Source organism: Gemmatimonadota bacterium, assembly GCA_026705765.1.
Taxonomy (GTDB): domain Bacteria; phylum Latescibacterota; class UBA2968; order UBA2968; family UBA2968; genus VXRD01.
The window spans coordinates 1-57,671 of the sequence record JAPPAB010000029.1 but is presented as its reverse complement, the minus strand read 5'-3'; the positions used below and the strand labels follow the sequence as shown (position 1 = coordinate 57,671).

Below are 57,671 nucleotides of genomic sequence, written 5' to 3'. Positions count from 1 at the left end.
TTTTCAATGCGCCCATGCGCGCTCGATAAGTGCAATTTGCCGATTAGTCCGCAGTCGTATCCATTGTCTGCGAGTATTTTGGTGACCAGGGGGGGCGCATCTGGGAAATGCGAGTTGCCATTGCCGTTTACGTGTACGGCACTGGCGTATTGTCCGGTCAAAAAACTCGTCCGACTGGGTGTGCAAATCGGACTCTGGCAATAGGCATGGGTAAATGCAAATCCTTCGGCGATTAGTCGGTCGATATTGGGGGTATCCACATGGGGATTGCCCAATGCACCAATGGTGTCATATCGCTGCTGGTCTGTGCAGATCCACAAGATGTTTGGTTTTGTTCCTTTCATATATGCTCCTTTTTGCAATCTACTAATTTTACGCCTTTTTTCATCCATTCGCGCAGGCGCGTTGTGTCATTCACGGCTCGCAATGCGATGTTGCGGGATGCCTGATGGAGGTCTAATTTGCGGATTATGATTTCGTCGGTGAATATGCCAGCTTCGGTTATGACGTTGCCATTCGGATGGATGATTTTTGATTCGCCGTGGGAAGATCCCGCGCGGTTGATGTCCAGGGGGTCGGCAGGGGCGTTTGCCATGACGACGTAGATGTCATTTTCGGTTGCGCGGCTGATGGGCATGGCGCGATAGGCCGACAATTTGTGCTCTGAGGTGACAGAGCTTTCACAACTGGCGAAGAAGCAGATTTTTGCACCGGCTGCGGCGGGCAATCTCACGAGTTCGGGGTATCGAATGTCGTGACAGATTAAAAAACAACAGGGTATGCCGCACAAGTGATAAATAGGCAAGTGTTGCGCGGGTTCACACCATTTTTCACCCGCCAGATGTATTTTGCCATAGCGTCCCTTTACGGTGCCATCGCGATCTATGACGAGGAGGCTGTTGTAGCGGTGTTCGTTTTCGAGATGGGTGGAGCCGACGATTGCGGCAATGCCTTTTTCACGGCATACCTTTATAATTTGTTGTTCGGCTCTTTCAATGCGCGTTTGATCCAGGCTTGACCAGAAGTCGGGGCAGTTGGTATAGCCGTATAAAATCCCTTCGTGAAATGCGGCTATATCTACTTTTTCACGCGCACAGGTGTTTATACGGTCGATAATCTCACAGGTGTTTTTTTCGATGTTCTCATCGGCATGCATTTGACATGCGGCAACGCGCAACCATTTTTTGGACATTTTTTCCTCCGATCGATGGTCAGGCGCGAAATATAATGACTATTTTTTAAAAATGAAGGAATTTTTGGTTGTGGAGTAATATTTGGTTTGGCGTGTTTTGTGTGATATATTTTGGTGTTGGGATTGACAACTAATAACCGAAAGGATTCGTTTATGACTGGAATAAATCTGGAACGCTACAATATTACCAGGCCGCTTATTTTGCGCAATGCTTCGCCAGCGGTGCTTTACGAGGAGGCGCTGACCCACGAGACTGGATCGACTATTACGAGTACTGGGGCACTTATTGTGCGTTCGGGAGAAAAGACCGGGCGCAGTCCAGAGGATAAACGCATTGTGAATCATCCCGATAGTGCGGACGATATCTGGTGGGGTGAGGTCAATATTAAACTCGATGAGCGCACGTTTCTGATTAATAGAGAGCGGGCTATCGATTATCTCAATGTCTGCGATCGCATTTATGTGGTTGATGGGTACGCGGGCTGGGATCCCAAATATCGCATTAAGGTGCGGGTTGTTTGCGCCCGCGCGTACCATGCCCTGTTTATGCACAATATGCTTATGCGTCCCTCGCGTACAGAGCTTGAAAATTTTGGCGAGCCGGATTATGTCATTTTTAATGCTGGCAGATTTCCCGCGAACCGATATACGGCTGAGATGACTTCGACTACGAGTGTGGATGTGAGTTTTGAGTTGCGAGAGATGGTTATTTTGGGGACGGAGTATGCGGGTGAGATGAAGAAGGGTGTTTTCACGGTTCTGAACTATGTTTTGCCCAAGCAGGATATTTTGTCGATGCACTGTTCGGCCAATGTGGGTGTAGCAGGGGATACGGCGCTCTTTTTTGGCCTGTCTGGTACGGGAAAGACGACGCTTTCAGCCGAGCCTCAGCGTCGTTTGATCGGCGATGATGAACACGGGTGGAGCGATCGCGGTATTTTCAATTTTGAGGGTGGTTGTTACGCCAAGTGCATTGGTCTTTCACAAGCGCGCGAGCCGGAGATTTACAATGCGATCCGTTTTGGGACGGTGCTCGAAAATGTCGTTTTTGACGAGCATTCGCGCGTGATTAGTTACGATGATGATTCTATTACGGAAAATACGCGCGCGGCTTATCCCATTGAGTATATTCCCAATGCACAAATTCCATGTGTGGGCGGTCATCCCAGGAATGTGATTTTTTTGACTTGTGATGCTTTTGGGGTTTTGCCCCCGGTGAGCAAGCTCACGCCCGCACAGGCGATGTACCATTTTATCAGCGGTTATACGGCCAAGGTCGCGGGTACAGAGATGGGTATTACTGAACCGCAGGCTTCTTTTTCGGCCTGTTTTGGCGCGCCTTTTCTCGTGTGGCATCCGGGGAAATACGCCGAGCAATTGGCAGAAAAAATCCAGCAACACAATTCGGATGTGTGGCTGGTCAATACGGGATGGTCGGGCGGTGGCTACGGCGTTGGTAAGCGCATTACGTTGACGAATACCCGCTCTATTATTCGGGCGATACACAATGGTGCTTTGACAGATGTGGCGTGTGAGACAGATCCGCGCTTTGGTTTCGAGGTTCCAAAAACCTGTCCAGATGTTACGGGTAGTATTTTGTCGCCGCGTGCGACGTGGTCTAATCCTTCTGAATACGATGCGAGGGCTACATATCTGGCGCGGTTATTTAAGGAGAATTTCAAGCAGTTTGAAGATGGGATCAGCGATGAGATTCTGAAGGCGGGTCCTGTTTGAGGAGATTACAGGTAGGGGATGACGAGTGGGCCGTCGGGCAATACGGCTACGCGGGCATCCCGGGATTTTAGATGGTCGTGTATCGCTTTGTTGAGGTCGGGTATGATCTGTAGTTTGCAGGCGCGGACCTCGTCGCTGTTCATTTCGGTATAGACTTTTACGTTTACGCGGTCTAAGATGCCCGATAGAATTTGCGCCTGCCACTGGTCGAGGATGGGTTCGCGTGCATAGACCGATTCTATCACGTCTGCAGGTGTATGGCCTTCGCGCATCAATGCCGCAAAATTGCCGTGGTCGGGTACGCCATCGCTGCACGCACTGGCTACGAGGATTGTTCCGCCGTCGGTTACGATACGCGCTGCGGCTGAGATGCCTTTTACGGTTTGATACAGGTTTTGATCCAGGGGAAAGCCGCTGTTGGATGTGACGACCAGCGGGAAGGGTGTTTCGACAGGGACCATTGCCGAGGCTTTTACATCGGCGCATCCCTTTGCATGAGCGAGGGAGAGGTCGCCCGCGTAATATCCCGAGATTTTCTTTTCTGCATTGAGTGTCACGTTGAGCAAAAAATCCGGGGGACATAGTGCGACGCATTCTCGGATTTCCCGGTGTAGTGGGTTTTCGTGGAGTACGCCCCAGGTGCTGTTTGGGTCGGCGATGAGTTCGGCGCGATGGAGTCGGAAAATGGTTTCAATGCCCGCCACGCCGGGCGCGACGGCTTTTGGTCCGCCCGAGAAGCCCGCAAAGAAGTGCGGTTCGATAAATCCGAGGGCGATGCGCACATCTGCGTTGAGGTATTCTTTGTTCAAAAATACGGTTGTTCCATCCGCAGTTTTGCCCACCTGTTCGTTTTGCGTTTCGCTAAATGCATCGTGATTGACGATGCGTACGCGGCGAACCATCTCTTCGCCAAACATTTCGACAATTTCGCGCTTTGTATTTGGCCTGTGCGTGCCCGTGCCGATTAATACGGTTACCTGGTCGGGGGATACGGGCAGTTCTTTGAGTAGCCATGGGATCAGTTGTTTGTTGGGGACGGGACGGGTGCCGTCGGATGTCGCAATTACGACCCGGTCTGAAGGCTTGACTATTTCTCTGAGCGGTTTTGTGCCGAGAGGGTGGCGCACGGCTTTGTGAAAGAGCCGTTTGGGGTCTTCTAGTGCTGGTTCAAATGAGGGACGGATTACGTCCCAGTGCGCGAGTTTTGGATCTGTATCAACAGATACGGCTCCTCGGCCATAAGGTATGTCGATTTGTTTCATTTTTAGTCCCGTGCTAAAGCGTCTGCTGTTTGCAGGATGATTTCTTCTTCACCCTGATATGGCGCGGGTTCCCCGTAATACGGATAGGCATTGGGTTCGTAACCGCCTTCTTCGTATTGCCGCTCTGTACACAAATATCCCACTTCGTCGTTGGCATAGCCCACGGGCCACAGGTCCGCGCTGATGTCCCGCAGTCTTTTTTCCATTGCATGCCCAATTTCCTGTACGGGTTCGCCCGGTATGGTGATCAGTGCTATTGGTCCTACCTGTATCAGTTGCATTTCGGTGGGTTTTTCAGATGGGATGGTGCCTGATGCTGCCATGTCCAGTACTTCTCTTGCCCAGGGTCCTGTCAATAATTGTCCGCGTTCGCTTTCGTCTGCGGCCATTTTTTTTAGTTCGTCTTCGGGCATCAGATTGCCGAATGGTATGGCTATGTCGGTGCGGCGGGCAGATATACCTTGTGTACTTCTGGTGTTTAGTCCTGTAGCTATGCGGCATACTTCATCACCGAGTTCGTGACCACACGCGTCCAATTGTTCTCTGGTGGCGGATGCAAATCCCCCGGTTTCGCTCAGGATGGCGGGGCGGATGTTGCCAAAGCATCCGGGTAAGAAGAGTGCTTTGCCGCCGAGGGTTTGTTCAATTCGGTTGCGGGCTATGCCGGGGTAATCGGGCGAGATGATGCCGTTGGCGCCGCTCAATGTGGTTGGGTGACAGGCGTAGTGGAATAATGTGGCGAGGGGGGTGCCGTTTTCTCCTGTTACGTGTAAGACTCTTACGCGGCGATCGACGATTCCGCCGTAGTTCAAGGTCATGCTCGAGGCTCCGGGGAGCGGACGGCGGTTGATGTTGAAATGCGCGGATCCGCATCCCAGGCCAAGGGTTACGGGCTGGAGATTTGCGGCTGCTTCGGCTATGCACGCGGCGGTGGTTTCGACTATGCGATCCATATATTCGGGGTCGGGAGTCCCGCCCAAACACGGCAGTGTGGCGAGGGCGCAGTGCGTGTGGCTGCACGCTACCATTATGCTGTCTCCCGGGATAATATTTGCCACTTTCGCCCGGATTCGGTCAGTGGTGGCTTTTGTTATGCCGATGACGTCGAGTGTGGCAATGGCTATTTGTACATCTTCTTCGGCAAATACAACCGCCCGTACTTCCAGAGGGTAGAGTACGGAATGCGAGGGGTTGGTGTTCCAATGTCCCTGAAGTACTGGGCCGGGTTCGGGCGTGATGTCTCCGCTTGCAACGCCGCTCTGGATCATGGTATGTCTCCTTGAGAAAAAGCCTCCTGGTGTGCCTTTACGAGTTCTGCCATGCTATTGAATTGAAAATTGTAGTTTGGCATTTCGCCCGGGTCTATGGTCGCGCCGAAGCCTTCGTCGTTGAAGCGCCTGTAGATCCAGCAGGTGGCGAGTCCGTTTTTGTTTGCCGGGATGTGATCGTGGTATAAGCTTTCTGCGGTGTGTAGAATTTCCGATTTTTCAATGCCGAGCGATTTGAGGTGTTCCAGCATGTATTTGAAGTTTCGATCCGCAGGTTTGTACGATCCTATGTCTTCGGCCGTGTATATGGCGTCAAATTCAACACCGAGACGGTCGTTGCTGTATTTAAAGCTGTTGTTATCGACGTTGGACAGGATCGCGAGTTTGTAGTGCTTTTTGAGATATTGTAGCGCGTCGGGAGAATCGGAAAACGCTGGCCATTGTTTTATCGATTGACCATAAGCGGCGCACTCATCGGGCGTGACGGCGATGCCCCATTCTTCGGCGAGACGTTTATAGACGATGGCGAGGAGTTCGGAATAGCGCATGCCCGGCGTCCAGGCTTGTTGCGTTGATTCGTGTCGCGCGTGCGCTTGAAGGATTTCATTGCGCGACAATTTTCGTTCGACCTTTGATAGGAGCGGCTCCAGTCCTTTGATCATCCCGGTTTCCCAGTCGATGAGTGTGCCATAGCAATCGAATGTGAGGACTTTGAAATCGGTGAGTTTCATTTTTAATGACATCCCAGTTGATCGGCGAGGTCGTGAAAGTCATGGGCTATGATGTCGAAGTCCAGATCGGGGGGTAAGTCTTTTTTGGCGTTGGGGCCCCGTTCGAGGGGTCGGAATACGAATGCTGTTTTCATGCCGACGCCAGCTGCATGGTGCAGGTCGCCCTGATGGGCGGCGACCATCATGACTTCCCGGGGTTCACAACTGAGCAGTTCGATGGCTTTTAAATAGGTTTCGGCATCGGGTTTGTAATGCCCGGCCAATTCAGCGGATAAGATGCAATCCCAGGGTAGTCCGCCGTATTTGGCCATGTTGGCGAGTAGCGATACATTGCCGTTGGATAGTGTGGAGATCAGGTACCGCGATTTTAACCGCCATAAGCCGCCTGCGGCATCGGGCCAGGGGTCGAGGCGATGCCAGACGCGATTGAAGTCCGCGATTTCTTCTTCGGATAATCCCGAGATGCCGAATTTTTTCAGGAGTTCGTCCAGGATCATGCGGTGCAGGTCGTCGATTTTTGTCCAGGGCAATTCGCCCGTGCGGACGCGGTTCATCGATGGGCCATAGCCCCCGCGCCACGCATCGGCAAATGCAGCCCAATCGATGTCCAATCCCAGTCGCTCGCCCAATCGCTCGCCGTCGCGGATGACTGAACTGCGCCAATCGACCACTGTGCCGAATACGTCAAATGTCAATGCTTTGATTGTCATTTTTTGATCTCTACGGTACTGCGCCTACTGCTTTGTTCAAAGCTGGCATTAGTTCACGGGCGAATAATTCCATGCTGTATATCCAACTATCTTTGTCGTCCCAGTCGTAGCCCATTAGCACGAGCGTGCCAAAGGGTCCGGTTTCCTCGAACAGGTCCAGCAAGCGACGCAGTGCTTCATCGACGTCGCCAGCGATGATCTGTTCGGTCATCAAATAGTCCAGATTGCACTCGGAGTCGGGCATGTCCAGGTCGCGCTTGTACACCTGGCGCCCCAGGCCCCTGTCGAATAGGCGTCCGATGTATTCGTAATTTTTTGCCAGGGAATTGTGCCGCGCCTTTTTTACGGCTTCGGCCGTGGTGTCGGCGAGAAAGATTGAGCGGGCGATTTTCCAGTCGGTCCGCTGTGGTTGCCGTCCCACCTGCAGGGCGCTCTGCTCGTAGATCTGCCAGTTGTCGGCTACCACGTTGCCCGATATCAGGCAGGCGGAAAAGGGCTGGAAGCCGCGCTCGCCAGCTGTTTGCATGCTGTGTGAGTTGCGGCTCATTCCCGGCATGGCGATGGGCGGGTGGGGCTGTTGAAAGGGTTTGTGGATGAAGCCGATCTGGGTTTCCTCGTCAATATTGTCTTTGAGCTGGAATTGCCAGTATTTCCCCCGGTGCTCGTAGGGTGGATCCGATGTCCATAAATTGAGGATGGCGTCAATGGCTTCCCCGGTCATTGCGCCGCCCGATTTGGGATCCAGGCCGTACAGTTCCTGGTCTGAGGTGACACTGCCCGGGCCAAAGCACAGATTGAGTCGGCCTTTGGACAGGTGATCCAAAAAAGATAGACGACTGGCGACATAGGCGGGGTGGTGCAGGTTCAAACAGACCGGTGCCGGTCCCAGGCGGATGCTCTGGGTCTCACCCAGGGCGCGCCCGATGAAAATTTCGGGCGTGACAATGGTTTCGTATTTCATGGTGTGGTGTTCGCCGATCCAAAATTCATCAAAGCCCAGTTCTTCGGCTTTGACAACGAGTTCCAAATCCTCGTCAAATCCCTGACTCAACGGCTTGTCCGGGGCGTGGAAGGGCATGATGAACATACCGTATTTGATGGGTTCCATAGAGGTGCTCCTCCCTGCGGGTTTTTATCCCGATCCGTATTTGTTCACGATCACCAGATTAGCGGTCTCGGGGTGGATGAATTTTACGAGTAGCGAGACGCGATTGTCTTCGTCTAACAGGTTCCAGAATACATCGGCGGTTTGCTGTATGTCGTCGAATAATTCGACGGCATACGGCTCTCCTTGGAATGAGGGCAGGGGATTGCCGTCGTCTGTATATGTTGTGATGCAGTGGCCCGTGCCGGGGATCGCGGTTTCATAATTGAAGAATTGGCGCAAACAATAGCGCGCATCACCGCCAACGGTTTTTAAGACCGATAGTCGATAGGCTTGCGCGTCGCCCAGGTCGGTAAGGCCAGAGATGCGCGGTGTGAAATTGGGGGCGTCGGGTTCATAAGTGCGGGTTTTGAGGGCTGATTCAAAAGAGCCGCCGTTTTGCAAGGTATGGACGATGGTGTCGGTCTGATCGCCATTTGTGACGATATGCGCGTTGCCCAATACGCGGATGGGATAGTACATGGTCAGTGGATCAATGTCATGGGATTTATCCACAGTGTCGGTTTTTACCGCATCGCCTTCTCGCACAAATACGCGGTTGCGACTGCTGGGACTGCGCCCCATGATCCAGTAGATCTGAACCATACATGAGGTATCAGGAGTTTGCCCTATTACAATACCACGACCGGGATAGGTGGCGTTTTTTAAACGATCCATGTCGGCATCTATGGTCATTTTGCCGTCACCCCTTCTTCGGGTAATAGGACGAATCGCGCGTAGTTTTCCAGGTTGAAGTATTGCTGTGTTGATTTCTGCACGTGTTCTGCTGTGAGTTTTTTGATGACTTCGTCTTCGTATGTCAACCACGCCATCAAGTCGATCTCATTCTGGTAATACGTACTCAGCGTTCTGCGCCAGTAGCCGTTTTCTTTTTTGTTCGTTTCTCGACCCCGCAGATCCATTTCGGTCACTTTGTCGATGTAGGATTGTTCGACGGGTTTTTGTTTCATGCTGTCAATTTGGGCAAAGACGAGTTGTGTCAATTCTTCCAACCGTTCGGGATCGCATCCAAAGCTGATTGAGATGCTGTATCGGCCTTCGGGCCAACGCGAGAGAGATGTGCGCACGCCAACGCCGTACGTGCCGCCCTCGTCTTCTCGGAGTAATTCTCGAAGTTTTATCTGCAAGACGTCGCCCATTGAGCCAAAGACATACCGCCTGAATCGATCGTTGTAATCAATGGGCCCGGTGAAGATCAGCCGTGTGCTACTTTTGGGTTCTTGTCCCCGTTTCACTGTTTTTTCAATGACGCCTTTTGGTGCTCTGACGCCTGTGTCGCGCCAGGTTTCTCCGCGATTGAGTGCGGGTAATCCGCCGAGATAGGTTTCTATCAGGGGTTTTATTTTTTCTGGCTCAAAGTTGCCGACAAATACAAATGTGAAGTCACTGGCATCGGCAAATCGGTCTTTGTAAAATGCCAGCGATTTTTGCAGGTCCATTTCCCCCAGTATTTCGTTTGATAGCGGGCGCGATCTGATGTGGTATTGAGACATGGTAACTTGAATTGTATCGGAATAAGCTGTCGTTGGTCTCATGTCCCGGTTTTGCAATATGCCTCGATAGCGGTCCAGTAGTGCTTGAAATGCCAGAGAGTCTGCACGCGGTTCTGTGAAGATGAGATGTATGAGTTGGAACATGGTTTCTATGTCTTCGGGAGACGCGCTGCCCGATACGCCCTCGCTGAGGCTGCTGATGCGGGGCGATACGCGCACGACTTTGCCGGCGAGTTTTTTATTGAGTTCAATTTGATTGAATTTTCCCAGACCGCTTTCCATTATGGCTGATGTCGCTGTGGATGCCGCCATGTAATTTTCATCGCTTGATAGAGAATGACCGCCCGGGCTGAAGGATGTGAATAGGATTTCATCGTTTTTGAAGTCCGTGGGCTTCATGACGACTTTTACCCCATTGCTCAAGGCCCATTCTGTGACGCCAAAGGTGTCGATTGTTGTTTCGCGTACGACCTTTCCCGGCGTTGGGATATTCGCGATGAGGGGGTCGTCGGATACATCTTCCACATAGGGTTCAACCTCTTTTTGCTGGACTTCGTTGATTATGTTCAGCAAGTCCGCTTCGGACGGAACAGCGAGACCATCTTTCTCGGGTGCGGTGACTACGATGACGCGGTTTTTGTCGGTGATCCATTCGCCGACGAGGCGGTTGATTTCTTCGACTTGAATGCTCGGGAGTAATTTTTGAAATAAATCGCGTTCGATTTCAATGCCCGGAATGGGTTCGCCTGTCAATATGTGACGGATGTATTCCGATGCAAAACCGCGCGAACGGCGTCTGTCGCGCTCGCGATAAGATTGTTCGATGCTGCGCAACATGTTGGTTTTTAGGCGATCTACTTCGGGTTGCGTAAATCCGTGGCGTTGGACGCGAATGGCTTCTGTTAAGACGGCTTCCAGGCCGCGTTCAATTCCCCCTTCTTTGACGCCTGCGCCCAGGATGTATGCAGCTTTGGTTCTGACGAGGTTTCCGCGGCCGGAGCCTGCGCCCAGAAATGGTGGATCGGGCTTTTTGGTTATTTCTCTAAATCGCTGATTGAGCATGCTGTTGAACATGTTGCGAATGAGCATGCTGCGATAATCTTCCACGGTACCTTCGGGCGCGACATCTTGCATGAAATAGATATCGATGGAAGATTGAGAATTTTCCGGGTCGGTTGTAATCGCAAATAGGGTTTCACCGTGGTCGGGAACCGTATAGGCGGTTCGGGCACGCGGGTTCTCTGCTTTTGGTATCGGGTCAAAGGTCTTTTTGATCAGGGTTTCAATCGCGTCTGTTTCAAAGTCTCCCACTGCAATGATAGCCATGAGGTCGGGTCGATACCAGTCGCGATAAAAGCGCGTGAGGGATTCGTGCTTGAATGTGTCGAGTAATGCTTTTTTGCCGATGGGCAAACGCTCGGCATAACGCGAGTCTTTGAGCAAGACCGGCAATTGTTTGTCGCGCATGCGCGCTCTGGCTCCGCGTCCCGAACGCCATTCTTCTATGACCACGCCCCTTTCTTTTTCTATTTCTTCGGGGTCAAATTTTACCCGATGCGCCCAGTCGCCCAGGATGCGAAATGCTTTTTCCATTACTTCGGTGCTGTCTGTGGGCATGCGAAGCATATAGACGGTCTCGTCAAAACTCGTGTAGGCATTTAAGTGCGCGCCAAAGCGCATGCCAATGCTTTCGAGGAAATCGATTATTTCCTGTTTGGGGAAGTTGGCCGTGCCATTAAATGCCATGTGTTCGGCAAAGTGCGCCAGTCCCTGCTGATCTTCGTCTTCCAGAATGGATCCCGCATTGACTACGAGGCGCAGTTCAGCGCGGTTTTCCGGTCGTTTGTTCTCCCGGATTACGTAGCGAAGCCCATTTGCCAGTTTGCCCGTTCGCACAGCAGGGTCGATGGACAAGGTGGGTGATGGCGGCGGTTGGGGGGCTGGTGGTTGAGGTGTTTCAATTTCTGTCTGCGTTGTTGCACACGAGGTTATGATACACGTACAGCAGAGTAGAATAACGTAGTTCCTGATCATGATGTTCCCTTTTATTTGATATTATTCCGGACGCCAGACCGCATCCAGTTTTCGATGTGTAAATGTTCTGGCATTTTCGCCGATGTAATCGTCCGCAATATGTCCGTTACCTGTTACTACGTATTTGTAGATGACGAGGCCTTCGAGGCCCACGGGTCCGCGGCTGTGCAGGCGGTTGGTGCTGATGCCCACTTCGGCGCCGAGGCCATAGCGAAATCCGTCGGCAAACCGGGTTGACGCATTGTGTATGACGGATGCCGAATCCACGGCTTGCAAGAATCTTTTCGCGGCTTGCTGGTTTTCGGTTATGATCGCGTCGGTGTGGTGGCTGCTGTATTCGTTGATGTGGGCAATTGCTTCTTCGACCGAATCGACGACTTTGACCGATAGGACATAGTCGAGGTATTCGGTTGACCAGTCGCTGTCACTGGCCGGGGTCAGGGCATCTGCGCTGGCGGCGAGGTCCAGGGTGCGGGCGTCGCCGCGGATCAAGACGCCTTCGTCGGTGAGTTGTTGTATTGCCGTGGCGAAAAAGTTCCTGGCGATTTCGGCGTGTACCAGCAGGGTTTCGGCGGCGTTGCAGACGGCTGCGTACTGCGTCTTGGAATCGATGGCGATGCGCACGGCTTTTTTCAGGTCGGCGTCTTTATCCACGTACACATGGCAGATGCCGTCGGCATGCCCCATGACGGGGATTTTTGTGTTGTTCATGATGTGTTGTACGAATTCATTGCCGCCGCGCGGAATGATCAGGTCGATGAGGTCGTGTAGTTCGAGAATGCCCGCGACTTCTTCTCGCGTTTCCAGAAGGTGCATCCATCCTTCGGGGATGCCGTCCAGGTCAGCCGTTGCAGCGACCATGATTTCGGCCAGTGCGCGGTTACTGTGAAATGCTTCGCTGCCGCCTTTGAGCATGATGGCATTGCCGGATTTTAGACATAGTGTCGCGATTTGCACCAGCGCGTCGGGGCGCGATTCAAAGACCACGCCTATTACGCCTATTGGGACGGTTACGCGATAGAGGTTGAGGCCTTCGTCCAATTCGGTCGCGGCCTGCGTTTTGCCAATGGGGTCTTCTTGGGCTGCGACACTGCGGACGCCAACTATTATTTCACTGTCCAGCTTTTCATCATCTACTTTCAGGCGCTTGATCAGGGGGAGGGTGATTTCTCCCTGTGCCAGCATTTTTTCTGCCGCTGTCTGATCGCGTTTGTTGGCTTCCAAAATGTGATCGCGATTAGCATGCAATGCCTGTGCTATGGCCTCGAGCGCGGCATTGCGCTGTTTTTCCGTTGCCTGACTCAATGCGAGTGCAGCCTGCCGCGCGGTTCTCGCCGCAGCTTTGATATCATCTGCCATGTTTCCTCCTGATTGGCCTGGTCGCTACACCAGTTTTGAAAGGATTTCTGATGGAACGCGCGATTGTAGAAAAGGATACGTTTCAATGAGGCGAGCAATGTCGGCCAGATCTTTTTGCCGTTTGCTGCTGCGTCGGTCCGTATCCATCGCAGCCCATATTTTGCCCTGTAATGTATCTTCAAGACGAGCAACTGGCAGTTCAAGGCCGAGTATTTCGCGCGGTGCAGCGCGATCTGGAAAATCAAAATATCGCGCATCTGTTTGAATTTGTACGCGTAAGTCGGACCCTTTTTGATACACGTTGAGGCTATGGGGAAATTGCTTTACCTCAAAGTTCGCTTCCAACAAGGCTACAACTTGTTTGAATTGTGCAATAGCGACAACCAGATCGAGATCCAGGCTGACCACTGGCTCTACATAGGCATTGACGGCTTGCCCACCAATTACGCAATACGCAATGTCGTGTTCTGCCAATAAAGTGATCAGGTTCTCTAAAAAATGGCTGTGATCCATTGTCACTGTTTTCCAAAAATTGAGTGCGTGCATAGCATTTGCCTGTGAGAATAGCGGTTATCCCTTCCGCTCAGCCCCTTCCGATAATGGCGAACACGCCCCTATGCTAAAAGAATTGCCGCTTTGTGTCAATCCATCGGCTGATTGTGACCTTTTGTCGGGTGAAGAACGATACGCCTTCGGTGCCCTGTACATGTAAATCGCCGAAGAAGGAATTGTTCCATCCGGAGAAGGGGAAGAATGCCATGGGCGCGGGGACGCCGATGTTGATACCGACCATGCCTGCGTTTACTTCGTGGCGAAATTTGCGCGCGGCTCCGCCACTGGATGTGAACAATACGGCTGCGTTGCCGTATCCGCTGGCGTTGCACCGGGCAATGGCTCCCTCCAAGTCGTCTGTGTGCATGGTCGATAATACGGGTCCGAAGATTTCTTCTCTCGCAATGGACATCTGGGGTTTTACACGATCGAAAATTGTTGCGCCCAGGTAGAAGCCATGTGGTGTTTCTTCGACCTGTATATTGCGGCCATCTACGATTAATTCTGCGCCTTCTCGCAATCCGTTTTCGATATGTTGATGGATGCGGTCCAGGTGCGTTTTGGTCACTACTGGTCCCATATCTACACCGGGGTCGCGGTCGGTTGGTCCCACCCGAAATTCGCGTGCGGTTTCACTGAGCGGTTCCAGGAAACGGTCGCCTGCACCTTCGGCACAGACGAGTACGCTGCCGGCCATGCACCGTTCTCCGGCACAGCCATAAGCAGATCCCATGACGGCAGCTACGGTTGAGTCCAGGTCGGCGTCGGGCAATACGATTAAGTAATTTTTTGCGCCACCGGCTGATTGTACGCGTTTGCCGTTGCGGGTGGCTGTTTCATAGACATAGCGCGCCACAGGTGTTGATCCGACGAATGAAACGGTTTTGACTTCGGGATGGGCGAGTAGTGCATCTACCGCGTCTTTTCCGCCGTGTGCGATGTTGAATACGCCGGGCGGCAATCCGGCTTCGGCCAATAATTCGCCAATTCGAATCGCGCTCAAGGGTACGCGCTCCGATGGCTTTAATACGTAGGTGTTGCCACATACCAGGGCGATGGGCAATGTCCACATGGGTACCATAGATGGGAAGTTGAATGGCGTTATACCTACAGATACGCCTATAGGTTGTCGGATGGTGTCACAATCTATTCCCTGTGCGATATTTTCCAGCGAGTCGCCCATCATGAGAGCAGGCGCACCACAGGCAAATTCTGCGACTTCTATCCCGCGTCGAATTTCGCCTCGCGCATCTTCTATGGTTTTGCCGTTTTCGAGGGTTACGAGTTGGGCCAGTTCTTCGAAGTGGGTTTCCATGAGTGCGACAAGCCGGAACATTACGCGCGCGCGGTCAACGGCCGGTGTATTTGCCCATTCGGGAAATGCGTCTGCGGCTGATTGCACTACGCGATCTATTTCTGACGCGCCACATAAGGGCGTTGCGGCTATTTCTGTTCCATCCGATGGGTTGTAAACCGGTACTTTTTCCGTTGTTTCAGATGCCACCCATTCGCCATTGAGGAATAATTTGACTGTCTCGACCATGATTATCTCCTGTGCTCACTCCGATCCATGTTGTCGAAATTTTGGTGCTTCGCCGGGTACGGGCGAGTTGTCAAATGCGCCCCGATGAATTACGGCTTCTTTGCCACCCAGAGATTCAATCATTTCTCGTTGCGAGGTTTTGGCCCGAGTATCCACAGTTTCGGGATCGATGAGGTCGCGCAATTCGCGTTCGAAATTTTCCAGGACTTCCCGATGTTCGGGCGACTGCGCGAGGTCGCGGCATTCTTCGGGGTCGTCTATTGTATCGAATAATTGCGGCGGATTATTGACGTGATATATGTATTTGTATTGTCGATTGCGCAACATATACGCCCCGTGCTGTGCGCCTATGGCGTGGTATTCGCTAAATACCGTGCGGTCGCGGTCTTCTTCTCGTGCAATGGTCCACAGTGATTCGCCCGGCAAGTCCGCGTCTGCTTCGGTTTGTTGCGCGCCCACGGCTTCTAAAATTGTCGGGAAGCTATCGATGAGCGAGACAGGTGTTTCCACGACTTTGCCCGCGGGGACGTCGGGACCTGCCATCAAAAAGGGTACGGCGGCCGATTCTTCATACATGGTAAATTTGCCGTATATGCCGCGTCCACCCAGGTGCTCACCGTGATCTGTTGTGTAGATTATGCGGGTTGTGTCGGTTAGTTCCAGTTCGTCCAGGGTGTTTAGCACCCGACCAATTTGGCTGTCCAGATATGTGCATACGCCGTAGTACGCGGCATTTAGTTGTCGCACGATGGCTTCGGGGAATTGGGGATCAAATGTGAAGAATCGCCTGAAGTAGTCCATTGCGGGATGGTCGGGCCAATCCTCTGTGCGCCATTGCGGCGGCATGGGCAATTCGTCCGGGTCGTAGATGTCGTATGCGTCTGGCGGCGAGATATACGGCGGATGTGGGCACACAAATGATAAAAACAGGCACCAGGGTTTTTCGTCGTGCCAATGCTCTTGTAACCACTTTATCGCGTTGTCTGCGTTGCGCTGGTCGTATTGTAAATATGTCGAGTCGCCCGGTCCCGCTTCTCGAATTCCCGGTCGTTTGTTGCGATAGGGCGGCTGTTCCCGGATACAGGCCAGTATGTCGCCCATGCCATCGACGACGTTTAATGGTTCGATTTCTTCGGTGAAGCCGTGATCCGTGCCCTGGCCCTTAAAGTGCAATTTGCCAATTGATGTGGCGTTAAAATCCTGCTCGCGCAAGCGATGATGCCAGCTTGGCGTGTCTCCGATGTATGGATGTCCATTATCCCAGTTGCCTATCTGATGTACGTAGCGTCCCGTGGCCAGAGATGCACGCGCCGGTACGCAGATTGGGCAGTTGGTGTAGGCATTGGTAAATCGCGTGCCCTGTTCGGATAGCCGATCCAGGTTGGGCGTTTGTACTGTCGGGTGACCATAACATCCGAGTAGATTGCGGTTGTGTTGATCGGATATGATGTAGAGCATGTTTGTCGATTGCATAAAGACCTCATTTTTTCCATAAATTCATTACGGCACCATTTGTTCCAAAGACGGGATCGGAAGCGGGCATTGGTACTTTGGGGATATTTTCCAGCGCGTGTTTGTGTTCACGGGCACTTTCTCGACACAGGTCCGGGTGCTGTCCATCGGGATATGCGCCTACGACTAATAGATCTGAACTCGCGCCCAGATTTTTGTGTCCCACGCCCGCGGGAATTACCATGACATCGCCAGGTCCGATTGTCAAGCGCGCGCCCTGTTCACCGCCCATGCACACTCTGGCACTTCCCTGCGCTATGCCCAGTACTTCGTGTGCTGTGGCGTGGTAGTGGTGAAAGGAATAAATGCCGTTGCGCCACGAACGCGACCAGCGATTGGCGGCAAATACCTGCTCAAATACCCGCGCAGGGTCTTCTTCGGGCAATGATAGAGCAGCTTGATAGACTATGAGTGGGAATGCGCTATTTGGAACCACACCGTCGTCTCGAAAATAGTGAGGTGTTATTTGCACATCTTTTTGGACGAATTCCATAATTTTCCTTTCGCGTGGGTTCAAGGGGTTTTAAGTCATTGTCCTCATTACCTCGATGCACTTAGCTACCTGTTTCTCAGGGGATGGGGCATTATTTTCTTCTTCCAATACCAGCCAGCCAGTAAATCCTTGTAGCGCGTTTTGTAATGCTGATAGATCTAATACGCCTGTGCCCAATTGTGGTCGGACTGCATGGCCTGCAGCGTCTTCTGAATGGTCTGCGAGGTGGATGATGTGTAGTCTGTCTGAGAGTTCTCTGACCAATGAGATTGCGTCTTTGCCCGCCCGTATGTGGTGCCCGGTGTCAAAGGCGAATCCGACGTATGACGGTTCGGTAGATGATGCGAGTTTGACCAGGCCTTCTTGTTCAGATTCCCACCAGTGGTTGTGATAGGCGAGTTGGACGCCTTTGGGCGCGCAGTATTCGCCCAGGAGGTTCAGGCCTTCTGCGGTTTTTTTCCACATTTCGTCTGATACAGTTCCCTGAGTTGGACGCCGTCCGCTGCAAACGATGTACTGTCCGCCAACAGTGGATACAAAGTCGGCGATCTGATCCCCCTCGATTCTGATTTGTTTGCGCGAGGATTCATCCCAGTGCGCGGCGCCGTAATGCGCGCCTATCAGTTCGAGATTGGTTTCGAATAGGATGCGTTTGAATGCTTCGGGGGCTTGAAAATAGCGCTCCAAATTTTTCCAATTTGCTTCCAGGCCCTTAAAACCAAGGTTTCCGATCTGGTGAACTACTGAGAGGAAGTCCGTTTCGTTGGGGTATATTCCTTTGCCAAATGATCTCGCCTGACATCCGAGTTTCATTTTGTTTTCCTTCGGTAAAAAAAGCGCGAATAGACGAATAGACGAATGGCAACACTGATTCTGGGAGGATGGGCGGGGTTCGTAGATTCGTAGATTCGCTGATTCGTCAAAGCTCGACTGTGATGGCTTTTCCCTCGCGGGAAGAGAAATACGCGCCTTCGCTTACCGCTACTTGTGCGAGTCCGTCTCGCAAGCTCGCTCCGGGCGATACATCCGTTCGCCCTTCTTTCACGCATTGCGCGAAGTGCGTCCACATGTCGGTCGGCGGCTGTCCCGAGCCCGTCCATTCGCCTCTTTTTAAATCAATCGGCGTTTTGTCTTCGTTAAATCCGAGGTGTGTCACGTATCGGATCCGATTGCGTTCTGTCGCCGAGATATTTCCCCGCAAGCCCGCCATCTGATAGATGTTCTGCATCTGGATGCCCGCCATGCTGCCCGTCATGCACACGATTTGCCCGTTTTCGCACCGGGTTGTGATGTTGACAAATTCTACGGCGTCTTTGTCGGGTTTGAACAGGCCGCAACGCTCGTGTCCCATGACTTCTACGGGCAAAGAGCCGGTCCACCACAAAGCCAGGTCCATGGTGTGTGAGAGCGCGTCAAGGATGCCGCTGTAGTGTTCGGGAAAGAAATACTGCGGGTTAAAAAATCCGCGCTGAAGTGTTACATTGGTTTGTATCAGGTCGATCTGTGAGGCAAGGGCTTTCATTTCCTGGGCAAAAGCCGTGAAGCGAGATTGATAGCCCACCATTGCTACGACGTTATTTTTTTCTGCAAGTTCACAAATTTCTACGCCCGATTCAATGCTGTCGCAGTATGGCTTTTCGACCAGAAATGGTTTGCCTGCCGCGGCGGCATCGCGCATGACGCCTGCGTGGTGTCGCGTGTGCGTTGCTATTGCCAGGGCGTCGATGTCGTCCCGTGCGATGACTTCCCGATGGTCGAGTTCGTATTTTACGTTGAAATTTTCAGCCGCGTTTTTGGCGCGTTCTTCATCCAGGTCGCACACGAGTGCGAGTTCGGCTTCATCGCATCCCAATAGCTCGCGTGCATGCGACGGCCCGCGCTGTCCTGTGCCAATGACCGCTACGCGAATTTTGTTTGACATAATACGCTCCTTTCATCCGTGAACATGATTTCGGGGTAAGAAATAACCACCAATCTCTCAATACGTCAACAAAAATAGCCTGTTCTGTCTTGACAAGTGCTCAGATGTGTCAGTACTTTTAGTTTTAACAGGTATTAAAACACCTATTAAAGTAGATATGGAGGATTAAATGAGCGATATAGGTGGAAAAATAGGTGCTGCACCCATTACGGCACCGGGCTGGACTGGAAAGTCCAGAGAAGGTGTTGCAATTGTCGATTGCGATGTACATCAAAATTTTCGCCGTCCGGAAGATTTGTTGCCGCATCTTTCCAAGTTCTATCAGGAGCATCTCTACGATCAGGGTTTGCATCTGCCCGGCGGTGGATATCCCAATATGCCTTTCCGCGCCAATCGACCGGATTTGAAAGATCCGGATCTCAAAGAGCGGGATTTCAATTTTTCCGTTGAGTTTTTGCAGAAGGAGCATCTCGACCGCTGGCATATCGATTACGCGCTTTTGACGGGTCCACCGCCTTTTTACGGGTATTCGGGTTTGCCGGATCCGGATTGGGCGGCTGCGCTGTGTCGCGCGTTCAACGATTGGACGATTGAGCACTGGCTCAGTCGCGATGACCGTCTCGTCAATGCGATTCTCGTTTCGCCTACCGATCCGTCTCAGGCGGTCGATGAAATCAACAGGCTGGCGCATCGCGAAGATACGGTTGCGGTGATGGTGCCGATGGGTACGATGATGCCTTTTGGCAATCGCTTGTACCATCCGATATGGGAGGTGTGTGAGAATCACGGGTTGCCGGTGGTTTCTCATGTGGGCGGCGGTGGGGGAGCGACGCGGACTGTTCCGACTCCGGTGGGTTTTCCCACGTATTATATGGAGTCCCGGATGAGCCGACCGTATATGGCGAGTTCCCACGCGGCGTCGTTGATCTGCGAGGGTGTTTTTGAGAAGTTTCCAAATTTGAAGTTTGCGCTTATTGAAGCACAGCAGTTTTGGGCTGTTCCGCTGATGTGGCACATGGATTCGGATTGGAAGGCGTTGCGCGATCAGACGCCGTGGCTCAAGCGTTTGCCGAGCGAGTATTTTCGCGACCATATTCGGGTTGGTTCACAGCCCCTGCACGAGCCTGAGCGACCCGAGCAGATACACCAGATGCTGGATATGTTACACGCGGATGAGACCCTTATTTATTGTTCGGATTTTCCCCATTTTGACTGGAATGATCCCGTGACGACATTTCCCAGGTTGGCAGCGGATTTGCACCAGCGCATTTTTGCCGATAATGCCCTGGAGATGCTGCGTATGGAGGTTGTGTAAATGGCGCGTATTGTAGTTGCCAGGGTTTCGGAGATCCCGCCCGGTCAGCGCAAAATTGTGGTGCCATTTCGCGGGCGCGCCGGGATTGGCATTTTTAATGTGGGGGGGACGTTTTACGCGGTTCGCAATATTTGTCCGCATAAGAATGGTCCGCTTTGCACAGGGACACTCGGCGGTCGGGTGACGACCCTGGCGCCGCCTTCGGCGGGAGAAGGCGAGATTTCCATTGATGGCGATGGCGAGATTCTGCACTGTCCGTGGCATCAGTGGTCTTTTGAGATTTCAACGGGACGCTGTCTGGTGGATCCGGAGGTGTATGTCAAGACCTATGCGGTAGAGATTGACGGCGATGATGTGGTCGTCACTTATGATGACTAAGGTCGTTATGGCACGCGCTCAACCTTTAGAGGATGTATCCGAACAAAAACGGCCGGTTATTACCGTGCGGGCGGTTGTATTGGGCGTGGCTACGGGGGTTTTGCTCAATACTTATACGAATTACACGGGCATGGTGCTCGTCAATAGTGCGCTGGTCAAGTCGCAACTCCCGATGTCTGTGTTGCTGCCTTTTGTGGGATGGATTGGCGTCAATCTCGTTCTCAGATTTTTTTGGCCCCGCATTGCGCTTTCCAGTTCTGAACTCGTTTTGATTTACAGTATGTCGTGGATCGTGGGGACAATTCCCGTTGCGGGATGGGCCACGTACTGGGGCGGTATTGTCAGTTCTCCTACTTATTATGCTTCGCCGGAAAACCGATGGGAGGAGTTTCTCTTCGATGTTATGCCCTGGTGGGTATTGCCCCAGGTGTCGGAGGGGTCCATAACGACCTTTTACGAGGGCTTGCCGCCGGGCGAGAGCATTCCGTGGGGCAGTTGGGTAGGCACACTTTGCTGGTGGTTCAGTTTGTCTATCGCGCTTGTGGTGGCCGCGCTTTGTGTTTCGGTTATTTTTCAGAGGCAGTGGGAAGATGCCGAAAAGTTGACGTTTCCTCTGGTGACTTTTCCCGTCGCGCTGACCGAGGGTTTTGACGATAGAGAGCGCATTCCCGCGATGTTTAAAGACGGTATCTTTTGGGCGGGTGTTCTGGTTGTGCTGCTGGTTTATGTCTATAATATCATCACGTATTTTGCGCCTAATTTGCCCCATATGGGGATTTACGATTCGGTGCGTATCGCGAATAAGGATGTTATTATTGCAGAACATTTCCCGCCTTTGAGGCTGCGTATTATGCCGCCCGTTATCGGGCTGACCTATTTGTGCAATCTCGATATTCTTCTTTCTTTTTGGGCATTTCGACTTTTTGCGATTTTGAAAGAGGGATTTATCAATCGCGTTGGATATACGGTGGGCTATACGGGTCAGCAGGCAGATGCGTATGAGATTCTGCTTTTGGAATCCCACGGGGCTTTTGTTTTTCTCGCGCTGTGGTCGGTGTGGATTGCTCGGGGGCATTTGCGCAGGGTGTTTCAGGCGGCGATGGAAGGCTGTCGGTCTCCCAAGGATGATGGTCTTATTCCCTACCGGTTCGCGCTTGTGGGGTTGGGACTTTCTACGGTTTTTGTCGTGGGGTTTGTCACGTATATGGGGCTTTCGTTGCCCCTTGCGATTCTTCAGGTGGTGCTTCTCTATATTGCCTATTTTACTATTGCGAAATACACGGCGGCGAGTGGGTTCTCCTATTTGTTTCCAGTGGCGGTCCGGGGTGGGCGAATTATTGAGAGTCTGATTGGCTATTCGACGTTTACGCGCAAGGAGGTCGTTGGTCTGGGTCTCGTCAATTCCAATATGTTTTTTGGGAATTACCGCATTCCGGTCTGGCCCTCGCTGCCCCACCATCTCAAGCTTTTTTCGTCCGAAGTGAGACGGAAGCGGGTTGTTTGGACGATTTTTCTGGCTTTTTCGACGTGTTTTTTCGCGTCTATGCTCTATACGATTTATCTGGGTTATGACAATGCGGCGCAGAATTTGGGGTTGGGTGGATTTCAAGGTGGTAATCGGAATCTCTATAATCGCATGGTTTCAATTATTGTGCAGGCCGATAAGACTGTGTTCGATCCGGCTAAGGCGACTGTGTGGGTTCTGGGCGTGGTTTTTGCCGGTTTGCTCACGCTTTTGCGAAATCGCGTGCCCTGGTGGCCACTGCATCCGATGGGACTGGCTTTTCAGATTAGTCTGGGGTCGAGGACTTATGCTTTCAGTATGTTTCTGACGTGGTCGGCCAAGCATATGATTCTGCGGTTTGGCGGTATCCCGCTTTACAATCGCGTGCGTCCGTTTTTCTTTGGTCTCGTTGTTGGATATGTGACGGGGTGCGCGCTTTCTTCGCTTGTGGATTATATCTGGTTTCCGTCAACGCCGCACTGGACGCATGGATGGTAGAAGTGTGAAAAGGAGAATAAAATGGAGATTAAATCAGAAGATACTATGGATGCTTATATCCGCGCGGGCGAGGAGATGGCATTCTCACTGGGGAATCGCGGTGCTATCAAGTTTAATGCGGACGGTACGCTGTATGAGGATATTGTAGAGGCGTATTGGCGCGTGGGTTTTTATGTGTTTGAAGGTGCGCTGGGCGATGAGGAGCTCGAAGATTTGCAGGCGGATCTGGCGCATGCGTTTGCGCGGGCGCCGCATACTAAAGATGCGCTGGTCGATTCAATGGGCCGCAAAGCACTTGGATCGGATTTGGCGCGACAGCCTTTTCGTTTTGTCAAACCGCTGAGCGATCCCGTGGGGGGTACATCGAGCAATAATGGGCGGCATCCGGCCAGGATGTCGGAGCCAGAGCCTCCGGCTGATGCGCCGGATTATGTGATTTCCAATATCGCTGCGCCATTGCAAATTATGGATTCTTGTTTGCGGCTTTATGGTCATCCCCAACTACTGTCTGTTGCAGAGCAGATCAATGGACCGGATTTCACGCCGTTTACGGAGTCTGTTATTGTCAAGCAGCCGGGGCTGGGTGCATCGGTGGCCTGGCATCAGGATGGCACCACGCAGTGGGATAGGTCCGATTGGGATGAGGGGACGCACGGGTTTAATTTTATGGCTCAGCTTTTTGGTAGTACAGCGGCCAATGGGGTTTGGGTTATTCCCGGGTCGCACAAGCAGGGCAAGCTGGATATTAAAGCGATGATTGCGGCAAACGGTGGTTCTGATCGTTTGCCGGGGGCGGTTCCCATGGTGTGTGAGCCCGGCGATGTGGTTATGTCCAATCGTCAGGCTCTGCACGCTTCGTTTGCCAATACGTCGCCGGATAAGCGGATGACGATCAATTTTGGCTTTCACCGTCGGTCTTCTGTGCTGAATGCGCGGGTGAGGCGTGGGGATGAACAGGTGATTTACGACGAGGCGCGTATCTACGAGCGTTCTCGTTTGATCGCGCTGGGGATTGATGCGCGGCAGCAGCGATTTCCGGATGAATCCCGCTATGTTTATCAGCCTTTGATCGGGGAGGAGGATGCCAATCGCTGGAATGAGAAGACGCGGGAGAGTATTTTGAAAAATTACAATCAGAGAGATCTGGGGCTTTGAGTTAAGGTATGGAAACGATTTCGAGAAATCTCCTGGCGGGTGTTGCAAAGGTAGTGATAACTGATCCGGAGGCGGGACCGGCGAATGATCCACTTTATGTTAAAGCTCTGGTTCTGAGGTCTGGTGATGAGATAGCTGTTATTGTGACTGTAGATGCGGTAGCGATAGCTGAGATCGGTTCTATCAGAAATGATTTTCTCGCCAATGTGCGTTCGCAATTGAATAGGGAGTTAAATCTCGATCCTGCGCGTATTCTGATTAATGCCAGCCATTGTCACGGTAAGGTCTGTGCAGATGTGGAAGCGCGAACGGTGCGGGCGGTCGTGGAAGCGTGGCAAAATATGGTCCCCGTACGTATCGGTGCAGGCACCGGCTACGAGGATAGGATTATGGAGAACCGCAGGCTCAGGTTGAAGAATGGAAGGGAAGCCGATGTCCGCCATGCATACTCGCTTCCGCCCGATGAGGAGGTCGCTTCGGTTGGGCCAGTTGATCCGGAGATTGGCATTCTTCGGTTGGATAGGGAGAATGGAGAGACGCTGGCGGTTATTTTCAATTTTGCGTGTCATCCGATTCTGGAGGTGCCGAGTAGAGAGAATACGGCGGATATTTCCGGGTTTGCGTCAAGGGTGATTGAGGATAATTTGAGCGAGGATACGATTGCTCTGTTTTTGCAAGGATGCGGGGGGGATGTCAATCCGATTTTGTACAAGGATGTCAATAATCCTCGGGATGCCGAAATTTTGGGAAATATGCTGGGTCTTAGTACGTTGCAGGGGTTGAAAAAGATTCGTAGTAGTGAGGGTGGGGAGTTGAAGGTTATCCGGGAGACTATTGAATTGCCGAGGGCCGATCTCGCGGGGCGTATCGAATCTCTACAGGCGGAACAGGTACAATTGCTTCAGGCTTTGAAGGGGACGAGTCTCAATTTGAAGACGTTTATTCCTCTGTATGTGAAATACAATCTTTCCCGCGATTTTCCATCTTATTATTCTCATCGTTATTTACATGAGGAGATGATGGGGAGAGATGGTTTGAAGAAGCTGGATGCCGAAAATAGAGCGAATATGGACCGGTATATTGAGAATATTTACGCGATGGAGCAATTGACGAGGATCCAGATTAATCTAAATTTGCTTAAAAAACATCAGGCGCGGAATGTAGATTCTGAAGAGAGTACAATTGAAGTTGAGATGATGGGTTTGAGGGTTGGAGATTTTGTTCTGGTGACGTTTCCGGGTGAGTTGTCGGTGGAGATCGGTCTCAATATTAAGAAAAGGTCCCCGCATAAGTTCACTTTTGTCGCGGGTGTTACAAATGGCTATATCTATTATACGCCAACGGCAGAGCAACTCGAAAATCGGGGTGGTGCGCAAGAAGATAGCGATTGTATGCTGGCGCCTGAGTGGCAGATGATTTTTGAGGATGAGGTGGGGAAAATATTGGCGGTTTTGTGAAGGGGTGAGCCGGATGATCCGGCTATCGGTGAGATGCGCGATGAGAGGGTAAAAATTTATTGGAGGTTTCCCATGGAATATGGACTGAGTGTGGAACAGGTGGCGCAGTTCCACGATGATGGTTTTTTGATCGTCCGCGATCAGCTTCCCAAAGAAGCGTACCAACCGTTTGTCGATGAAGTTGTTGCTAAAATTGATGAGGTGGTGGACGCGGCGGTGGATGAGGGGCTGCTCGATCCGGGGGATACGTTTCCCGAGGCGTCTTTTGAGACCCGATTGGCTCTGGTGTCGAATGCCTGTTCGGAGCCAGAGCGGATCTGGAAGAATTTTCAGGGGAAGAGGTTTAAGACGCCCGGGATGTTTGCGCTCAGGACGCATCCCGCTATACTGGATGCGACTGAATCTCTGATCGGTCCTGAAATTTTTGCCCATCCGCAGTCTAATCTACGCGCTAAATTGCCGGATCTGGAGGCGACCGTGGTGCCTTGGCATCAGGATCTGGCTTATCTCATACCGGAGGATGCGGGAGAGACGCTGTTTGTCAATTTCTGGATCCCACTGGTTAAGGCGACGGCTGAAAATGGGTGTTTGCAGGTGCTTCGCGGCTCCCATCAGGTCGGTCTTTTGCCGCATGATTATCGGACGCCCCACTTTAAAGGGGTCTTCGAAAGCGATCTACCAGATTCTGAGGTCGTGACCTGCGAGGTGGATGTGGGCGATGTATTGTTGACGATGGAGCGCGTTTTGCATCGATCAACCCCGCATACGACAAATTCGGTCAGATGGAGTCTGGATGTTCGCTATAGCCGCATTGGGCTTCCGACTGGCCGTGAGAATGTGCCGGGTTTTATTGCTCGTAGTCAGGTCAATCCGGAGAGCGTGGCGCGGTCCCATCACGACTGGATCAGGAATTACGAGATGGCGGGTATCGATCCGGTTGGTAATTGAGGAGGGTTTTATGGAGCTGACAGAAGAACAGCAGGCGGTTCTGGATGGGTTGCGAGGAGACTATCTGGCTAAGTGCATGCGCTGGCTGGTTGATTGGGGCAAGGTGATGGGGGCAAAACGGCTGGTTAAGGTGGATAATACACACGCTTTGCTGCCGGTGCCCAATTTGATGGCTCAGGGGGCGTCCAAAGAGACGATGGACCGATATATGGCCGATCTCGTGGAGGCGTGTTCTCATGGGACGCATCCCGGATGTACCTGTACGGTGCATGCGGCGTTTGTGACTCTGGATGATGTGGATGTGCCCGAAAATGATCCCGAACAGGTACAGATGCAGAAGGATCTGGCGGTTCTGGCTTCGGATGCGGGGTTTATTCCCACTTTTACCTGTGCTCCGTATCTGGTGGGCAATGTGCCGCTTAAGGGGGAGGTTCTGGCGTGGACGGAGTCGTCTGCGGTGGTTTATGCGAATTCTATTCTGGGTGCGCGGACTACGCGGCACGGTACGGAGAGCGCGATAGCCGCCTCGCTTCTGGGGCTGGTTCCGGAGTTTGGCGTGTTGCTGGATGAGAACCGCAAGGGTACGCTTCGGATAGAGGTGACGGCGGAGTTGGAGGATCCACCGGATTGGGGTGCGCTGGGCTATTTTGCAGGGAAGGCAGCGGGGCTGGGTATTCCGGTGTTTAGTGGCGTGCGTCGGCCCTCTCAGGACGAGGCCAAGCAACTGTGTGCGGCGCTGGCGACTTCGGGCGGGGTGACGATGTGTCATATCGCGGGTGTTACGCCAGAGGCACCCACGATAGATGCGGCTTTTCAGGGGGATGTTCCAGAGGATTATTTGACGTTTGATGCGGAGACGTTGAGGGAGACTTATGAGTCTTTGCGGGTGCGCACGGGAGATGAAATCGATTCGGTAATTCTGGGCTGCCCGCATGCGTCTATTAATGAATTGTCGAAGATTGCCGCTCTTTTGAAGGGGAAAAAGGTGGCGGAAGGCGTGCGCTTGTGGATCGATACGGCGCGGGGTACCAAGGGGAATGCGGATAGGATGGGCTATACGGAGATTATCGAGGCGGCTGGCGGGCGCATTCTTTGCGATACCTGTCCGACCAATATGCGGATTCCGGCGAAACGCATTGTGACCCACGGTTTTAAGCAGGCGCACTACGCACGGGGGATGGTGGGGGCGGAAGTGATTATTGCCAAGACGGAGGCTTGCGTACGCGCGGCTGTTGCCGGGAGGTGGCTCGGAGATGGCTGATACAATTGATATCAGGGGACACGGCGTGGTTAAGGGATACGCGGAGGGCGAGGCGCTGGTGGCCGATACGACGTTGTCGTTTTGGGGCGAGGTGGATGCAGTTACCGGAAAGGTGATCGGCGTGGGGCATCCTCTGGAGGGGATTTCTCTGGGGGGGCGCGTGCTGGTTATCCGCTCGACCAAAGGTTCTTCGGGCACGCCTATGGTTTTGAATCTGGCACAGTTGGAGGGCAACGCGCCTGCGGCTTTTGTCAATGTGGAGGTGGATGGATTGGCCGCTCTTGGATGTATTGTCAATGAGATTCCGATGATGACGGAGTTGGAACAGGATCCGTTTGAGCTGATCGCTACGGGCGACTACGTGGTGGTGGATGCCGATGAGGGCGTGTTGCGGGTGACGCGAAAGTGAGGAGATGGCCCGACATGTCTTTGTCTTTTAGATCTCGCGTTCCCGTATTTGACGCCAATGTCGGGGTCGGTCATCGCCACGACCGGCGATCTCCTGTCGATTCACCCGATCAGTTGCTCGAAGAGATGTCGCGCCACGGGGTTGATCGCGCGCTTGTCTATTCCGTTCAAGGCGAATGGATTAGTCCGATGCAGGGGAATGATTCGCTCGCCGGGGTGACGGGGCAAAATGACGCGCTGGTTCCCCAGTTCGTCGCCGGGTGCGATTCCGGTTCGCTGAGGCAGTTGTGCGATTTCCACCGGGACGGTGTCGTTTCGAGCGTTCGGCTGCACAATACCGAGGAGTGCAGGTTGCCATTTGTTTCGTGGCTCTATGGTGATTTGCTCGCATGGCTGAGTGCCGAGGGTATTCCTCTCTGGGTCTCGCTGGCGGATACGCCTCCGGCTGAGATTGTCGATACGCTGGGTGGGTATCCGGATCTGACTGTTGTGCTGGTCGGCGCGCATTATACGCATTCGATGATGATCCGTCCGATGATGCGGGTGTTGCCCAATGCGTTTCTCGAACTCAGCCGTTATGAGAATATCTGCGGGATCGAGAAGCTCGTTCGGGAGTTTGGTGCAGGACGGCTACTGTACGGGTCGTTTTTTCCGCGATATGCGATGGGTCCGATGCTGTTCGCGCTCCATCATTTGGAGATATCAGAAGATGATCTCAGGTTGATTTGTGCGGCGAATCTGGAGCGGGTTCTCTATGATTGACGGTTGGGAAGTTATCGATTTTCACGGGCACGTCGGCCGATGGGATATTTTTGAGATGGGCGATGATGCCGACGAGATTCTCCACGCGATGGATGCCGTGGGCATTGATCGCTGTTGTATGTTCAATATCTTTCATCCGGATGGCGCGACGGGTAATGATCAGACTGCGGCTTTTGTGGGGCGCTATCCAGAGAGGTTTATCGGCTTTGCCTATGTTTCTCCTCTGATGCCCGAATTTATGGTGCCGGAGTTGGAACGGGCGATTGACGCGCTCGGATTTTTGGCGATTAAGATCTATCCGCCCTATTCCCGCTGGCTGTTGAACGATCCGGTGTGGGATCCGGTCTATCAATTTGCGGATGATCGCGGTCTGGCGATTATTTCGCATACGGGTGGGGAAGAGACGTGTTGGCCCGTTTATGTCGAGGATATTGCCGGGCGCTATCCGAATGCGAATTTTGTGATCGCGCATGCGGGCAATTCCGAGCCGTACAGAAGTCAGGCGATCCGGGCGGCACAGCGGTTTTCGAATGTTTATGTCGAGACGTGTTCTACTTTCCGCGAGCCTGGTGTGATCGAAAGGCTGGTGGCAGAAGCGGGTGCCGATCGCGTAATTTTCGGTTCGGATGTTCCGCTTATGGATCCGCGAACGCAACTGGGGAAGATTATTACCGCGAAGATTGGCGATTGCGAGAAGCGCCTGGTGCTTGGTGAAAATGCGAGACGTTTATTGAAATTGTGATGGAGATTGTGCTATGTCGCAAGAGACTATTGAAGTTAGATATCGCGAGTTGACGCCGATGTCCCGTCAGATGTTTGAGGATGGTCGATCAGTGAATGCCGGCGCTGCCAAGGGCGCCTATTTTTTTTCGCCGTACCCGATCGCGCTGCGGCGGGGAAAGGGATGTGTGCTCGAGGATGTTGACGGTAGGTCTTATGTCGATTTCTCGAATCACCACACTGCGCAGGTTCTGGGGCATAACCATCCTGTGATCGTAGAGGCGGTGGAGAGACAGCTGGTCGATGGTATCGCGCTTGGCGCTGCGACGGGTGTCGAGACCCGGTTGGCGCGGATGATGTGCGAGCGCATATCTTCGGTTGATCGCATCCGGTTTGTCAGTTCCGGGACCGAAGCTACATTGCACGCCGTCCGGCTGGCGAGGTGTTTCAGCGGCAGGCCGAAGATCGCGAAGTTTGAAGGCGGTTACCACGGGAGTCACGATGCTGTGGAGATCAGTACTGCTCCGCCACTGGAATCCGCGGGTGAAGTGTCTGCGCCCAATGCGGTTCCCAGTGCGGGGGGTATGGCGTTACACGCGCTGGAAGATATGATTGTTTTGCCTTATAACGATGAGGAGAGTGTTGAGCGGCTTTTGTCGCGCCACCGGGATGAACTGGCGTGTGTGATTCTCGATCCAAAGGCGGGTATTATCCCGATCCGGCCCGATTTTATCCAGCGGGTGCGTGCGATTACTGAGGAACTCGGCATTTTGCTGATTCTCGACGAGATTGTCGGTTTTCGTCAGGCGAAGGGTGGCTTGCAGAGTCATGTGGGGGTCAGGCCCGATTTGACGTGTTTTGGCAAGATGATCGGCGGCGGGTTTCCCGTCGGGGCTTTTGGCGGGCGAGCGGATGTTATGGATCTGGTGGATAATTCCAGTGGGTCTTCACCTGTTTTTCAGAGTGGTACCCATAGCAGTCACGCGGTGGCGATGGCTGCGGGGATCGCGACGCTCGAATCTATGACGGACGAGGCTTACGCGCATCTGAATCGTCTGGGGAATCGTCTGAAGACTGGTCTGGAAGATTTGTTTGCCGAACGGGGCGTTGTGGCGCAGGTCGTTGTGACGGGGTCGGTGTTCGGTATCCACTTTGGTATTGACCGGTTGCGCGATTATCGCGATTTGACCCGGTCGGACAAGGCGATGGCACACGCCGTGTTCCTGTCTCTGCTCAATCAGGGCTATTTCTGCGGGCAGGGATTGACTATGTGTGCGATCAGTTTGCCGACGCAGGATGAGCACGTCGATGGCCTGATTCTGGCTGTCGGAAATGCCCTTGACGAGGTTGCTTCATAGGGCGGGTTATACGAGGTCAGGCTCCGTATAAGGAATTTAATATGCTCTTACGCGTGCGTATAATACAAACGCTTACAATTGTGCTCATCGCGTTGTTGGTCCAACTGTTGTCTGCAGCATCTTCGCCCGACTTTGACGAGAGTGGTGTGGTCGATTTTCCCGACTTTTTGCTGTTTGTAGGTGCGTTTGGGGCCCGGGAAGGCCAAAAGATGTATGAGGCAAGATACGATCTAAATGGCGATGGTGCGATTGGATTTGACGATTTTCTGGTTTTTGTCAGTAGCTTTGGCAAAAGAACCACCGGGTCCGTCAGTGATTTTCAAGGCGAGTCGCTCTTTGGGGTTTCCACGCTTGCGAAAACAGGCGAGTCCATTGGCGTCATTCTTCTCAAAGGGAATCTTGCAGCCGTTCACCATTACGTTTTGGAACCCACACAAAAAGACCACCAACAAAAAGCAGCCACTTTCGCTATTGATGAAAAAACAGGAGAAGTGCGATTGAAAATCGAACCTGCGGAGTGGGAAAACGAGACTTACCTTCTACAGGTAGATTTGCTATCGCAAACGAGGAATAAAATAGGCTCAACAACTGTGTCAATTTACAAAAAGCAGACCGTTACGGTTTCTCCCACCACCGAGGGTATCGCCAGCGTCATAGAGGATGTATCGGGTCCTGCGACCATCGCTTTTTCAGATGGTACTTACACAGATTTAGGGCGCGTTGCATTTTCAAAAACAGGGGTCAGCCGGTACGACACCTTTGAAATGCGATCGATTAATCCCGGTGAGGTCACGATTACGGGGAACACTGTTTTTGATATCTCAGGGGATCACAATGTGTTTCATGGGTTTATCTTTCGCGATATCAGTTCAAATACTAAAATAGGCAGAACCCAGTTTAAAACGCCGCTTACCATTAGAGGAGATCACAATCGCTTCACAGAGTGTGTTTTTTACCCCCGCCGCACCCAGGAGACAGGTATTAGAGCCGTCCTTATCAGCACTTCCCTCAGAGCCAATGACAAAGTAGCCCGGTTTCTTCGAATTGATCATTGTGCTTTCATTGGCAAGGCTTATCTGCAACTCGATAACACCCATGTCGGCTCCGGTGATGGCGACGGAGGGTTAGAACAGAGGCAAGGCACAAACAACCCCATCAGCGTGCGGGTTGACCACAGCTTTTTTCAAAATATCGAGAATAGCTTTTTGAGACTCGGCCGCGTTGGTAATCGGGATTCTGAGAGCATCTTTGATGCAAATCTGATCGCGGGCAATCGCGAAGGCGATGCAGAACACTTTGTGGGCAAAATGGGCGGTTTTCTCTGGCTCAATAACACGATGGAAGACTGTCACAAATACCTCAGTTTGCGAATGGGAGGCTATGCTTACATTGTTCACAGTTATTTTTTACAACGAGCGGCAATGGCCATCATCGGTTGGGATAGGAACCACATCATAGTCGGCAACTATTTTCGCGTCAACGGAAGAAACACACCTGAAGGCAATAAACCGTACATCGCTGTACTTCGAATGGGTGAAGGCATAGCAGGTCCCCAAGGCGGGCACAATGCCCCTCCCCAAGGCGGACACAAAGCCACAACCGATTGGTGTGTTGCTTACAACACGTTTGATGCACCAGCCGATGTGCCTTTTGTAAACTTTATGGGGAAATATTCTCGAAGGGCCTGGGCTGCCGAACAACTCAGCGAGGCGCAAAAGAAATTTCAAGAAGGCACTTATACCCATGCCACACCCCCGGAAGTGCGATACAAGTTTACACTCCCCATTAACAACGGCTTCATAGGCAATCTCTTTTACCATCGCGAAGCTGCCACCTCCAAACCCCAAAAAACTTTTTCACTCGTTCACTATGGCGTCTGGGAACAAAACGCGTTTACCTCCAATCTCATCTCAAGTCCCGTGACCGAAATTTATGAACACGATACCTCCAACGGCGACGAAGAAAATTCAAGACAAATAACCCAAAACTTAGGTGGGCTCACCTTCACTCAACAGGCCATCAGTCGAGACCACAACGGCTTACTCGTTACGCCTATTGCGATACCTCCGGGCTTTCGCGTTCCAAACTACGACATGCTGCCCATTGATCTCTATGGGGTTATCCACAAGCAAAAAGATAAAATTATCGATAAAGGACATTCTCTTTACAAGCTTATGGACCTCAGGGATCTGGGAGATAAGTTAGACCTGAATCGTCCTCTAACCACAAGGGATGTAGGTCCGGGCTGGGATTGGCAGCCGCTTTACAGGGCATTACATGGGGCAAATCCCTACCAGGACAACTATAGGTAAATCTCCTTTGATTATATTTTTTTTCGAATTTTTACTATAGGACTTTGAAAAGTGCCTTATATTTTGTGTATAGGTGAAGACCTTTATGGTTTATTGCCCTGGTGGGAGGTGGCCGCTAATAACGGTCGCCGCCCTGAAAAGGGACCCGCCAGGGCTCTTTTTCTTCCTAAAGCCTTGACACCAAAGAGTATCTGAGATATATTGAGATTGATAAAATAAAGGCCAAAGATTACGCCTTTGGTCAGCCCAGCCGCTAATAACGGTTGGATGGGCCTTTTCCACTTTTCTAATGGAAAGGGGCTGTTCAACCGTGTTTTTTTTGGCCCGGCACCCCCTCTCCGCTGCAGTGACAGGAGGTGTCGGTTTGAGCAAGTCCTACAACAAATCCCAAACCAGGCTTTCCCGCAGAACGAAGTTCAATCCTGATTTCTGGGAAGTTCGGGTTGACCAGAACATCCTTGAACAATTCTCTCTTGAACAGAATCCGCACTACGAGACAGAGGAGGATGTCCAGGCACGATTTCGTCAGCGTGAGTGGACATCCCGATTAATACCGCTAGTTCTCAAGCTGATGGATGAGGTTCTTACCCCCAGACAAAGGGAAATCGTACACCTTTACTTTTTCAGGAAAATGACCGAACACGAAATTTCCCAACAACTCGGCATCTCAGTTCCCAGCGTGAGCCAACATCTGTTTGGTAAGTCGCGCGGTGGAAAGACGGTCGGAGGCGCGATTCCCAAACTGCGCAAGAAACTGGCCCAGATGCATATTGGAGAATTTGAAATTCCTGATAGCCAGTAGATTCTGCAAGTACACTTTGAAAAGCCCTTAGATGGGTGTAGAGCTTTGGGTCTTCAACGCGGTTCGACGAATATCTCTACTTCGTCGATTACAATTGTGGGGGATGTGGCTTTGGGATCGCTTCTGGTGAGCGTGATGGACAGGTAGTTGTCGCCGCGTTCGAGGAGCGGGTCTGAGAGGATAAACCAGCGCGTGGAAAAGGTGGGTTTTTCCGCGAGTGTGCGAAATTCGATCCGCCCGCCCTGCGCGGTACAGGGTATGTTTCTGCCGTCTTTTTCCCGTGTCGAATCTACGGTTGTGACGCGATCAGAGGATGCGGTGCGTCCGATGGCTTCGTCGGGGATGGTATGGCCGTTGAGGCGTACGTCGATTTCATCGTCCGCGGTCAGGCCAAATCCCCGAAAGAGGAGGGTCGCGCAATGCGCGTGTTGCAGATTTTCATAGAGTTGAAAGCGAAATTCACCCGTGGGGTGCTGTTCGCCGCGCGGTAGTCGAAGTTGTTGTGCGTTGATTACGCCTGTGCTGCGTCTGCCATTGGCTCCAAAACCGCTGAATCCGTCCCAGGTGGGATCGAAGATGTAGTGCCGTTCGCCGCGCGCGACGCGTTCGGGGTCGCGGAGTTGGTGGAAGACCTGCATGCCCTGGGGGTAAAAAGGCGGCTGCCACACGGAGGGCACAAAATGGTTGTAGATCGATATGCCATTTGCACCGGCGCCGTACATGGTGTGCGCGAGTGCGCGGCAGGTGGCGTGGCTTAAGGGGATGCGTCCGAGGCGGTAGCGCGCGCGGTAGCTGTTCCACGGTAGCAGGCCGGGATAGAGCAGGCACGCTGTTTCCCGCGTTAGTGCCGCCCATTCTGAGTAGGGCAAATTGTGGTCGGCATACATCGTGTCTTGCGGGCTGATGTAGTTGAGCAATCCATTCTGAATCCAATTGCAAATGTCTATGCCCTGACTCTCGCATTCTGCCGGCGTTGCGTATATGCGCGCACCAAATATGAGTTTTTTGCCAGTTTCTTTGCCGCGTTCATTCAGTCGCGTGCGGATATTTTGTATGAAATCTGTCAGGAGGTGTGCGCGTTCGACAGCATGGTGCGGGGGGAAGTAGGCGGTGTCTCGAAAACACAGTTCCACACCGTCGATATCAAATCTGCAGGCGACTTCTTCTACGACGCCATAGGTGAATTCTCGAACTTCGCGATGTGTGAAGTCGAGTGCTTCTGGTTCCTGGTAGTTCTGCCCGGGACGCGGGTCGTGCAACCGCAGATGTGGATTGGATTCAATATATTCGGCAATGCCGACGCCCTGTTTGCGGTTGTGCGCGGCATGGCCGTCGTTCATGCGGAAGCCAGCGATAAATTGCATGCCGCGTCGGTGCGATTGGTCGATGAGGATGTCCAGGGGCTGTGTGCCCGCTTCGATTAACGGTCTGAACCGCTGGTGCTGAGGCCGCTGGTCGTATTCGTAGTGTTCGGATTGCCAGTAGGCCGTCCATCCTTGAGAGAATATCTCTTGATTGAATATGTCTATTCCGCTGTCCGCGAGTATATCCACCCATTTGCGCAGGTCTGCTTCTCTTACTGGATCGGGCAATACCGTGCGTGCGATCGTGGATGGGTCGCTTACATAGAGGATCCGATGGGCTATTTCTGTCATGTTTCCTCTCCCTGCCGAGAATTACTTACTCAGCTGTGCCGAGACCTCCTCAATGGTTTCACGTATTACATCGACAACGTGCTGTACTTCCGATTCGGTGATTGTGAAAGGGGGACTGATGGCGATATGGTCGCCTTCGACACCGTCAACCAGGCCGGGGGCTCCGGGCATGACCAGTACCCCTTTTTCGAAGGCCATATCTACGATTCTTGAGGTTACTCCTTTTGAGAGGTCAAAGGGGGCACGCGTGGATTTGTCGGCCACAAATTCGATGCCGATCAGCAAGCCTTTCCCGCGTATGCCTCCGACGATTGGCAGGTTCTGCAGGGGCAGGAGTTTTTCCAGCATCAGGTCGCCCATCTGGGCGCAGTTCGATACCAGATCATGCGTCTGGATATAGTTTTGTACGGCCAGAGCCGTGGCGCAGGAAAGGGCGTTTCCGCCATAGGTGTGCCCGTGTACAAAAGAGACGGATTCCCTGTAGATGGCGTTGTAGATCTTTTCGTGGACGACGGTTGCGGCTATGGGCGTATAGCCGCTGCTCAATCCTTTTCCTGTCGCCATAATATCGGGGACTACATCCCAGTGTTCGATGCCAAAGTTGCGGCCTGTTCTGCCAAAGCCGGTGACGACTTCATCGACGATCATCAGGATATTGTGCCGGTCACAGATCTCCCGAATGAGCGGGTAGTAGTCCTGAGGAGGGGTCACACCGGCGGCGGAGGTGCCGAGGATCGGTTCGGCGATAAAGGCGGATATCGATTCGCTCCCCTCCTGTTTGATGACCCGCTCCAGTTCTTCTGCGCAGTGGAGCTGGCACTCTGAGTGGTCCTTACAGTAGGCGCACCGGTAGGGATAGGGCGGTGAGATATGGGGGAAATTCAGCAGGTAGGGAATATAGTCCTTGCGCCAGGGTGACCGTCCGGACATGGAGAGGGCGCCAACCGTATTCCCGTGCCAGGCCTGCCACCGGGAGATGACCCTGTACTTTCCGGGATTGCCGGTTGCGAGATGGTACTTCCGGGCGATTTTCATGGCCGACTCTGTGGCTTCGGATCCTCCGGAAACAAAAAAGACCCGGTTCAGGTCTTCCGGCGCGAGGTCGGCGATTCTGTCTGATAGGTCGATCTGGGGCTGGGTGAGGAACCGGGCGTAGGTGAAACAGACCTTCTCCGCCTGTTCGGCTATGGCCTCTGCAATCTCTTTGACCCCGTGGCCGATACTGACTACATGCACGCCCGCACAGGCGTCGAGATAGCGCTTTCCTTCCGTATCGAACAGGTAAATGCCTTCTCCATGTGATATCTTCGGCCATTCTTTTTTCAAGGTTCTGTGGAAGATGTGATCTTTATGCCGGGGCATTGTCTTTCCTTTCTTTTATAAAATTGTCAGGTAGCGGGCAAGATAGCTTTTCGGCACCGGTCCCGCAAGCAATTCGGGATCTCTTTCCGCGCACGCACTATTTTGAAACCTTTAGATGTATGGCGTGTATCTAAGATGTAACAGGGGGTGGGGCGAGAAATATATTCGAGATTGTGAAACTTTGTAAATGTTATATGCGTTTAAGAAAGGCATATAACAATCCATTAGACAACGCATTTTTGGGAGGGGGTGACATCAAAAGTGGAGACGCTAGCTGTTGCACCAGAGTCCCGAGTCGAGTCGAGTAAAGAGGAACAAGTGGTAGGAGATACAATGGAATACACGCAACAAGAAACGCAGTACGCGCGCGAAGCATCTGTTCAGAGCTATCTCAGGGAACTGCGTAAGTACCCCCCATTGAGCCGGGAGGAGGAACAAAAAGTCCTTCGCAAGGCCAAACAGGGAAATCAAGCGGCGATTGACAAGGTTATTACGTCAAATTTGCGTTTTGTCGTCAGTGTTGCTCTGGAATATCAGGGGCGGGGCGTGCCCCTTGCCGATTTGATTGCCGAGGGCAATATGGGGTTGATGGAAGCCCTCAAGCGATTTGACGAAGAACGCGGGTTTAAGTTTATCAGCTATGCTGTGTGGTGGATTCGGCAGTGCATCCTCAATGCGCTCAAGCGCACGTCTAATGTGGTTATGCCTGCAAATCGCCAGGAGGATATGGACCGGCTGGCGCGTCGCTGGGGGCAGATGACTCAGGAACTGGGGCGCGTGCCCACGCTGGACGAGGTTGCCAGCGATATGAAAATCAGTAACAAGCGCGCAGAGCGGGCGTTGCGCTGTGTGCGCCCAGATCTGTCTCTTTCTATGCCCGTAGATACGGCGGGCGAACAGCCGCTCCAGAATATACTCGAGTCCGATGAAGAGGGCCCAGATCAACTCGTGATGTACCGGGATCAGTCCGAGTTTATATTGCGGTCTCTCAATGATTCTCTGGATCCCCGGGAGCGAGAGGTTATTCGCGCTTATTTTGGGCTCGACGGAGGTGAGCGCCGGACGCTGAGTGATATTGGCTGTTCTCTGGGTGTTACCCGAGAGCGCGTGCGCCAGATTCGCAACCGCGCGCTTGCCAAATTGCAGCGATATTTTCGGAGAGGAAAAGTGGAAGATCTGGTGTGATACCCTCTTTTTTTCGGAATAGTAAAGGCGGTTCTGGTTTTGCCAGGGCCGCCTTTACTGTGCGGGTTTTCACCAAAAGAGTTGATTTATTCAAAAATGGAGTGTAGATTCTACACGCTTTCTGGATACTTTTAACTCGCCTCACTATTGAGCTTTCCCTCGCTATGGGCCGATTATTTGCATTCCTCGGTGGGCAACTCGCCGCATTTTTTATTCAGGTTTTCCAGATGTTCTGCTATGGCGTCCAGTGCGTGACGGAAATGCGGCATCTCTACCTCTATCGACATCAGATTATCGGACAGTGTTATGCTGTTGGTGTTAGTTCTTTACCCCTGGTCTGCCTGATTTCGGCTTTTAGCGGGATGGCGATCGCTATTCAGACGGCTTATCAGATGGAAGAGTACGTGCCCGACTATATGGTAGGTGCACTTATGGTCCGGTCTGTGATACTCGTGCTGTCACCTATTTTGTTGGGTCTCGTGCTCGCGGGCAGGGTGGGTGCGGGTATTGCGTCTGAACTCGGCACTATGAAAGTCTCAGAGCAAGTGGATGCGCTCACGTCAATGGCTGTCGATCCAGTGGGGTATCTCATGTTGCCCCGAATGCTCGCTGGCGCGATTATGGTTCCAGTTCTCGTGATTTATTCTTTCTTGGTTGCGAATATCTGCGGGTTTGGTATGTCGATGATCAAGATGGCTATTACGCCTACAGAATTGGTCAAAGGTATGAAGCTCTATTTTGAGGTGTATGATGTTTTTGTCGGATTGGTCAAATCCGTTGTTTATGGTGGGTTGTTGACGTTTATGGGATCTTACATGGGGCTTTGCACCGCGGGCGGCGCGCAGGGCGTTGGACGGGCTGCTACGGCTGCAGTTGTGATATCTTCTGCGCTCGTTCTCATTCTCGATTATTTTTTAACACACGCGTTGTTGTATTGAACTATGGCGAATAAAACGGCTATTGAGTTTGTCGAGGTCTTTAAGTCTTTTGAAGCCCAACCCGTGCTGAAAGGGCTTGACCTGCGGGTTCCCTGGTCTGAGATTACGACGATTTTGGGACCGAGTGGATGCGGCAAAAGTGTGACCTTAAAGCATGTAGTTGGGATTGAGCGGGCTGATGAGGGAAAGGTCGTGGTTGCCGGTTATGACATGGAGCGGATTCGCCATGGCGAGTTGATCGCGTTGCGCAAGCGCATCGGAGTTTTATTTCAGTCTTCGGCACTTTTTGATTCTATGACGGTGAAGGAAAATGTGGCTTTTGGGTTGCGTATGCACACCAGGATGTCCGAAGAAGAAATTGCAGAGCGCGTGCATGTCTGCCTCGATGCTGTGCGATTGGCGGGTACAGAGGCCAAGATGCCGGTTGAGTTGTCGGGGGGAATGAGGAAACGCGCGGCACTTGCGCGGGCCATTGCGATGGAACCCGATTTTATTCTTTACGATGAACCCACAACGGGTCTGGATCCAAATACATCCAGTGTTGTGGGGGATTATATACTTAAATTGCAATCGGAACTCAATGTGACATCGGTGGTCGTCACCCACGATATGCCTCTTGCCCGGCGCGTTTCAGACCGGGTTGCCCTGCTCTATGACGGCAAAGCAGTGGTTCAGGGTGCAATGGAAGATGTCGAGGCATCTGGCAATGAGGTTTTTGAATTGTTTGTTCAAGGCAGGTTGGGGTAGCTTATGAGAGATCGTCGGCAAGAAATTATCCTGGGCGCAGTTGTATTTTTTGCAGTCGTTATTCTGGTGGTTGGCACGGTGTGGCTCTCTGAGCGTTATGCAGGTGCGGCTGGTGGATATCGAATCCATGCTAAGTTCGACAGTGTGCCGGGGCTTCAAGTGGGCAATCCCGTGACGTTTCGCGGGGTGCGGGTGGGAAAGGTTCTGTCTATTACCCTTGAGGATGGGCTGCCTTTTGTTGCGCTCGGGTTTGCCTCAGTGAGAGATTTGCCCGTGGATTCGCGTTTTTTACTCAAATCCGACGGTTTGCTGGGTGGACAGATGATCGAGATTCAGTTGGGGGAGTCGGAACAGCGTCTTCCCGATGGTGCTGTTGTGCAGGGTATTTCTGCTTCTGATCTCGATGCGATGGTGTCTGAAAGCAGGCTTATGATCGAAAAAATTCGCAATGCAGTAGATGGCGTCGCCAGTGATAACAATCTCGCGCATCTGGAAAGCGTTCTTTCGCGTATTGATACGACCACGTACTATCTCAACCGATTATTGAATGACGATAATCTGGGTAAGGTCGATAAGATGCTCGACAGTTTGGCGGTGGCGACGGGCGATGCGAGTGGTTTGATGCGGGATAATCGCGAAAATTTGAGTATTGCAGCGACCAATATAGCTGTGACGATGGAACGCCTTGCGCGGATTTCGGCACAGATGGAATCGACTTCGGTTGCTATGCAGAATACATTTGCCAATCTCGATGATATTTCCAAAGGGATACGAGACGGACGCGGTACGGTTGGGCGTTTGGTTAAGGACGAAGCGGTGTACGAGCATCTGGATCGCACTCTGACGTCTGTGGATAGTCTTATTGAAGATATCAAGCGGAATCCCAAACGCTATCTCCATATTAGTATATTCTGAGGAGTTCACTATGATTATAAGGATTCTGCTCTGGCTCTTTGCCCTTACAGCTACGATTTCAGCGACCGATCTGGCGTGGTTTCATTGGAAAGAGAATGACGCGATCTCTTTTGGTGGGTTTGTGCCCGAAATGCGAGCTGTAAAAGCAATTGTGGGTACAGGTGATGATGCACCGCGCATTGTGTATGGCGACCGTCATGGGGCAATTTATGTGCTGGAAATGCAGGGGGGGCGCTTCCGAGAGGTGTGGAGAAGTCCTCCACTGAGAGCGGAGATTGCAGAGGTTTTTGTTCTGGATATCGATGTCGATGACGAGCTTGAGATCGTTGCATATACCCATGCTGGAGATATTGCGTTTTATCGGGCCAGCGATTTTCACGAGATATGGCGAAGCACGGACGATGAGTTTGCATCGGTTTCGGCTATGGTGATTGAAAATATTGATGACGATCCGCAACTCGAGTTGGTGTTTTGCGGCGAAGATGCTGCAGAGAGTCGGAGCTATCGGCCGCCGGGCGGATCGCGCGATGATTCCGATCGGGATCGCGCTGCACAGGTTGGGCGCTTGTTTGTGTTCGATTGTAAAAATCTGTTTTTAGAATGGCGCAGCGAGCAAGGGCTGTGGGCACAGAGTATGGCTGTTGGCGATCTCGATGATGACGGCGAGCTTGAGATTGCACTCAATACGGGATTTGTTATTGGCGCGACTTATCAACGCGTTGAATGGGAATACCGCAATGGCTTTGGTGATAAGATTGGCTACGCTGATCTCGATGGCGATGGCATACCCGAGTTGATTGGGGAGACGAAAAAGCCCCATCAATTTATTCGCATTTTTGATGTGGATCTGCAGTCTGAGAGTTTTCTGAGTTCTGGTAGATAACAAATAGAGGCTTTAATATTGACGGTCTCTGGCAAAATGGGTAAATTTATTCACGAATGAGTTATCGGAGCGTAGCGCAGCTCGGTAGCGCACCATCTTGGGGTGATGGGGGTCGCTGGTTCAAATCCAGTCGCTCCGACCATAATAAGACAGGGGTTATGATTTATTGCATAACCCCTTTTCTTTTTGCGGCGCATAGCCCATCTGGAACAGCGCGAAGGGATAGGTCTCAAATTCTTCAGGAGGCACTATGGACAATCAGAAAATTTTGATTGTAGATCACGACCTGCTTGTAATCTCAGAGCTTGCAGGATTCTTGTGGGATGAACCCTATGAATTATGCCTGGCAGGATATGGGATAGAAGGTCTTGAAATTTTAAGACGAGAGGAGATTGCTCTTGCAGTTGTTGAGCTACATGTAGAGGGTATAGATGGTATAACGCTATTGAAGCATGTGAAAGAGGAGAAAATTCAGACAGCTATGCTGATCATGACGAGTTTGCGATCTGCAGAATTGGGCGAACAGTTGATCAAGGCTGGCGCTGCAAGTGTATTTGACAAACCAATAGAGAGAGATGTTTTTTTAACACAGGTCAAAAGATATATGTCTCCACAAGATATGTGGAAGACCAGGTTTGAAGTATTTTTGGAGGATCATTACAGCAATTCAGATCTAAAATTTGAAGATGCCATGCGCTATTTCCGATTTTCTAAGTCGCATGGTTACGCATTGTTCAAAAAACATTTGGGCAAGACCTTTCGTGAAGCATTGAGGGAGGTCAGAACTGGAAAGGCAAAATCTTTGATTGAAGAAACGCCATTGCCAATTTTTGAAATTGCAGCACATTCTGGCTTTCGTTCATCATCGCGTTTAAACGAAGCTTTTAAGAGATTATATGGCCTGTCTCCTCGTGCTTACCGAAAAAAAGAGGACATACACGTAAGAAATTAGACATATAATGCAAAAAAGTGGACATATGCGTAATAAATCAGACGTACGCGTAATTTTTTGCTGTTGAAATTGTAGTAGCAATTGTGTTATTTTTGGAAACGTGTGAATACAAATTCAGGAAAAGCTCAACGGCTGCGGGTTGTTTTTCTGGATCCTTCCAGAAAAATCAGGGACCGGTCCTCCCTTCCCGCAGCCTATTTTATTGTTACTACCTATGGATTGAAGACCTCAAATTTGCCGTTTTTGACGATCAGGATAATTGGGTTGTAAATCGCGTCTCCATTGGCGTCAAAGGAGAATTTGCCCAAAATTGTGTCCAGGTTTGTGATATGCGCCAGTGCATCTCGAATCGACTCTGAATCAGTTGATGGGGCAGCGGCGATGGCATTTGCCAGGATATAGGCAGTGGCATACGCTTGGGCGACGAATTCGTCTGGTTCGGCGTTGTATTTCATTGTGTAATTTTCGACAAAGGCGCGATTGCCCGGTGTGTCAGACATGCTGCTCCAGGCGGTAATACTGATCGCTCCTTCGGCGGCGGCACCCGCGCGTTGTACATTGCCTGTGGTTAAAGATGTCGTGATAAAGTGAATTTCGGCGGGGATGCCGATTTGTCGAGTCTGGATCAGAACGGCTTCCTTTTCCACGGGTAAAGCGGAGAGGAAGATGGCGTCTGGATTCGATTCTTTTATTCGGGTTAATTGTTCCGAGAAGTCGGTGTCACCGGTTTGGAAAGTTTCTGTGGTTATTACTTCGACGTTGTTTTGTCGGAGTGCTTCTGTGATCGCTTCGTTGCTGCTCCGGGAGAAGACATCATCGTTTTGATATATGGTGGCGACTTTCTGATAGCCGAGTTTCTCATGTGTGGTCTTAACACCAACGGGCACGAAGCGATCTACGGTAATAATCGTGCGAAATACAAAATCGCCTATTTCGCTGAGGCCACGGGCGGCGGAGGTCGGGCTGATGGCTACGATTTGATTTTGCTGGGCGATGGGAAAAGCTTCTCTGGTTATCGTTGAGGCCAATGGACCGATGATGACGGATACGCCGTCGCGATGAATCAGTTTGTTATAGGCTTCAATAGCGCCTTCTATGGTGCTCTGATTGTCTTCAACTATGGGTTTGAGTCTCATATCGCCGAGTAGCGGTGAATGGTTAATCTCTGCGAATGCGAGTTGGAGTCCGTTATTTACTACCGGGCCAAGGGAAGAGAGATGGCCTGTTAGAGGCAAGACGACGCCAATGGGTATTTCTTTTTTTTGCGGTGACGCGCTGAAGACTTCGAGTTTGCCGTTTCTGACGATCAGTACAACCGGGTTGTAAATCCCATCTCCATTGGCGTCAAAAGAGAATTTGCCCAGGATCGTGTCCAGGTCTCTGGTTTTTGCCAGGGCGTCCCGAATTGCCCTTGAATCTGTTGATTGGGCATTGGCGATGGCGTTCGCCAGGATATGGACGGTGGCATAGGATTGTGCGGTGAATGCGCTGGGTTCAACGCCAGCTATCATCGTGTAATTTTGGACGAAGGCGCGATTTCTCGGGGTGTCGGCCGTGCTGGTCCATGCGGTAAAACTGATCGCGCCCTCAGCGGCAGCACCTGCGCGTTCTATTTCACCTGGGGTCAGGGTTTGTGTGATGAAGTGAACTTCGGGGGGGATGCCGATTTGCCGAGTCTGGATCAGTATATCATTCGCCTCTGTTATCGGTAGCGCGGAGAGGAAGATGGCGTCTGGATTCGATTCTTTTATTCGGGTTAATTGTTCCGAGAAGTCGGTTTGACCAACCTGGAAGGTCTCTGTTATCAAAATTTCGACGCCGTTTTGAAGGAGTATTTCTTTGATTAGTGCATCGCTATTTTGGGCAAAGACATCGCCAGCCTGGAATATTGTGGCCACCTTTTGATAGCCGAGTTGCTCATGCGTGGCCGTGACACCACGGGGTATGAGCCAGTTAACGGTGAGACTGGTGCGGAAGAGGAAAGTGCCCATTGCGCTGAGGCCTGGGGAGGCTGAGGTTGGACTAATCGCCACGACTTTATTTTCTTGGGCAATGGGAAAAGCCTCTTGGGTTGAACTTGAGGTGTACGGACCGATGATAGCGGATACGCCATCGCGATGAATCAGTTTGTTATAAGCTTCAACAGAGCCTTCTGGGGTGCTGCGGTTGTCTTCCATAATAAAATTGATTTTTGATCCGCCGAGTAGCGATGAACGGTTAATTTCTTCGCGTGCGAGTTCGAAGCCAGCTATAAGCACCTGACCACCTGCACCGAGTTGACCCGTCAGAGGCAGGACGACGCCTATGGTGATTTCTGCGGGAAGACCTTCTACTGCTATCTGTGCCCTGCCTCCAATGGGCAAGTTGAGCCGTACTTTTTGGCCTTCGTTAATTGGAATGCTGGTCCAGGATCCGATCTCAATCCCGTCCTGTGAGGCGCGCGCTTGATAATAACCGTTGCCCGCTGAGATCTCTATCCACACTTGACCGTTCTCATCGGTCATACCGGACCACTGATAATCCGGTTTTTGTCCCGCAATAGAACGCGCAAATTCTACTTTTGCACCGCTTACGGGTGCGTCATCCTGCTGTACATTAGCTATGATTACAGCGTGTGACGCATTTTGTTGTGCAGCTAATTTGCTCAGGGGACGGCCAATTTGTTCGTCTGTCCCTGTTTCTGACTGCGTTACGCGCTCACCGCCACAGTTCCATATTATTCCTGCGGCAAGGGCTATTGCGATTATAATGCGAATATTTTGCAACATGGAGATCTCCTGAAAGCGGTATAGAGAAAATCCCAGAATGTTTTTTTCCATTCTGGGATTTTTGGTGCGAGATGGATGGGTGTCTATCCCGTTAGTTGGGCGTGAAACTCTGTCCAGTCATCGAGGTTGTTCAGGTTGACGGCGTCGAGAATTGTGCCGTCGTCGTCAATGCCTGCTGCACCGAGGATGGACCCTCGGACATCGTCTGCGTGGTTATAACCCTCGATTGCGGCGTTGAGTTCTGCAACGGCGTTGCTGTCGAGGCTGCCGCCGCTTTGTGCGATAACCCATGCTTCGAATTCCGGATAGGAGGGCAGATTTTCGGTGAGATAGGCGACGGTGGCATCGCGGTCGAGGCCCAGGCCATCGAGAACCATCTGGTCGTAGCCCAGTCCACACTGGTCATAGCCTTCTTCGAGGTTGCCCGTGGCGCCCAACAGGACTTTGCTCCACAGGCGAGGTAGATGGAGTACGCCTGCTGGTCCTGCTACACCTGAACTGATGAGGGGGATTGTTCCTGCCATTTTTTACTCCTTTTGAATATGGTTCATCGACCAGCACGCGAATGATTGGGGAGGTGCTGGTGATCTGAACCGCGTTTTGAGAATGACTTTTTATTTTGCCAAAATACCTTTCTGATCTTTGTTGAGTGTCCACGTATCGACTATACCGTTTGAATATGTCACGGTGAGTTGTGTGCCGATGAATTCAAATTTCGTCCCGTTGTCGTGGGTGAGTGTGACGCGCGCATCGTCAGAGGAGATTTGTCCCGTGCCATTTTGGGCGGTTGTGTCGTAAACTGCATCTGTGCTATCTGTTGTTACATCGCCAATTCTGAGTTTGGATTGATACGTAAATGACGTGCCCTGTAGGTCGTATAAACGGTCGATGACTCTAATGCTCTGTCTGTCGTCCGTTAGGGAGAGGTGCACCTTGGCCTGGGTGGGTGCGGTTGGAAACCATTCGATGAGGCCGCTGATTTGTGGACTCTGGATGATTTCACCCTGTGCGGGTTTGCGGGACTCCAACAGCCAGGTGCCGCGAAGCTCTGCCTGATATTTGGTGTCGTCGCCACAACCGATTAGTAGGGCGCAAAAGACGAGTGTTATAGATGTGCGCAACATAAAGATCTCCTGTCAAAACATCGATGCAAGTGAAATCCGTCATTATCCCGCCGCGAACAATAAAAAGGGAATCCTTGTGTTGTCAAGGACAAACTGTTGTGTGTAGTGGATTCTCGTTCTATATTTTGAAGTGTGATCCGGAGAAAAAAGGCAGATGAACCGGGAGAGTATATGGAGATGGAAGAGATGGCGCACAGACCAAAGCGGTCTTTGAGAAGCTATGCTGGTATCGCGCTGAGGGGTGTGTGCATGGGGGCTGCCGATGTTGTGCCCGGTGTGTCGGGGGGCACAATGGCGCTGATTACGGGGATTTATGAAGAGCTGATTTTTTCGATCCGTTCTTTTGATACGCGATCTGCACGACTTCTGATGGAGTTGCGTATAAGGGAATTGCTCGATTATGTGCGGTGGCCTTTTTTGTGCGCGCTTGTCGCGGGGATTCTCGTTGCGATTTTTTCACTGTCGCGCGCGATTACTTATTTGCTGGATAATGAGCCTGTTTTCCTGTGGTCCTTTTTCTTTGGTCTGGTGCTGGCGTCTGTTTTTACGGTGGGGTTGCGCATTCCGCAGTGGAATTTGAGGATGTTTTTGGGCGCTGTTGGAGCAACACTGGGTGCGTATTTTCTGGTCGGGCTGGTGCCGGTTGAAATGCCGCATAGTCCGCCGTATATTTTTGGTTCTGCTGTGGTTGCGATTTGCGCGATGATTTTGCCCGGTATTTCGGGGTCCTTTGTGCTGGTTTTGCTGGGGCAATATCCGTATCTTCTCAACGCGGTCAATACGCGAGATCTGTTTACAATCGCGCTGTTTGGTGCGGGTGCCGTGGTTGGGCTGATGGCGTTTTCGCGCATTTTGAACTGGTTTTTTCGGCATTATCACGATTTGATGATTGCGCTGTTGACCGGATTGATGCTGGGGTCGCTCAGGAAGATTTGGCCGTGGAAAGAGACGGTGGAGACGGTGGTCAATCGGCACGGCGAGGTGGTGCCTCTCATTCAGGTGAATGCGTTGCCCGAGGTGTGGTCGGTCGAGGTGGTAGGGGCTATAGGACTCGCGCTTTTGGGTCTGGGACTGGTGCTCGTTCTCGAGCGTTTGGCCAGGCACAGGTAGTTAGTTCTTGACAGGCGCGTTTTGAAAAATACATTGTCACGAGAATTTTTTTCATCCTTAAACTATCGAGGTAAATATGGCAAATTCAGATTATACAATTGGCGTGGTTGGCGTTGGTCGAATGGGCGCGAATATTGCGCGTCATCTCAATGACGAGGGGTTTTCGGTCGAGGCGGTGTACGATATTCGCGCTGAGGTCGCATCGGATCTTGCCAGCGAGTTGGGCTGTGAGGCACATACAGAACTCGCGGGTATGACGGCTGCTGCAGATTATATCATTACGGTTGTGACAGATGACGCTGCAATGGGGACTATTTATGCCGAGTCTGGCGATAGTCTGTTGCAGGGTGCTCAGGGCAAGGTTTTTATTAATTGCGCGACGATTACGCCACAGATTCACGTGGATGTCGAGGGTCTTGCAGAGCAGGCAGGGGCAAGTAGTCTGGAAGGGTGTATGGCGAGTAGTATTACACAGGCGCGTGAGGGTACGCTTTATTTGATGTGTGGCGGTAAGCGCACTGTTTTTGACCAGGCGAGCCCGATTCTCGAGTCTATGAGTACAAATTTGATCTATATCGGCGAAGCGGGGCAGGCCGCGCAGGTCAAGGCGCTCGTCAATATGGTTATGAATATCAATACCGCTGGTCTGGCAGAGGGGCTGGGGTTGGGTGCCGCGCTCGGCCTGGATTTGAATATGCTCATGGAGGTGTTTTCACAAACGGGGGCAAATTCCCGCGTGCTGGAGACCGATGGGGAAGATATGGTCATACGCGATCACGAATGTTATTTTTCCGCCGACCATGCGGCGAAAGATTCCGGGATTGCGCTTTCGCTCGCTTATGATGCGGGTGTCAATCTGCCATTGGCAGAGGCGACAAAAGCCCAGTTTGAGCTTTTGAAAGAGAAGGGCAAGGGTGATCTGGATAAATCGGGTGTTGCCGAGTTGACTTTCCCTGGGCGGGATGATTAGGTGATGCAGACACGAGATCTCATAGCGGCTATTGACCGGGAGTGGGTGGCTGAGCGGACTCTGGAATTGGTCGATATATACAGTGTTACGATGGATGAAGCCGAAGTCTGCCGTGCGTATTGCGACATGATGCGCGGCGTTGGGTTGGATGTGGATGTGCGGGAGGTTACTCCGGGGCGGAATAATCTCTACGCGCGCATCGCAGGGCAGGGGAATGGTCCTTCCCTGATGCTCAATGGTCATCTCGATACGATTCCCGTGGGGGACTGTCCACCCGCTCGTCGCGAGGGCAACCGCGTGTACGGACGGGGGGCGACCGATATGAAGGGGGGGATGGCTGCGGCTCTAGGGGCGGTTAAGGCGCTTCTGGAGAGTGGTGTGGCGTTGCGGGGCGATTTGTGGCTGACGGCGATTGTGGGACACGAGGAGGTTGAGGCGCAAAAGGACGGACCACTGGCGCTGATTGCCGATCTCAATAGTGGTCGGATTGGCGGAGATCGGATTTTGATTGTCGAGGGCCGCGACGCGCTTTGGGTGATGAGTATGGGGTCGATGGTTTTTACCATCACGCTCGAATCGGACGCTGGGGGCAAGCATACGCAGTACGTGCCTTTTGCGGATAATCCGATCCGTTTTGTGGGCGCGCTTATTGAGCGGATCCACCAGTATCAGCTTGAACTCGACGACGGACTGGCACACGCTCTTGCCGGGGCAGAGCGGATTGATCTGGGTATTGTCAACGGGGGCGATTATTTTAATCGCACGCCTCTGTGTTGCACGCTGACCGGGACCCGGCGCTGGCTCCCGGGGCGCACTGCACCACAGGTGTTGGCGGAGTTAGAAGATCTGGCGCGACCATTTGCCGAGGCTGGAGCGTTGCGCCTGCGGGTTGAGATGGAGCACGAGCGCGAGCCTTTTGAGACCCGTGCCGATGATGCGGCAGTGCAGGCGGTTGCCCGGGCGCATACGCAGGTGACGGGCCAGGATGCAGAGCTGGTGGGGATGCGGATTGTGGGAGATGCCAATTTATACGTGCACGGGACAGAGGTGCCGACTTTTTACTACGGTCCTTCAAATGAGACGGCACACGCGGATGTGGAGTGGGTGGAGGTGGATCGATTGGAGAAGGCTGCGCAGGTGTACGCGTTGGCTGCAGTCGATTATTGCGGTCTTGTAGGGGAGGGATGATTGTGTGACGAGTTTTTTCAGCATAAATGACAAAAGGGTTGTACAATGAGTGTACAACCCTTTGTCTTTTTGCGGTTATCTGTTGGTGTCTTTTGGGAGGTCGAGGTATTTGACAAAGACCACTTCGTTGCGCGCTTCGTTGTAGATCAATTCATCTGCGCTGGTTTTGACCATTAGCAGGCCAAAGCCGCCCGGGCGCAACCCCTGGTTTTCTCTGACGCTCATGTGGGCGATGGGATCGTCGGGGTTGTTGAGGGCCGCATGTTCGAGTTCATCCATGTCAAAGCCCGATCCGGGATCTGCTATGCGGAACATGAGCATGCGTTCAAAGCGGAGAAATGCGATTCGAACCTTTTTGCTCGGGTCGAGTTGTCCGCCCCATTCAATGGCATTGGCGAGGAGTTCGTAGAATGACATCGCGATGGTTTCGCGGAGGTCTTCGGGCAGGTTGGCTTCTAATTGCATCACGAAATTGCGCATTCGTCCCGCTGATTTTTGATCGCAGGGCACCAGAAGTTCAACCCAGTTTGGGGTTGCCGATGTCACTTCGATAATTGTTTCCTGGCGACTTGCACTGAGGCCGTCCTGGACAATGCGTGTCAATTCCTGAGGGTCTATGGGTTTTGGGATGTAGTGATATGCCTGTTCTCGGATTGCTTTGAGGAGGGTGTCCGAGGTGTCATCGGAGGTCATGACGATGACTGGCGGGGGTGAGGGCAGGGTTTTTACTTTTGACAATAATTCCAGACCGTTGAGTCCGGGCATCCATATATCTGTAAGCAGCAAGTCGAATGGGGTTTTGGCGATTCGATCGAATGCCTTTTTTCCATCGGTAACCGTTTCTGTTGTGTATCCGGCGTCTTCGAGTATGGCTTCTACCAGCACTCTGGTTGGGCCGTCGTCTTCAGCGATCAGTATTTTGGACATATCTGGTGCTCGGTTCAAAAGGAATATGTGAGTTCTTTGAGTGCGTTTTGAACTGCGGATAACTCGCGTTCAAGCGTTTTGCAGGTTTTGGAGGCCTGGCTCAAGTTGTTCGATTTGCCCATTTGTTCGAGTACGAAAGCTGTTTCATATGCTGCTTTGGCGTCGAAATTGGCCACGGAACCCTTCAGCGCATGGGCTGCCTGACGCAGGTCTTCGGGCGATTGTTGGTCAATTGCGCGGTGCAATGCGGCGATATGGTCGGGTAATTCTTCCAGGAAGACATCTACCATTTTTTTAAAAATTTGTTTTCTTCCACCTACCCGCGTCATGATACCATCGATGTCAACAGGAGGTGTTCGGGAAGTGGCAGGTACGTTCAGATTTTGCAGGACGGCAACGAGCTGGTCTGCGCGAACAGGGCGGATTAGCGTTGCTGTGGCACCCGCGTTGAGACAGGGTTGATCGTGTTTTTCGTGTGATACGAGACCAATAATGGGAATGTCCGATTTTGCCCGCGCAATTTGTTGTTCAATATTTCCACATTCATCTATGTCCATCATCGCGAAACGGTAAGACATGGCTTGCTCGGGCAGTTCGGGAACTGCCACGACCTGATAGCCCTTTTGCTCGAGGAGCGCGTAGAGCAGGTGGCGATGGATGGCGTTGCGGTCTATTATGAGCGCGTCGCAAGATGTTGGGAGATCGGCCATCGAATCTGACTCCGGGAATGTATCCGCAGATGAACGCAGATGAAAACCACAACATAATAGGTACAACAGATTGGCAGTTTATGTCAACCACAATTGTTTGAGGTTGTGGGTAGATCAAACTAATAGAAAGAAGTAGATTTTTGGTTGACTTCTGTTTTTGTGTTTGCAATCTTAATGGCAAATGGTTTCCCACAATCGCTATTCCGAATAGTATCAGGAGGTGTTTATGGATCTTAAGGATTTGGACCGTATCCACAAGGAACAGGAAGAAAGACAAAAGTTCAGTAGCATTCTCCGCCGTTTTGAAGAAGGGAATAATTTGAGGAATGGGTTTATTGTTATTGCCATTGTTATTGCTCTGGTTATTGTGATTTACGGTTTAAAAGAAATGCATTTTCTCTTTGAATCTATTCCGGGCGGGGATCCGGTAGAACAGGTAACGCCCCGGGGGACAGAGGTCGAATAAAAATTTTACCATGGGTAAACGCGATACACATACGATTGATTCTACTGGTGGTTTTCAACAGATTCGGGATGCTTTAGACGCATTGCAGCGGAGTGAAGAGCGTCTAACACACGCGCTCAATGCCGGTGGGATTGGTTTGTTTGATTGGGATATACAGAACGATCACGCTGTGTGTACAGACCGGTATTTCGAACTTTTTGGTTTTCCCCCACGAGATGCAATGGTCTCTGAGGCCGAGTGGTTGGCGTGTGTTTATCCAGATGATCGCGATCGTGCGCAGAGAGAGGTCAGGCAAGCCCTTGAAGGACGCGCTCCTTATGATACTGAATATAGAATTGTGCATGCCAATGGCGAGGTGAGATGGGTCAGTAGCAAGGCCAAAGTATTTTTTGATGCGGGTGAGGAAGTGCCGGTTCGCATGATTGGGGCGGTAGCCGATATTACCCGACAAAAGCGGGCAGAAGGTGCACTCGGCGATCAGGTGGCTTTTCAGAATGCGCTCATACAGGTCAGTCGCGCCGTGCAGCAGATGACGCGGCCAGAGCATCTCGAGGTGGTTGTTCGCGTGTGTAGAGAACAGTTGCTGGCTCTCGATGTATCCGTTGTCGCTATTGCCGTACATCGGTTGCTCGATCCCAAAACGCGTACTTTTGAAACGCACGAGGTGATGCCTTCGGGAGAGATCAATCGCATGGTGCGCCAGGTGCCGAATGTTTATCGGATGTGGCAACAACAGAGAACGATTTACCGCGAGAATCTCGTAGAAAATATGGGGGGATTGTCACAGGTGGGTTTCAAGGCCATAGCTGCGCGATACGGGGTTGAGGTGCGGTGTATTCTCGATATTCCCCATGTGCGGGGCACAATGGCTTTGATGAGTGATGAGGTTTCTGCTTTTTCAGAGGCTGAGGTTTTGTTTTTGGAGAGTATTGCAGAACAGGTCTCGATGGGTATTACCCGTTTAGACGACCTCGAGCGCCTCGAGGCGCAGAACAAAGAGCTTGAAAATGCCCGTATAGCAGCCGAAGCAGCCAATCAGGCCAAGAGCCAATTTTTGGCCAATATGAGCCACGAGATTCGCACGCCGATGAACGGCATTATGGGGATGATCGAATTGCTGGGTAATACCGAGTTGACTGAGCGGCAAAAAGAATACGCCGATCTCGCTTATAATTCGGCAGATACGTTGCTCGTATTGCTCAACGATATTCTCGATCTGTCCAAGGTGGAGGCTGGCAAGCTCGAATTGGAGAGCATTCCGTTCGCGCTGAGAGATACGCTTGGCGATACGTTGCAAACACTGGCTGTTCGGGCGAGTGAGAAGGCGCTTGAGTTGACCTATCGGATTGCGCCAGAGGTCCCCGACGACTTGATAGGCGATCCCATTCGCCTGAGACAGGTCGTCGTCAATCTGGTGGGCAATGCCATCAAGTTTACAGATCGAGGGGGTGTGGATATCGATGTTGACCTGATAGAGGTGCGCGAGGCGGATGCAAAACTGCGATTTGAGGTGCGCGATACGGGTATTGGTATTCCAGTACAGGTACAACAGCAGATATTTAGCGCGTTTGATCAGGCAGATAGTTCCACGACGCGGCAATATGGCGGCACGGGGCTTGGCTTGACCATTTCTGCCCAATTGGTCGAGCTGATGGGTGGAAAACTCGATGTGAAAAGCGAGCCGGACAAGGGCAGTGTTTTCTTTTTTGAAGCCAGTTTTTCGCGTCGGACCAGCGGTGTGTCATACCGGGATATTTTGCCCGATACATTGCACGGGATGCCCGTATTGGTCGTTGATGATAACAATACCAATCGGGTGATTTTTGAAGAGATGTTGTCCTGCCATGGTTTGAAACCCGCTCTGGCTGAGAATGGTCAGATAGCATTGGAAGAGTTGTTGCGCGCACAACAGGCGGGTAGTCCATATCCACTGGTTCTGCTCGACGCGGAAATGCCCGTTATGGACGGTTATGCGCTCGCAAGGCAGATTGCCGGTGACGCAACGCTGAAATACACGCGCGTGGTGGTGTTGACTTCTGCTGGTCGCCCGGAGGTGGCTTCTACCAGCGAAATGCTGGCCGGGCACCTGTCCAAACCCATCAAGCAATCCGATCTTTTTAATTTGATCGCTGACATATTCGAGGAATCTGAGCCAGATGCTTTGGGGACAGACGATATTATAACTGAGAAGGCGCGGAAATCTCTGCGCATTTTATTGGCCGAAGACGGTCTGGTCAACCAGCGCGTTGCCATTGATATGTTAAACCAGCGCGGACACACAGTCGTTGTGGCAAATAATGGTGTGGAGACTCTGGCAGCGCTTGATAATGACGATGCCTTTGATCTGGTGTTAATGGATGTACAAATGCCCGAAATGGATGGGCTTGAAGCCACCAGAGAAATTCGCAAGCGCGAAAAGGATTCGGGGGGGCATATTCGAATTGTTGCGATGACGGCCGATGTGATGAAGGGCGACCGCGAGCTTTGTATAGCGGCCGGCATGGATGGATTTGTCGCCAAACCTCTTCGATCTCGTCTCCTTTACGATGCGATAGAAGCGACGGGTCCCGCCGGGCAACAGACGCTCGATTGGGAGGCTTCATTGCAACATGTTGGTGGGGATGAGGCGCTTCTCGTGCGGTTAGCCGAGATGTTTTTAGAAACGAGGAGGGGTTTGATAGGCCTTCTTGACGACACAGAAACGCTTCGCCAGGGGGCGCGTGAATTAAAAGAAAATGCCGAATTGTTTTACGCGGATGACGCGAGGGAGGTTGCCGCGAAGATTGAAGCGTTGGCAAAGGATGAAAATTGGTCAGATGCTGAGCGCCTTGTGGCAGATTTGAGAGCGCATGTGGAATCTCTTGCAGCCGCGCTTGAGGTGCAAGGCGATTTGGGTCATAAATAGGAAGGAAAACAGGATGGCTTTTGAAGAAACTATGCAGGGTAATATTCGCATTATAAAGCTCGATGGTCAGGTGACAGACCGCGAGATGTCGGCGTTGGCCGATTATGTAACTGAATTTCTCGAAGAGAATAATGGAATGAAAGTGGTTTTGGATTTGGGACAGGTGCGGTGGTTAAACAGCATGGCATTTGGGGTTTTGACCGCGCTTTTGCAGCGTTTGCGCAAGGCCAACGGCGATTTGAAACTCGCCAATGCTCACGATCATGTGATCAGCGTTTTTGTGCAGACGCAGTTGATTAAAATTTTTGATCTGCACAATTCTGTAGATGAGGCTGTTGCGGCATTTCAGGCGGCGTAAATCTTTTTCTTGCCTGAGAATGAAATTGTGGTATTTTTTTTAGACAAATAGCAAACGGGGCGTGGCTCAGCCCGGTAGAGCGCCTGCTTCGGGAGCAGGAGGCCGGAGGTTCAAATCCTCTCGCCCCGATAAAAATAATAAAGCCCGTCAATCGGTAATGATCGACGGGCTTTTGTTTGTACTCGAAGTGAGTAGAGGGGTATAACTATGATATAAGATTGAAAAAAGGGCAATTTGCATTAGATGATGGGCGATTGATGCTGTTATCCACCAAAATGAGTCAAGTCCAGACAAAGATCAGAAAATCGCCAATTTCAATGGTGCTATCCCCATCCAGTGGGATTCGGTTTATCCAGAACCTAATTGTCCAGCAGTTCTGTGACAATTCTACCTGTCTTTCCTGTATATTTTCCCACTTCAATTTTTATTACGCGCTGATCTTTCAAGTAACTTGTCTGCACCATTACCGGGGTAGAGGCGTGTTTAGAGAATGGATTTGTAATTTCCGCAATACGATGATAGCTCAGGTCATTCCCATCCACCTGAAAATGAGAGAAAGAAAGGCTGAATAAAGGGGTCTCTCTGACTGAAAAGAGAAAGGGCCTACCATAAATTTCAACGAATATGCTGCCGCGATTGCGCAGTGAAAGCGTCTTTCCTGGAAATGCCAGTGCACCTATGAAAGTCGTTTCATTTGTACTCAGGTCTGTCGCTTCCATGCGCACATAGGTATGCTCGTAACGTCCCCAGCTATATGCGATGTCTTCAGCCTTATAGTTGGTGGGGAGTGGTGCTCCCTCTACGACATCGGATTTGCGCAGACACAGGCGATAGGTTCCTTCCGACCAAGCGAAGTCGTTTCGCACACTAATAAAATTTCCTTCATGACCAGCGCTTCGGACAAGGCCGCCGGGTGCTTGTCTAATCGCATCCACATTCCGCTCTTCCCATCGAGAAAAAATAGCGCCTCTGTCTCTTCGCTCGTAGGTATTTCTGGTTTGGTTTTTGTCGGTATAACCATCAATGTGTGTCTGTATGCCTCCGTAACAGGGTATCTGATTGATCTGCTGGCCCAAAAGGGATATGTATAAATTGACATTATCGGGTACACTTCCCTGGATCGTAAACGTCGTGCAATAGGACTGAATATCCTTCAGCTCATTTGCTGAGTATAAATGCACGTTGGTCAAGTGCCAGGGGGTTTGGGCCTGCGTAGCTGGTGGCAGGCGCCGGGGCACGGCAGTAGTTGAGGCCGACCACGCGCCCGTGCCTTCGTCGTTGCGTGCCCGTATCTGCACGTCGTAATAAGTGTACGATTTCAAGCCCGTGATAGTCGTCGTCTGCGTTGTGCCGGTGTGAGGATAGGAGATAAAGTCACTGTGGCCGATTTGTCGGTATTGTACGTCATAATCGCTGATGTCTGGACCGGTGTTGGTCGGTGCCATCCAACTCACCGTCAGAGTATTCAACGTTGGATCTGATATTGTTGGTGCTGCTGGTCTTCCCGGTGCTTCTTTCACATCAATCACGGTGATGGTAATCGCCTGTTCGGCTGTCTGCGTGCGGTTACCTGTGCCACTTGTAGTCTGAACCACTACGGTATATGTATTATCGTCCGCCGCTGGCCGCTCGAAGTCCGGGGCGGTCTTAAAGAACAACTGATTCTGGTTGATGATCTCAAACAGGTTCTGGTTGGTTCCACCGCTAATCGCATAACCGGTGATGTCGTCCTGTCTGTCGTCATCTTTGGCGATAATCGTGCTGACTATCTTTGTATTCTCCAGTACAGAGAAAGTTGACGCACTGGTGAAGACAGGCAAGCAGTTCACCTCTTGTCCAAAGCTACTGACAAAGATCAAAAAATCGGGAAGACCAATTTCACCATTGCCATCCAGGTCGTATTTTGCTTCATACTTCTCCTGGCCTTCCTTTGACCCGAACGAATCGACAAAGAGCAAAAAGTCGGCTATATCGACAACACTACTCCCGTCAAAGTCCGCAGAAGGTGGCGTATCAGCAGAGGCTGGTTTCACACATACCAGTAACGCAAGAATGGATATAAATAATCTTTTCAATATTTCCTCGCGATCCTTTAACAACAAGCAGACGAAAGCAACTTGATTTTATGCTTGCGGGTCGAGTCCACACCAATCACACCATTTTCATCTGTCCTGGTCAGGGAGGACAATCCAAAGGGAGTTAGCTGATGATCATCTGTCATCAGCCGAAATTAAAGGTTGCCCTCCCATTTTTTGAGTCCTATGTCCGTGTTTCGGTTATGATGATGGTGGCATCAGAACAGTATTTAAGGCAAAAACCGTGCCAATGTGAGCGTTGTCCAGACAGATATACTCATAACGAGTTGTTTTACATAAAGAAAGAGAGCCAATCTGACTATATCATATCGTCGCAGAATAGTCGGATTGGCTCTTATATAAGACCTATTGCGGTCCCGAAAGACCTATTACGGTCCCAAAACTATATTACATCAGTGAAATTCGAATTTATTTTTTGATACCCAATCTTTTCATTTTGTTATACAGGGTAGAAGGTGGTAATCCCAGCAGTGTCGCCGCTCCCATAGCTCCCTTTATCTGATAGTTGGTGGCTTCGAGCACACCGAGAATATAGCGGCGTTCAAATTCATCCAAAGGCACGACT

51 protein-coding genes and 2 tRNA genes (1 of these 53 running past the window's edge) are annotated in these 57,671 nt (G+C 51.7%); 28 read left to right on the top strand and 25 right to left on the bottom strand.

Features of this window, described 5'->3' with window-relative positions:
* Nucleotides 1-344 carry the 5' portion of a sulfatase-like hydrolase/transferase gene (locus OXH16_03950; GenBank protein ID MCY3680523.1) on the bottom strand. The gene continues 1,114 nt to the left of window position 1, outside the view, so the window shows 344 of its 1,458 coding nt (coding positions 1-344); it begins with the start codon at nucleotides 342-344; its stop codon lies beyond the left edge, outside the window.
* Nucleotides 341-1,192 (bottom strand): carbon-nitrogen hydrolase family protein, encoded by an 852-nt coding sequence (locus OXH16_03945; protein MCY3680522.1) that lies wholly within the window; start codon nucleotides 1,190-1,192, stop codon nucleotides 341-343. The genes OXH16_03950 and OXH16_03945 overlap by 4 nt, the downstream gene beginning before the upstream one ends.
* 153 nt (nucleotides 1,193-1,345) lie before the next feature.
* Between OXH16_03945 and pckA the strand changes: the two genes are divergently transcribed.
* Nucleotides 1,346-2,926, top strand: a complete 1,581-nt coding sequence (gene pckA / locus OXH16_03940; GenBank protein ID MCY3680521.1) for a phosphoenolpyruvate carboxykinase (ATP) — start codon at nucleotides 1,346-1,348, stop codon at nucleotides 2,924-2,926.
* A gap of 5 nt (nucleotides 2,927-2,931) precedes the next feature.
* On the opposite strand, the gene larA is transcribed toward pckA, so the two are convergent.
* The 14 genes from larA to OXH16_03870 form a co-directional block, all read right to left on the bottom strand.
* Nucleotides 2,932-4,188, bottom strand: a complete 1,257-nt coding sequence (gene larA, locus OXH16_03935; protein MCY3680520.1) for a nickel-dependent lactate racemase — start codon at nucleotides 4,186-4,188, stop codon at nucleotides 2,932-2,934.
* Between the two features lie 2 nt (nucleotides 4,189-4,190).
* Nucleotides 4,191-5,456: a neutral/alkaline non-lysosomal ceramidase N-terminal domain-containing protein gene (locus OXH16_03930; GenBank protein ID MCY3680519.1), complete on the bottom strand. Its 1,266-nt coding sequence runs from the start codon at nucleotides 5,454-5,456 to the stop codon at nucleotides 4,191-4,193.
* Nucleotides 5,453-6,187: a haloacid dehalogenase type II gene (locus tag OXH16_03925; protein ID MCY3680518.1), complete on the bottom strand. Its 735-nt coding sequence runs from the start codon at nucleotides 6,185-6,187 to the stop codon at nucleotides 5,453-5,455. Before OXH16_03925 ends, OXH16_03930 begins: the two co-directional genes overlap by 4 nt.
* Before the next feature lie 2 nt (nucleotides 6,188-6,189).
* Nucleotides 6,190-6,897, bottom strand: a complete 708-nt coding sequence (locus tag OXH16_03920) for a haloacid dehalogenase type II (protein ID MCY3680517.1) — start codon at nucleotides 6,895-6,897, stop codon at nucleotides 6,190-6,192.
* A gap of 10 nt (nucleotides 6,898-6,907) precedes the next feature.
* Complete coding sequence (locus OXH16_03915; protein ID MCY3680516.1) at nucleotides 6,908-8,005, bottom strand: LLM class flavin-dependent oxidoreductase; 1,098 nt, start codon at nucleotides 8,003-8,005, stop codon at nucleotides 6,908-6,910.
* 24 nt (nucleotides 8,006-8,029) lie between these two features.
* Nucleotides 8,030-8,737 (bottom strand): inosine monophosphate cyclohydrolase, encoded by a 708-nt coding sequence (locus tag OXH16_03910; protein ID MCY3680515.1) that lies wholly within the window; start codon nucleotides 8,735-8,737, stop codon nucleotides 8,030-8,032.
* Nucleotides 8,734-11,589 (bottom strand): insulinase family protein, encoded by a 2,856-nt coding sequence (locus OXH16_03905; GenBank protein ID MCY3680514.1) that lies wholly within the window; start codon nucleotides 11,587-11,589, stop codon nucleotides 8,734-8,736. The genes OXH16_03910 and OXH16_03905 overlap by 4 nt, the downstream gene beginning before the upstream one ends.
* Before the next feature lie 21 nt (nucleotides 11,590-11,610).
* Nucleotides 11,611-12,948, bottom strand: coding sequence for a glutamate-5-semialdehyde dehydrogenase (locus tag OXH16_03900; GenBank protein MCY3680513.1), 1,338 nt, complete (start codon nucleotides 12,946-12,948; stop codon nucleotides 11,611-11,613).
* Nucleotides 12,949-12,972: 24 nt separating this feature from the next.
* Nucleotides 12,973-13,494 (bottom strand): nucleotidyl transferase AbiEii/AbiGii toxin family protein, encoded by a 522-nt coding sequence (locus OXH16_03895; protein ID MCY3680512.1) that lies wholly within the window; start codon nucleotides 13,492-13,494, stop codon nucleotides 12,973-12,975.
* 73 nt (nucleotides 13,495-13,567) lie between these two features.
* Nucleotides 13,568-15,043, bottom strand: a complete 1,476-nt coding sequence (locus tag OXH16_03890) for a CoA-acylating methylmalonate-semialdehyde dehydrogenase (protein ID MCY3680511.1) — start codon at nucleotides 15,041-15,043, stop codon at nucleotides 13,568-13,570.
* Nucleotides 15,044-15,058: 15 nt separating this feature from the next.
* Nucleotides 15,059-16,516: a sulfatase-like hydrolase/transferase gene (locus OXH16_03885; GenBank protein ID MCY3680510.1), complete on the bottom strand. Its 1,458-nt coding sequence runs from the start codon at nucleotides 16,514-16,516 to the stop codon at nucleotides 15,059-15,061.
* Between the two features lie 7 nt (nucleotides 16,517-16,523).
* Nucleotides 16,524-17,048 carry a cupin domain-containing protein gene (locus OXH16_03880; protein ID MCY3680509.1) on the bottom strand — a complete coding sequence of 175 codons (525 nt, stop codon included), beginning with the start codon at nucleotides 17,046-17,048 and terminating at the stop codon, nucleotides 16,524-16,526.
* Nucleotides 17,049-17,078: 30 nt separating this feature from the next.
* Complete coding sequence (locus OXH16_03875) at nucleotides 17,079-17,861, bottom strand: sugar phosphate isomerase/epimerase (protein ID MCY3680508.1); 783 nt, start codon at nucleotides 17,859-17,861, stop codon at nucleotides 17,079-17,081.
* Nucleotides 17,862-17,967: 106 nt separating this feature from the next.
* On the bottom strand, nucleotides 17,968-18,969 hold the full coding sequence (locus OXH16_03870) for a Gfo/Idh/MocA family oxidoreductase (GenBank protein MCY3680507.1): 1,002 nt from the start codon (nucleotides 18,967-18,969) through the stop codon (nucleotides 17,968-17,970).
* Between the two features lie 169 nt (nucleotides 18,970-19,138).
* On the opposite strand from OXH16_03870, the gene OXH16_03865 reads away from it, so the two are divergent.
* From OXH16_03865 to OXH16_03805, 13 genes are all read left to right on the top strand, one after another.
* Complete coding sequence (locus tag OXH16_03865) at nucleotides 19,139-20,284, top strand: amidohydrolase family protein (protein ID MCY3680506.1); 1,146 nt, start codon at nucleotides 19,139-19,141, stop codon at nucleotides 20,282-20,284.
* Entirely contained in the window at nucleotides 20,285-20,662 is a 378-nt protein-coding gene (locus tag OXH16_03860) for a Rieske (2Fe-2S) protein (protein MCY3680505.1), read from the top strand. It abuts the gene before it with no gap.
* 7 nt (nucleotides 20,663-20,669) lie between these two features.
* The gene (locus tag OXH16_03855) at nucleotides 20,670-22,664 is read left to right on the top strand and encodes a hypothetical protein (protein MCY3680504.1); all 1,995 of its coding nucleotides are present in this window, start codon (nucleotides 20,670-20,672) and stop codon (nucleotides 22,662-22,664) included.
* Nucleotides 22,665-22,685: 21 nt separating this feature from the next.
* Entirely contained in the window at nucleotides 22,686-23,819 is a 1,134-nt protein-coding gene (locus OXH16_03850) for a phytanoyl-CoA dioxygenase family protein (protein MCY3680503.1), read from the top strand.
* Between the two features lie 8 nt (nucleotides 23,820-23,827).
* Nucleotides 23,828-25,276 carry a hypothetical protein gene (locus OXH16_03845; protein ID MCY3680502.1) on the top strand — a complete coding sequence of 483 codons (1,449 nt, stop codon included), beginning with the start codon at nucleotides 23,828-23,830 and terminating at the stop codon, nucleotides 25,274-25,276.
* A 72-nt stretch (nucleotides 25,277-25,348) separates the two neighbouring features.
* Nucleotides 25,349-26,224, top strand: coding sequence for a phytanoyl-CoA dioxygenase family protein (locus tag OXH16_03840; GenBank protein MCY3680501.1), 876 nt, complete (start codon nucleotides 25,349-25,351; stop codon nucleotides 26,222-26,224).
* Between the two features lie 10 nt (nucleotides 26,225-26,234).
* The gene (locus OXH16_03835) at nucleotides 26,235-27,485 is read left to right on the top strand and encodes an aconitase X catalytic domain-containing protein (protein ID MCY3680500.1); all 1,251 of its coding nucleotides are present in this window, start codon (nucleotides 26,235-26,237) and stop codon (nucleotides 27,483-27,485) included.
* The gene (locus OXH16_03830; protein ID MCY3680499.1) at nucleotides 27,478-27,894 is read left to right on the top strand and encodes a DUF126 domain-containing protein; all 417 of its coding nucleotides are present in this window, start codon (nucleotides 27,478-27,480) and stop codon (nucleotides 27,892-27,894) included. The genes OXH16_03835 and OXH16_03830 overlap by 8 nt, the downstream gene beginning before the upstream one ends.
* Nucleotides 27,895-27,908: 14 nt before the next feature.
* A complete protein-coding gene (locus tag OXH16_03825; GenBank protein ID MCY3680498.1) occupies nucleotides 27,909-28,655 on the top strand; it encodes a hypothetical protein in 747 nt (248 codons plus the stop codon).
* Nucleotides 28,648-29,397, top strand: coding sequence for an amidohydrolase family protein (locus tag OXH16_03820; protein ID MCY3680497.1), 750 nt, complete (start codon nucleotides 28,648-28,650; stop codon nucleotides 29,395-29,397). The genes OXH16_03825 and OXH16_03820 overlap by 8 nt, the downstream gene beginning before the upstream one ends.
* A gap of 13 nt (nucleotides 29,398-29,410) precedes the next feature.
* Nucleotides 29,411-30,733 (top strand): aspartate aminotransferase family protein, encoded by a 1,323-nt coding sequence (locus tag OXH16_03815; GenBank protein MCY3680496.1) that lies wholly within the window; start codon nucleotides 29,411-29,413, stop codon nucleotides 30,731-30,733.
* A 41-nt stretch (nucleotides 30,734-30,774) separates the two neighbouring features.
* Nucleotides 30,775-33,045 carry a hypothetical protein gene (locus OXH16_03810; GenBank protein MCY3680495.1) on the top strand — a complete coding sequence of 757 codons (2,271 nt, stop codon included), beginning with the start codon at nucleotides 30,775-30,777 and terminating at the stop codon, nucleotides 33,043-33,045.
* A gap of 364 nt (nucleotides 33,046-33,409) precedes the next feature.
* On the top strand, nucleotides 33,410-33,847 hold the full coding sequence (locus tag OXH16_03805; protein ID MCY3680494.1) for a sigma-70 family RNA polymerase sigma factor: 438 nt from the start codon (nucleotides 33,410-33,412) through the stop codon (nucleotides 33,845-33,847).
* A gap of 53 nt (nucleotides 33,848-33,900) precedes the next feature.
* Here OXH16_03805 and OXH16_03800 read toward each other — a convergent pair whose 3' ends face one another.
* Both OXH16_03800 and OXH16_03795 read right to left on the bottom strand, forming a co-directional pair.
* Entirely contained in the window at nucleotides 33,901-35,502 is a 1,602-nt protein-coding gene (locus OXH16_03800) for a family 10 glycosylhydrolase (GenBank protein MCY3680493.1), read from the bottom strand.
* 21 nt (nucleotides 35,503-35,523) lie between these two features.
* Complete coding sequence (locus OXH16_03795; GenBank protein ID MCY3680492.1) at nucleotides 35,524-36,864, bottom strand: aminotransferase class III-fold pyridoxal phosphate-dependent enzyme; 1,341 nt, start codon at nucleotides 36,862-36,864, stop codon at nucleotides 35,524-35,526.
* A 333-nt stretch (nucleotides 36,865-37,197) separates the two neighbouring features.
* Between OXH16_03795 and OXH16_03790 the strand changes: the two genes are divergently transcribed.
* From OXH16_03790 to OXH16_03760, 7 genes are all read left to right on the top strand, one after another.
* Nucleotides 37,198-38,049: an RNA polymerase sigma factor RpoD/SigA gene (locus OXH16_03790; GenBank protein ID MCY3680491.1), complete on the top strand. Its 852-nt coding sequence runs from the start codon at nucleotides 37,198-37,200 to the stop codon at nucleotides 38,047-38,049.
* Between the two features lie 164 nt (nucleotides 38,050-38,213).
* On the top strand, nucleotides 38,214-38,987 hold the full coding sequence (locus tag OXH16_03785) for an ABC transporter permease (protein MCY3680490.1): 774 nt from the start codon (nucleotides 38,214-38,216) through the stop codon (nucleotides 38,985-38,987).
* A 3-nt stretch (nucleotides 38,988-38,990) separates the two neighbouring features.
* Complete coding sequence (locus tag OXH16_03780) at nucleotides 38,991-39,734, top strand: ATP-binding cassette domain-containing protein (protein MCY3680489.1); 744 nt, start codon at nucleotides 38,991-38,993, stop codon at nucleotides 39,732-39,734.
* A gap of 3 nt (nucleotides 39,735-39,737) precedes the next feature.
* Nucleotides 39,738-40,649, top strand: coding sequence for an MlaD family protein (locus OXH16_03775; protein ID MCY3680488.1), 912 nt, complete (start codon nucleotides 39,738-39,740; stop codon nucleotides 40,647-40,649).
* 10 nt (nucleotides 40,650-40,659) lie between these two features.
* Nucleotides 40,660-41,532 (top strand): hypothetical protein, encoded by an 873-nt coding sequence (locus OXH16_03770; protein ID MCY3680487.1) that lies wholly within the window; start codon nucleotides 40,660-40,662, stop codon nucleotides 41,530-41,532.
* 65 nt (nucleotides 41,533-41,597) lie between these two features.
* Nucleotides 41,598-41,674: transfer RNA gene (locus tag OXH16_03765), tRNA-Pro, on the top strand.
* A gap of 108 nt (nucleotides 41,675-41,782) precedes the next feature.
* Entirely contained in the window at nucleotides 41,783-42,484 is a 702-nt protein-coding gene (locus OXH16_03760; GenBank protein ID MCY3680486.1) for a helix-turn-helix domain-containing protein, read from the top strand.
* Between the two features lie 212 nt (nucleotides 42,485-42,696).
* On the opposite strand, the gene OXH16_03755 is transcribed toward OXH16_03760, so the two are convergent.
* The 3 genes from OXH16_03755 to OXH16_03745 all read right to left on the bottom strand — a co-directional run bounded on the left by OXH16_03755 (nucleotide 42,697) and on the right by OXH16_03745 (nucleotide 46,376).
* On the bottom strand, nucleotides 42,697-45,252 hold the full coding sequence (locus tag OXH16_03755) for an ABC transporter substrate-binding protein (GenBank protein MCY3680485.1): 2,556 nt from the start codon (nucleotides 45,250-45,252) through the stop codon (nucleotides 42,697-42,699).
* Between the two features lie 83 nt (nucleotides 45,253-45,335).
* The gene (locus OXH16_03750) at nucleotides 45,336-45,776 is read right to left on the bottom strand and encodes a DUF5069 domain-containing protein (GenBank protein ID MCY3680484.1); all 441 of its coding nucleotides are present in this window, start codon (nucleotides 45,774-45,776) and stop codon (nucleotides 45,336-45,338) included.
* A 90-nt stretch (nucleotides 45,777-45,866) separates the two neighbouring features.
* Nucleotides 45,867-46,376 (bottom strand): hypothetical protein, encoded by a 510-nt coding sequence (locus OXH16_03745; protein MCY3680483.1) that lies wholly within the window; start codon nucleotides 46,374-46,376, stop codon nucleotides 45,867-45,869.
* Between the two features lie 171 nt (nucleotides 46,377-46,547).
* On the opposite strand from OXH16_03745, the gene OXH16_03740 reads away from it, so the two are divergent.
* The 3 genes from OXH16_03740 to OXH16_03730 all read left to right on the top strand — a co-directional run bounded on the left by OXH16_03740 (nucleotide 46,548) and on the right by OXH16_03730 (nucleotide 49,644).
* A complete protein-coding gene (locus OXH16_03740; GenBank protein ID MCY3680482.1) occupies nucleotides 46,548-47,486 on the top strand; it encodes a DUF368 domain-containing protein in 939 nt (312 codons plus the stop codon).
* Between the two features lie 76 nt (nucleotides 47,487-47,562).
* Complete coding sequence (locus OXH16_03735) at nucleotides 47,563-48,456, top strand: NAD(P)-dependent oxidoreductase (protein ID MCY3680481.1); 894 nt, start codon at nucleotides 47,563-47,565, stop codon at nucleotides 48,454-48,456.
* Between the two features lie 3 nt (nucleotides 48,457-48,459).
* Nucleotides 48,460-49,644 carry a M20/M25/M40 family metallo-hydrolase gene (locus tag OXH16_03730; protein ID MCY3680480.1) on the top strand — a complete coding sequence of 395 codons (1,185 nt, stop codon included), beginning with the start codon at nucleotides 48,460-48,462 and terminating at the stop codon, nucleotides 49,642-49,644.
* Between the two features lie 75 nt (nucleotides 49,645-49,719).
* Here the strand turns inward: OXH16_03730 and OXH16_03725 are convergent, their stop codons facing one another.
* The gene (locus tag OXH16_03725; protein MCY3680479.1) at nucleotides 49,720-50,571 is read right to left on the bottom strand and encodes a response regulator; all 852 of its coding nucleotides are present in this window, start codon (nucleotides 50,569-50,571) and stop codon (nucleotides 49,720-49,722) included.
* Nucleotides 50,572-50,585: 14 nt separating this feature from the next.
* On the bottom strand, nucleotides 50,586-51,281 hold the full coding sequence (locus OXH16_03720; protein MCY3680478.1) for a response regulator: 696 nt from the start codon (nucleotides 51,279-51,281) through the stop codon (nucleotides 50,586-50,588).
* Between the two features lie 226 nt (nucleotides 51,282-51,507).
* On the opposite strand from OXH16_03720, the gene OXH16_03715 reads away from it, so the two are divergent.
* From OXH16_03715 to OXH16_03700, 4 genes are all read left to right on the top strand, one after another.
* Nucleotides 51,508-51,747, top strand: coding sequence for a hypothetical protein (locus tag OXH16_03715; GenBank protein ID MCY3680477.1), 240 nt, complete (start codon nucleotides 51,508-51,510; stop codon nucleotides 51,745-51,747).
* Between the two features lie 10 nt (nucleotides 51,748-51,757).
* On the top strand, nucleotides 51,758-54,652 hold the full coding sequence (locus OXH16_03710; GenBank protein MCY3680476.1) for a response regulator: 2,895 nt from the start codon (nucleotides 51,758-51,760) through the stop codon (nucleotides 54,650-54,652).
* Between the two features lie 13 nt (nucleotides 54,653-54,665).
* Nucleotides 54,666-55,010, top strand: coding sequence for an STAS domain-containing protein (locus OXH16_03705; GenBank protein ID MCY3680475.1), 345 nt, complete (start codon nucleotides 54,666-54,668; stop codon nucleotides 55,008-55,010).
* A gap of 55 nt (nucleotides 55,011-55,065) precedes the next feature.
* A tRNA-Pro gene (locus OXH16_03700) sits at nucleotides 55,066-55,139 on the top strand.
* A gap of 230 nt (nucleotides 55,140-55,369) precedes the next feature.
* On the opposite strand, the gene OXH16_03695 is transcribed toward OXH16_03700, so the two are convergent.
* Nucleotides 55,370-57,085: a fibronectin type III domain-containing protein gene (locus OXH16_03695; protein MCY3680474.1), complete on the bottom strand. Its 1,716-nt coding sequence runs from the start codon at nucleotides 57,083-57,085 to the stop codon at nucleotides 55,370-55,372.
* A gap of 429 nt (nucleotides 57,086-57,514) precedes the next feature.
* A complete protein-coding gene (locus OXH16_03690) occupies nucleotides 57,515-57,667 on the bottom strand; it encodes a hypothetical protein (protein MCY3680473.1) in 153 nt (50 codons plus the stop codon).
* Nucleotides 57,668-57,671: the final 4 nt, after the last annotated feature.

Excerpts from the sequence above, each read along its gene's own strand:
- OXH16_03945 (MCY3680522.1), bottom strand. The coding sequence starts at position 1,192 with ATGTCCAAAAAATGGTTGCGCGTTGCCGCATGTCAAATGCATGCCGAT.
- pckA (MCY3680521.1), top strand. The coding sequence starts at position 1,346 with ATGACTGGAATAAATCTGGAACGCTACAATATTACCAGGCCGCTTATT.
- larA (MCY3680520.1), bottom strand. The coding sequence starts at position 4,188 with ATGAAACAAATCGACATACCTTATGGCCGAGGAGCCGTATCTGTTGAT.
- OXH16_03930 (MCY3680519.1), bottom strand. The coding sequence starts at position 5,456 with ATGATCCAGAGCGGCGTTGCAAGCGGAGACATCACGCCCGAACCCGGC.
- OXH16_03925 (MCY3680518.1), bottom strand. The coding sequence starts at position 6,187 with ATGAAACTCACCGATTTCAAAGTCCTCACATTCGATTGCTATGGCACA.
- OXH16_03920 (MCY3680517.1), bottom strand. The coding sequence starts at position 6,897 with ATGACAATCAAAGCATTGACATTTGACGTATTCGGCACAGTGGTCGAT.
- OXH16_03915 (MCY3680516.1), bottom strand. The coding sequence starts at position 8,005 with ATGGAACCCATCAAATACGGTATGTTCATCATGCCCTTCCACGCCCCG.
- OXH16_03910 (MCY3680515.1), bottom strand. The coding sequence starts at position 8,737 with ATGACCATAGATGCCGACATGGATCGTTTAAAAAACGCCACCTATCCC.
- OXH16_03905 (MCY3680514.1), bottom strand. The coding sequence starts at position 11,589 with ATGATCAGGAACTACGTTATTCTACTCTGCTGTACGTGTATCATAACC.
- OXH16_03900 (MCY3680513.1), bottom strand. The coding sequence starts at position 12,948 with ATGGCAGATGATATCAAAGCTGCGGCGAGAACCGCGCGGCAGGCTGCA.
- OXH16_03895 (MCY3680512.1), bottom strand. The coding sequence starts at position 13,494 with ATGCACGCACTCAATTTTTGGAAAACAGTGACAATGGATCACAGCCAT.
- OXH16_03890 (MCY3680511.1), bottom strand. The coding sequence starts at position 15,043 with ATGGTCGAGACAGTCAAATTATTCCTCAATGGCGAATGGGTGGCATCT.
- OXH16_03885 (MCY3680510.1), bottom strand. The coding sequence starts at position 16,516 with ATGCAATCGACAAACATGCTCTACATCATATCCGATCAACACAACCGC.
- OXH16_03880 (MCY3680509.1), bottom strand. The coding sequence starts at position 17,048 with ATGGAATTCGTCCAAAAAGATGTGCAAATAACACCTCACTATTTTCGA.
- OXH16_03875 (MCY3680508.1), bottom strand. The coding sequence starts at position 17,861 with ATGAAACTCGGATGTCAGGCGAGATCATTTGGCAAAGGAATATACCCC.
- OXH16_03870 (MCY3680507.1), bottom strand. The coding sequence starts at position 18,969 with ATGTCAAACAAAATTCGCGTAGCGGTCATTGGCACAGGACAGCGCGGG.
- OXH16_03865 (MCY3680506.1), top strand. The coding sequence starts at position 19,139 with ATGAGCGATATAGGTGGAAAAATAGGTGCTGCACCCATTACGGCACCG.
- OXH16_03860 (MCY3680505.1), top strand. The coding sequence starts at position 20,285 with ATGGCGCGTATTGTAGTTGCCAGGGTTTCGGAGATCCCGCCCGGTCAG.
- OXH16_03855 (MCY3680504.1), top strand. The coding sequence starts at position 20,670 with ATGGCACGCGCTCAACCTTTAGAGGATGTATCCGAACAAAAACGGCCG.
- OXH16_03850 (MCY3680503.1), top strand. The coding sequence starts at position 22,686 with ATGGAGATTAAATCAGAAGATACTATGGATGCTTATATCCGCGCGGGC.
- OXH16_03845 (MCY3680502.1), top strand. The coding sequence starts at position 23,828 with ATGGAAACGATTTCGAGAAATCTCCTGGCGGGTGTTGCAAAGGTAGTG.
- OXH16_03840 (MCY3680501.1), top strand. The coding sequence starts at position 25,349 with ATGGAATATGGACTGAGTGTGGAACAGGTGGCGCAGTTCCACGATGAT.
- OXH16_03835 (MCY3680500.1), top strand. The coding sequence starts at position 26,235 with ATGGAGCTGACAGAAGAACAGCAGGCGGTTCTGGATGGGTTGCGAGGA.
- OXH16_03830 (MCY3680499.1), top strand. The coding sequence starts at position 27,478 with ATGGCTGATACAATTGATATCAGGGGACACGGCGTGGTTAAGGGATAC.
- OXH16_03825 (MCY3680498.1), top strand. The coding sequence starts at position 27,909 with ATGTCTTTGTCTTTTAGATCTCGCGTTCCCGTATTTGACGCCAATGTC.
- OXH16_03820 (MCY3680497.1), top strand. The coding sequence starts at position 28,648 with ATGATTGACGGTTGGGAAGTTATCGATTTTCACGGGCACGTCGGCCGA.
- OXH16_03815 (MCY3680496.1), top strand. The coding sequence starts at position 29,411 with ATGTCGCAAGAGACTATTGAAGTTAGATATCGCGAGTTGACGCCGATG.
- OXH16_03810 (MCY3680495.1), top strand. The coding sequence starts at position 30,775 with ATGCTCTTACGCGTGCGTATAATACAAACGCTTACAATTGTGCTCATC.
- OXH16_03800 (MCY3680493.1), bottom strand. The coding sequence starts at position 35,502 with ATGACAGAAATAGCCCATCGGATCCTCTATGTAAGCGACCCATCCACG.
- OXH16_03795 (MCY3680492.1), bottom strand. The coding sequence starts at position 36,864 with ATGCCCCGGCATAAAGATCACATCTTCCACAGAACCTTGAAAAAAGAA.
- OXH16_03790 (MCY3680491.1), top strand. The coding sequence starts at position 37,198 with ATGGAATACACGCAACAAGAAACGCAGTACGCGCGCGAAGCATCTGTT.
- OXH16_03785 (MCY3680490.1), top strand. The coding sequence starts at position 38,214 with ATGGGCCGATTATTTGCATTCCTCGGTGGGCAACTCGCCGCATTTTTT.
- OXH16_03780 (MCY3680489.1), top strand. The coding sequence starts at position 38,991 with ATGGCGAATAAAACGGCTATTGAGTTTGTCGAGGTCTTTAAGTCTTTT.
- OXH16_03775 (MCY3680488.1), top strand. The coding sequence starts at position 39,738 with ATGAGAGATCGTCGGCAAGAAATTATCCTGGGCGCAGTTGTATTTTTT.
- OXH16_03770 (MCY3680487.1), top strand. The coding sequence starts at position 40,660 with ATGATTATAAGGATTCTGCTCTGGCTCTTTGCCCTTACAGCTACGATT.
- OXH16_03760 (MCY3680486.1), top strand. The coding sequence starts at position 41,783 with ATGGACAATCAGAAAATTTTGATTGTAGATCACGACCTGCTTGTAATC.
- OXH16_03755 (MCY3680485.1), bottom strand. The coding sequence starts at position 45,252 with ATGTTGCAAAATATTCGCATTATAATCGCAATAGCCCTTGCCGCAGGA.
- OXH16_03750 (MCY3680484.1), bottom strand. The coding sequence starts at position 45,776 with ATGGCAGGAACAATCCCCCTCATCAGTTCAGGTGTAGCAGGACCAGCA.
- OXH16_03745 (MCY3680483.1), bottom strand. The coding sequence starts at position 46,376 with ATGTTGCGCACATCTATAACACTCGTCTTTTGCGCCCTACTAATCGGT.
- OXH16_03740 (MCY3680482.1), top strand. The coding sequence starts at position 46,548 with ATGGAGATGGAAGAGATGGCGCACAGACCAAAGCGGTCTTTGAGAAGC.
- OXH16_03735 (MCY3680481.1), top strand. The coding sequence starts at position 47,563 with ATGGCAAATTCAGATTATACAATTGGCGTGGTTGGCGTTGGTCGAATG.
- OXH16_03730 (MCY3680480.1), top strand. The coding sequence starts at position 48,460 with ATGCAGACACGAGATCTCATAGCGGCTATTGACCGGGAGTGGGTGGCT.
- OXH16_03725 (MCY3680479.1), bottom strand. The coding sequence starts at position 50,571 with ATGTCCAAAATACTGATCGCTGAAGACGACGGCCCAACCAGAGTGCTG.
- OXH16_03720 (MCY3680478.1), bottom strand. The coding sequence starts at position 51,281 with ATGGCCGATCTCCCAACATCTTGCGACGCGCTCATAATAGACCGCAAC.
- OXH16_03715 (MCY3680477.1), top strand. The coding sequence starts at position 51,508 with ATGGATCTTAAGGATTTGGACCGTATCCACAAGGAACAGGAAGAAAGA.
- OXH16_03710 (MCY3680476.1), top strand. The coding sequence starts at position 51,758 with ATGGGTAAACGCGATACACATACGATTGATTCTACTGGTGGTTTTCAA.
- OXH16_03705 (MCY3680475.1), top strand. The coding sequence starts at position 54,666 with ATGGCTTTTGAAGAAACTATGCAGGGTAATATTCGCATTATAAAGCTC.